The 56,562-nt window shown below is 61.2% G+C and carries 56 protein-coding genes and 4 pseudogenes (2 of these 60 running past the window's edge); 22 read left to right on the top strand and 38 right to left on the bottom strand.

Annotated elements, in window-relative coordinates; genetic code table 11:
• Positions 1–856, top strand: partial view of an NAD(P)/FAD-dependent oxidoreductase gene (locus C482_RS00230; RefSeq protein ID WP_006165244.1) — the 3' portion only. It extends 176 nt beyond the left edge of the window; 856 of the gene's 1,032 nt are visible here — the last part of the coding sequence; its start codon lies off the left edge, out of view; the stop codon is at positions 854–856.
• A 59-nt stretch (positions 857–915) separates the two neighbouring features.
• Here C482_RS00230 and C482_RS22135 read toward each other — a convergent pair.
• From C482_RS22135 to C482_RS00270, 11 genes and pseudogenes are all read right to left on the bottom strand, one after another.
• A pseudogene (locus tag C482_RS22135) lies at positions 916–1,200 on the bottom strand (glycoside hydrolase family 15 protein); the annotation flags it as partial.
• A complete protein-coding gene (locus C482_RS21970; RefSeq protein ID WP_162530998.1) occupies positions 1,158–1,295 on the bottom strand; it encodes a hypothetical protein in 138 nt (45 codons plus the stop codon). The gene C482_RS21970 and the pseudogene C482_RS22135, both read right to left, overlap by 43 nt.
• A 31-nt stretch (positions 1,296–1,326) precedes the next feature.
• Entirely contained in the window at positions 1,327–2,742 is a 1,416-nt protein-coding gene (locus C482_RS00235; protein WP_006165246.1) for an FAD-dependent oxidoreductase, read from the bottom strand.
• Between the two features lie 86 nt (positions 2,743–2,828).
• Positions 2,829–2,903: pseudogene (locus tag C482_RS20120) on the bottom strand (integrase core domain-containing protein); the annotation flags it as partial.
• 10 nt (positions 2,904–2,913) lie between these two features.
• The gene (locus C482_RS00240) at positions 2,914–3,588 is read right to left on the bottom strand and encodes an IS6 family transposase (RefSeq protein ID WP_006165248.1); all 675 of its coding nucleotides are present in this window, start codon (positions 3,586–3,588) and stop codon (positions 2,914–2,916) included.
• 135 nt (positions 3,589–3,723) lie between these two features.
• Positions 3,724–4,144 (bottom strand): annotated as a pseudogene (locus tag C482_RS00245) (IS5/IS1182 family transposase); the annotation flags it as partial.
• 76 nt (positions 4,145–4,220) lie between these two features.
• Complete coding sequence (locus C482_RS00250) at positions 4,221–5,168, bottom strand: hypothetical protein (RefSeq protein WP_006165251.1); 948 nt, start codon at positions 5,166–5,168, stop codon at positions 4,221–4,223.
• A gap of 80 nt (positions 5,169–5,248) precedes the next feature.
• Positions 5,249–5,430: pseudogene (locus C482_RS22140) on the bottom strand (hypothetical protein); the annotation flags it as partial.
• A 255-nt stretch (positions 5,431–5,685) separates the two neighbouring features.
• Positions 5,686–6,570 carry an SDR family oxidoreductase gene (locus tag C482_RS00260; protein ID WP_049896358.1) on the bottom strand — a complete coding sequence of 295 codons (885 nt, stop codon included), beginning with the start codon at positions 6,568–6,570 and terminating at the stop codon, positions 5,686–5,688.
• Positions 6,571–6,706: 136 nt separating this feature from the next.
• On the bottom strand, positions 6,707–6,973 hold the full coding sequence (locus tag C482_RS00265) for a hypothetical protein (RefSeq protein ID WP_241431852.1): 267 nt from the start codon (positions 6,971–6,973) through the stop codon (positions 6,707–6,709).
• 451 nt (positions 6,974–7,424) lie between these two features.
• On the bottom strand, positions 7,425–8,678 hold the full coding sequence (locus C482_RS00270) for a tRNA (N(6)-L-threonylcarbamoyladenosine(37)-C(2))-methylthiotransferase (RefSeq protein WP_006165254.1): 1,254 nt from the start codon (positions 8,676–8,678) through the stop codon (positions 7,425–7,427).
• A 135-nt stretch (positions 8,679–8,813) separates the two neighbouring features.
• Between C482_RS00270 and C482_RS00275 the strand changes: the two genes are divergently transcribed.
• From C482_RS00275 to C482_RS00295, 5 genes are read left to right on the top strand one after another with little or no spacing between them, the layout of a single operon-like run.
• Positions 8,814–9,947, top strand: coding sequence for a M48 family metallopeptidase (locus tag C482_RS00275; protein ID WP_006165256.1), 1,134 nt, complete (start codon positions 8,814–8,816; stop codon positions 9,945–9,947).
• A complete protein-coding gene (locus C482_RS00280) occupies positions 9,944–11,674 on the top strand; it encodes a DUF4129 domain-containing protein (RefSeq protein WP_006165258.1) in 1,731 nt (576 codons plus the stop codon). The genes C482_RS00275 and C482_RS00280 overlap by 4 nt, the downstream gene beginning before the upstream one ends.
• A complete protein-coding gene (locus tag C482_RS00285; protein ID WP_006165260.1) occupies positions 11,671–12,384 on the top strand; it encodes a DUF7269 family protein in 714 nt (237 codons plus the stop codon). Before C482_RS00280 ends, C482_RS00285 begins: the two co-directional genes overlap by 4 nt.
• Positions 12,381–13,988 carry a DUF58 domain-containing protein gene (locus tag C482_RS00290; RefSeq protein WP_006165261.1) on the top strand — a complete coding sequence of 536 codons (1,608 nt, stop codon included), beginning with the start codon at positions 12,381–12,383 and terminating at the stop codon, positions 13,986–13,988. Before C482_RS00285 ends, C482_RS00290 begins: the two co-directional genes overlap by 4 nt.
• On the top strand, positions 13,985–15,388 hold the full coding sequence (locus C482_RS00295; RefSeq protein WP_006165263.1) for a hypothetical protein: 1,404 nt from the start codon (positions 13,985–13,987) through the stop codon (positions 15,386–15,388). The genes C482_RS00290 and C482_RS00295 overlap by 4 nt, the downstream gene beginning before the upstream one ends.
• Here C482_RS00295 and C482_RS00300 read toward each other — a convergent pair.
• Both C482_RS00300 and C482_RS00305 read right to left on the bottom strand, forming a co-directional pair.
• Positions 15,377–16,396, bottom strand: coding sequence for an AAA family ATPase (locus C482_RS00300; protein ID WP_006165267.1), 1,020 nt, complete (start codon positions 16,394–16,396; stop codon positions 15,377–15,379). The genes C482_RS00295 and C482_RS00300 overlap by 12 nt on opposite strands.
• Positions 16,397–16,510: 114 nt before the next feature.
• Entirely contained in the window at positions 16,511–17,530 is a 1,020-nt protein-coding gene (locus C482_RS00305; protein WP_006165268.1) for an AI-2E family transporter, read from the bottom strand.
• Between the two features lie 90 nt (positions 17,531–17,620).
• On the opposite strand from C482_RS00305, the gene C482_RS00310 reads away from it, so the two are divergent.
• Positions 17,621–18,664 carry a DUF5518 domain-containing protein gene (locus C482_RS00310; protein ID WP_006165270.1) on the top strand — a complete coding sequence of 348 codons (1,044 nt, stop codon included), beginning with the start codon at positions 17,621–17,623 and terminating at the stop codon, positions 18,662–18,664.
• 92 nt (positions 18,665–18,756) lie between these two features.
• Here the strand turns inward: C482_RS00310 and C482_RS00315 are convergent, their stop codons facing one another.
• Entirely contained in the window at positions 18,757–19,512 is a 756-nt protein-coding gene (locus C482_RS00315) for an amphi-Trp domain-containing protein (protein WP_006165272.1), read from the bottom strand.
• A gap of 138 nt (positions 19,513–19,650) precedes the next feature.
• On the opposite strand from C482_RS00315, the gene C482_RS00320 reads away from it, so the two are divergent.
• Complete coding sequence (locus C482_RS00320) at positions 19,651–20,727, top strand: hypothetical protein (RefSeq protein WP_006165273.1); 1,077 nt, start codon at positions 19,651–19,653, stop codon at positions 20,725–20,727.
• 26 nt (positions 20,728–20,753) lie between these two features.
• Here C482_RS00320 and C482_RS00325 read toward each other — a convergent pair whose 3' ends face one another.
• From C482_RS00325 to C482_RS00345, 5 genes are all read right to left on the bottom strand, one after another.
• Positions 20,754–21,482: a nucleoside phosphorylase gene (locus C482_RS00325; RefSeq protein WP_006165274.1), complete on the bottom strand. Its 729-nt coding sequence runs from the start codon at positions 21,480–21,482 to the stop codon at positions 20,754–20,756.
• 153 nt (positions 21,483–21,635) lie between these two features.
• Positions 21,636–21,935, bottom strand: coding sequence for a HalOD1 output domain-containing protein (locus C482_RS00330; protein WP_006165275.1), 300 nt, complete (start codon positions 21,933–21,935; stop codon positions 21,636–21,638).
• A gap of 140 nt (positions 21,936–22,075) precedes the next feature.
• On the bottom strand, positions 22,076–23,020 hold the full coding sequence (locus tag C482_RS00335; protein ID WP_006165277.1) for a carbohydrate kinase family protein: 945 nt from the start codon (positions 23,018–23,020) through the stop codon (positions 22,076–22,078).
• A gap of 32 nt (positions 23,021–23,052) precedes the next feature.
• Positions 23,053–23,874, bottom strand: coding sequence for a DUF63 family protein (locus C482_RS00340; RefSeq protein WP_006165279.1), 822 nt, complete (start codon positions 23,872–23,874; stop codon positions 23,053–23,055).
• A 37-nt stretch (positions 23,875–23,911) separates the two neighbouring features.
• Positions 23,912–24,991, bottom strand: a complete 1,080-nt coding sequence (locus tag C482_RS00345; protein WP_006165281.1) for a ribose 1,5-bisphosphate isomerase — start codon at positions 24,989–24,991, stop codon at positions 23,912–23,914.
• Between the two features lie 71 nt (positions 24,992–25,062).
• On the opposite strand from C482_RS00345, the gene deoC reads away from it, so the two are divergent.
• Complete coding sequence (gene deoC / locus C482_RS00350; protein ID WP_006165282.1) at positions 25,063–25,764, top strand: deoxyribose-phosphate aldolase; 702 nt, start codon at positions 25,063–25,065, stop codon at positions 25,762–25,764.
• Between the two features lie 120 nt (positions 25,765–25,884).
• Entirely contained in the window at positions 25,885–26,520 is a 636-nt protein-coding gene (locus C482_RS00355; protein ID WP_006165284.1) for a rhomboid family intramembrane serine protease, read from the top strand.
• A gap of 5 nt (positions 26,521–26,525) precedes the next feature.
• Here C482_RS00355 and C482_RS00360 read toward each other — a convergent pair whose 3' ends face one another.
• Positions 26,526–27,365: an ABC transporter permease subunit gene (locus tag C482_RS00360; RefSeq protein WP_006165289.1), complete on the bottom strand. Its 840-nt coding sequence runs from the start codon at positions 27,363–27,365 to the stop codon at positions 26,526–26,528.
• Positions 27,362–28,408: an ABC transporter ATP-binding protein gene (locus C482_RS00365; protein ID WP_006165291.1), complete on the bottom strand. Its 1,047-nt coding sequence runs from the start codon at positions 28,406–28,408 to the stop codon at positions 27,362–27,364. Before C482_RS00365 ends, C482_RS00360 begins: the two co-directional genes overlap by 4 nt.
• 86 nt (positions 28,409–28,494) lie before the next feature.
• On the opposite strand from C482_RS00365, the gene C482_RS20935 reads away from it, so the two are divergent.
• Positions 28,495–28,896 (top strand): hypothetical protein, encoded by a 402-nt coding sequence (locus tag C482_RS20935; protein WP_152421941.1) that lies wholly within the window; start codon positions 28,495–28,497, stop codon positions 28,894–28,896.
• Between the two features lie 78 nt (positions 28,897–28,974).
• Here the strand turns inward: C482_RS20935 and C482_RS20940 are convergent, their stop codons facing one another.
• Together C482_RS20940 and C482_RS00375 are read right to left on the bottom strand one after the other, a co-directional pair.
• On the bottom strand, positions 28,975–29,868 hold the full coding sequence (locus tag C482_RS20940) for a hypothetical protein (RefSeq protein ID WP_152421942.1): 894 nt from the start codon (positions 29,866–29,868) through the stop codon (positions 28,975–28,977).
• A gap of 172 nt (positions 29,869–30,040) precedes the next feature.
• Positions 30,041–31,219 (bottom strand): NAD-binding protein, encoded by a 1,179-nt coding sequence (locus C482_RS00375; RefSeq protein WP_006165293.1) that lies wholly within the window; start codon positions 31,217–31,219, stop codon positions 30,041–30,043.
• Positions 31,220–31,374: 155 nt separating this feature from the next.
• Here C482_RS00375 and C482_RS00380 point away from each other — a divergent pair, with 155 nt between their 5' ends.
• Positions 31,375–31,659, top strand: coding sequence for a ubiquitin-like small modifier protein 1 (locus C482_RS00380; protein ID WP_006165295.1), 285 nt, complete (start codon positions 31,375–31,377; stop codon positions 31,657–31,659).
• Here the strand turns inward: C482_RS00380 and C482_RS00385 are convergent, their stop codons facing one another.
• The 3 genes from C482_RS00385 to C482_RS00395 all read right to left on the bottom strand — a co-directional run bounded on the left by C482_RS00385 (position 31,660) and on the right by C482_RS00395 (position 34,154).
• The gene (locus tag C482_RS00385; RefSeq protein ID WP_049896377.1) at positions 31,660–32,577 is read right to left on the bottom strand and encodes a GNAT family N-acetyltransferase; all 918 of its coding nucleotides are present in this window, start codon (positions 32,575–32,577) and stop codon (positions 31,660–31,662) included.
• Positions 32,578–32,582: 5 nt separating this feature from the next.
• Entirely contained in the window at positions 32,583–33,854 is a 1,272-nt protein-coding gene (gatD, locus tag C482_RS00390; RefSeq protein ID WP_006165300.1) for a Glu-tRNA(Gln) amidotransferase subunit GatD, read from the bottom strand.
• A 75-nt stretch (positions 33,855–33,929) separates the two neighbouring features.
• Positions 33,930–34,154, bottom strand: coding sequence for a hypothetical protein (locus C482_RS00395; protein WP_006165302.1), 225 nt, complete (start codon positions 34,152–34,154; stop codon positions 33,930–33,932).
• Between the two features lie 166 nt (positions 34,155–34,320).
• On the opposite strand from C482_RS00395, the gene C482_RS00400 reads away from it, so the two are divergent.
• Together C482_RS00400 and C482_RS00405 are read left to right on the top strand one after the other, a co-directional pair.
• Positions 34,321–34,977 carry a hypothetical protein gene (locus C482_RS00400; RefSeq protein ID WP_006165303.1) on the top strand — a complete coding sequence of 219 codons (657 nt, stop codon included), beginning with the start codon at positions 34,321–34,323 and terminating at the stop codon, positions 34,975–34,977.
• A 46-nt stretch (positions 34,978–35,023) separates the two neighbouring features.
• Entirely contained in the window at positions 35,024–35,338 is a 315-nt protein-coding gene (locus tag C482_RS00405) for a nucleoside triphosphate pyrophosphohydrolase (protein ID WP_006165305.1), read from the top strand.
• Positions 35,339–35,358: 20 nt separating this feature from the next.
• Here C482_RS00405 and C482_RS00410 read toward each other — a convergent pair whose 3' ends face one another.
• Together C482_RS00410 and C482_RS00415 are read right to left on the bottom strand one after the other, a co-directional pair.
• On the bottom strand, positions 35,359–36,018 hold the full coding sequence (locus tag C482_RS00410; protein WP_006165308.1) for an ArsR/SmtB family transcription factor: 660 nt from the start codon (positions 36,016–36,018) through the stop codon (positions 35,359–35,361).
• Between the two features lie 209 nt (positions 36,019–36,227).
• Positions 36,228–37,361 carry a hypothetical protein gene (locus C482_RS00415; RefSeq protein ID WP_006165309.1) on the bottom strand — a complete coding sequence of 378 codons (1,134 nt, stop codon included), beginning with the start codon at positions 37,359–37,361 and terminating at the stop codon, positions 36,228–36,230.
• A gap of 371 nt (positions 37,362–37,732) precedes the next feature.
• Here C482_RS00415 and C482_RS00420 point away from each other — a divergent pair, with 371 nt between their 5' ends.
• The 5 genes from C482_RS00420 (at position 37,733) to C482_RS20945 (ending at position 42,844) form a co-directional block, all read left to right on the top strand.
• Positions 37,733–38,149, top strand: coding sequence for a DUF5802 family protein (locus C482_RS00420; protein WP_006165311.1), 417 nt, complete (start codon positions 37,733–37,735; stop codon positions 38,147–38,149).
• 35 nt (positions 38,150–38,184) lie between these two features.
• A complete protein-coding gene (locus C482_RS00425; protein ID WP_006165315.1) occupies positions 38,185–39,246 on the top strand; it encodes a Vms1/Ankzf1 family peptidyl-tRNA hydrolase in 1,062 nt (353 codons plus the stop codon).
• A gap of 164 nt (positions 39,247–39,410) precedes the next feature.
• The gene (locus tag C482_RS00430; RefSeq protein WP_006165316.1) at positions 39,411–40,433 is read left to right on the top strand and encodes a DUF1611 domain-containing protein; all 1,023 of its coding nucleotides are present in this window, start codon (positions 39,411–39,413) and stop codon (positions 40,431–40,433) included.
• A complete protein-coding gene (locus C482_RS00435) occupies positions 40,430–41,470 on the top strand; it encodes a dipeptide epimerase (RefSeq protein WP_006165318.1) in 1,041 nt (346 codons plus the stop codon). The genes C482_RS00430 and C482_RS00435 overlap by 4 nt, the downstream gene beginning before the upstream one ends.
• Before the next feature lie 135 nt (positions 41,471–41,605).
• On the top strand, positions 41,606–42,844 hold the full coding sequence (locus C482_RS20945; RefSeq protein WP_006165319.1) for a hypothetical protein: 1,239 nt from the start codon (positions 41,606–41,608) through the stop codon (positions 42,842–42,844).
• A 43-nt stretch (positions 42,845–42,887) separates the two neighbouring features.
• Here C482_RS20945 and C482_RS00445 read toward each other — a convergent pair whose 3' ends face one another.
• The 4 genes from C482_RS00445 to C482_RS00465 all read right to left on the bottom strand — a co-directional run bounded on the left by C482_RS00445 (position 42,888) and on the right by C482_RS00465 (position 47,165).
• Positions 42,888–43,343: an AAA family ATPase gene (locus tag C482_RS00445; RefSeq protein ID WP_006165321.1), complete on the bottom strand. Its 456-nt coding sequence runs from the start codon at positions 43,341–43,343 to the stop codon at positions 42,888–42,890.
• 844 nt (positions 43,344–44,187) lie between these two features.
• Positions 44,188–45,261, bottom strand: a complete 1,074-nt coding sequence (locus tag C482_RS00455) for a hypothetical protein (RefSeq protein WP_006165324.1) — start codon at positions 45,259–45,261, stop codon at positions 44,188–44,190.
• Between the two features lie 113 nt (positions 45,262–45,374).
• Complete coding sequence (locus C482_RS00460) at positions 45,375–45,941, bottom strand: HPP family protein (RefSeq protein WP_006165325.1); 567 nt, start codon at positions 45,939–45,941, stop codon at positions 45,375–45,377.
• Positions 45,942–46,109: 168 nt separating this feature from the next.
• Positions 46,110–47,165, bottom strand: coding sequence for a hypothetical protein (locus C482_RS00465; protein ID WP_006165326.1), 1,056 nt, complete (start codon positions 47,163–47,165; stop codon positions 46,110–46,112).
• A gap of 234 nt (positions 47,166–47,399) precedes the next feature.
• Here C482_RS00465 and C482_RS00470 point away from each other — a divergent pair, with 234 nt between their 5' ends.
• A complete protein-coding gene (locus tag C482_RS00470; protein ID WP_049896361.1) occupies positions 47,400–47,939 on the top strand; it encodes an FxLYD domain-containing protein in 540 nt (179 codons plus the stop codon).
• 26 nt (positions 47,940–47,965) lie between these two features.
• On the opposite strand, the gene C482_RS00475 is transcribed toward C482_RS00470, so the two are convergent.
• A complete protein-coding gene (locus C482_RS00475) occupies positions 47,966–48,865 on the bottom strand; it encodes a PspA/IM30 family protein (protein WP_006165328.1) in 900 nt (299 codons plus the stop codon).
• A 119-nt stretch (positions 48,866–48,984) separates the two neighbouring features.
• On the opposite strand from C482_RS00475, the gene C482_RS00480 reads away from it, so the two are divergent.
• Positions 48,985–49,632, top strand: a complete 648-nt coding sequence (locus tag C482_RS00480) for an alpha/beta hydrolase (RefSeq protein WP_006165329.1) — start codon at positions 48,985–48,987, stop codon at positions 49,630–49,632.
• Between the two features lie 53 nt (positions 49,633–49,685).
• On the opposite strand, the gene C482_RS00485 is transcribed toward C482_RS00480, so the two are convergent.
• From C482_RS00485 to C482_RS00495, 3 genes are all read right to left on the bottom strand, one after another.
• Complete coding sequence (locus C482_RS00485) at positions 49,686–51,614, bottom strand: ATP-binding protein (RefSeq protein ID WP_006165336.1); 1,929 nt, start codon at positions 51,612–51,614, stop codon at positions 49,686–49,688.
• Between the two features lie 22 nt (positions 51,615–51,636).
• Positions 51,637–52,470, bottom strand: coding sequence for a hypothetical protein (locus tag C482_RS00490; RefSeq protein WP_241431853.1), 834 nt, complete (start codon positions 52,468–52,470; stop codon positions 51,637–51,639).
• A 363-nt stretch (positions 52,471–52,833) separates the two neighbouring features.
• Positions 52,834–53,487: a DUF7344 domain-containing protein gene (locus C482_RS00495; protein ID WP_006165338.1), complete on the bottom strand. Its 654-nt coding sequence runs from the start codon at positions 53,485–53,487 to the stop codon at positions 52,834–52,836.
• A 429-nt stretch (positions 53,488–53,916) separates the two neighbouring features.
• Between C482_RS00495 and C482_RS00500 the strand changes: the two genes are divergently transcribed.
• On the top strand, positions 53,917–54,261 hold the full coding sequence (locus C482_RS00500) for a DUF7113 family protein (RefSeq protein WP_006165340.1): 345 nt from the start codon (positions 53,917–53,919) through the stop codon (positions 54,259–54,261).
• 51 nt (positions 54,262–54,312) lie between these two features.
• Here the strand turns inward: C482_RS00500 and C482_RS00505 are convergent, their stop codons facing one another.
• Positions 54,313–55,230: a hypothetical protein gene (locus C482_RS00505; RefSeq protein WP_006165341.1), complete on the bottom strand. Its 918-nt coding sequence runs from the start codon at positions 55,228–55,230 to the stop codon at positions 54,313–54,315.
• A 103-nt stretch (positions 55,231–55,333) separates the two neighbouring features.
• On the bottom strand, positions 55,334–56,562 hold the 3' portion of the coding sequence (locus C482_RS00510; protein WP_006165344.1) for a bifunctional metallophosphatase/5'-nucleotidase. Its footprint extends 1,027 nt past the window's final position; the window shows 1,229 of its 2,256 coding nt (coding positions 1,028–2,256); the start codon falls outside the window, past its right edge; it ends in the stop codon at positions 55,334–55,336.

Below are 56,562 nucleotides of genomic sequence, written 5' to 3' on the forward strand. Positions count from 1 at the left end.
CGTTCCCGAATCCGTCTCCGGAAACGAGTTCCTCGAGACGGCACGCGATCAGCTCCGATCGTACGGCGGGGCGTACCGCCGCGAGTTCGTGACGGCTATCGACCGCCACGGAGAGGCGTTCGAAGTTGAGACGACTGACGGATCAGTCCTCGCGGACCGCGTCGTCCTTGCGACCGGCTTCTCCGACGCACGTCCCGAGCCGCCCTTGCCACGAACCGGGCGCGGACTGCACTACTGCCTTCACTGCGACGCGTACATGTTCGTCGACGAGCCGGTGTACGTGATGGGCCACGGCGACAGCGCCGCATACGTCGCTATGATCATGCTGAATTTCACATCCGACGTCGATCTGCTCCTTCGCGGTGCGGAGCCAACGTGGAGCGACGAGACGGACGCACTGCTTTCGGAACACCCCGTCGACATCGTTCACGAGGAGGTCACCGGCGTCCGAAACGGTGAGGGCGGCTGGCTCGAGGCACTGAAGTTCGAAAACGGGGCAGCTCGCGACTATCGAGGCGGGTTCGCGATGTACGGTGCCGAGTACAACAACGATCTGGCGGTGTCACTTGACGCCGAACTGAACGATGACGGGACGGTTGTCGTCGACGATCACGGTCGAACGTCGGTCGACGGCCTCTACGCCGTCGGCGACCTCACACCTGGGCACAATCAGGTCCCGGTCGCGATGGGACAGGGTGCGAAAGCGGGGCTCACACTCCACAAGAGTCTCCGCGCGTTTCCGAAATCCCTCGATGAACTCGAGACGGACGGTCGCGTGACGCAGGCTGACGTCCCCGCGATTGCCGACGCGTTGCGACGACAGGCTGGTGCGCACTCGAGTGCGGAAGGGGACTGATTATCAGGAGCGGACGGAACAGATTATTCGTCCGAAAGTACCGGTAAGTAGTCTCGAGGCTACTGGCTGTGTGTGCCGTTCACGATTGGCTTTCCGAGTCGGATTCCCATCGGTGCCGGACCTGGCGTCCCGTTCCCGAGAGCGTATCCGAGGTACAGGGCACTGTTGACGATTCCGATGTGACTGAACGCCTGCGGGAAATTCCCGAGGTGCGCCCCGGTTTCCGCGTCTATCTCCTCGGCGACGAGTCCGAGCGGACTCAGGTACTCGAGTAACGCTTCGAATCGAGATCGTGCATCGTCTACGCGTCCGGAGAGCGCAAGGGCGTTGACGAGCCAGCACGACCCTCGAAGACGACATCCCGAACGCCGATCTCGTCGGCCTGAACGATTCGAATCACTGGGTGCCGGAAGATCGGTCGGCAGCCTATCTCGAGCATCTCGAGGCGTTTCTCGCAGCATAGTACCAAGTTACTGCACGTGTCCGGAGAGCACCTTCGCGGCGACGAGCACCGGATCCCACGTCGTGTTGAACGGTGGGGCGTACGCGAGGTCGTAGTTCTCGAGGTCGGAGACGATCGCTGCCTCCGTAAGCGCCGCGACGATCGCGTGGCTACGGTGGACGGCCCCCTCGCCGAACTTGCTGACGAGACTCGCACCGAGGACGCGTCCCGTCTCGCGGTCGGCGGTCAGCGTGATCGTCACCGTCCCGCCCTCCGGATAGTAGCCCGCACGGGAGTTCGCCGTAATGGTTTCGCTCACCGGGTCGAAGCCGGCCGCTCGAGCGTCATCGTGGTCCAGAAGTCCGGTCCGCGCCGCTTCAACGTCGAACGCCTTGACGGCCGCCGTGCCGGCGATCGCACCGCCGTCGGTCGGCTGTCCGGTGACCGTCTGGCCGACTGCACGACCGTGGCGGTTGGCAGTCAGTGCGAGCGGGACGTACGCTGGTTCGTCCGTGACGACGTGGGTTGACTCGGCGCAGTCGCCCGCTGCATAGATGTCGGGAGCGTTCGTCTCTCGATATGTATCGGTCGCTATTGCGCCAGTCTCACCGAGTTCGATGCCAGCGTCCTCGGCGAGCCCCGTTCGCGGTCGGACACCGGTTCCGAGCAGCGCCATCTCGACCGCAATCCGGTCGTCGTCGGTGACGACGGCTTCGATACGGTCATCGCCCGAAAGCGTCTGTACGTCGGCTCCGAGGTGTAACGCAACGTCTTGCTCCCGGAGGTGGTCCGCGACGGCATCGCTCGTCGCATCACTGAACCCCTTCAGCACGCGATCGCCACGCTGGAACAGGTTGACTTCGAACCCGTTCGCGGCCAGCGCTTCGGCCATTTCGACGCCGATGTAGCCGCCGCCAACGATCCCGACTGGTCCGGCACAGTCTTCGAGGTATCGACAGGCCGGCCCTCTGTCGGGCTGTTGAAGCGTGCCTCCGTCTCGTGCCCTCGCGACGTATTCGCGGAGTTCCTTCCCGTCGCTCATCGATCCCAGCGTGTACACGCCCTCGAGGTCCGTGCCATCGATCGGCGGCACTACCGACTCCGATCCCGTCGCGATCAGCAACTGGTCGTATGGCTGGACTGTCCGTCCCCCATCGGATTCGGCCGTGACCGTTTTGTCGTCGGGATCGATCGCGACGGCCTCGTGTCCCGTCCGGAGGTCGATGTCGCGTTCTTCGCGAAATTCCTCTGGTGTCACCGAAACGAGGTGTTCGAGCGACTGGATCTCGCCTTTGACGTAATATGGCAACCCGCAGGCACCGTAAGACACCCACTGCCCCTTCTCGAAAACGACAACTTCCAGATCAGGGTCCTCGCGTTTCGCTTTGCTCGCGGCGGACATTCCCGCTGCATCACCACCGACGATAACGAACGTCTCAGTCATCGGTGAACCCTCGCCGGGCTGTGAATTCTGGATCGAGATACAAGACAGCTGTCGTTTTGGATACAGAATCGTTCGGTAGGCACTGTCTAGTTTAGCACCTCCGCTGGCGTCTGTCCGTTGAGTGATTGATGTGGTCGTTGTGTGTTGTAGTAGTGTACAAACNGGCACTGTCTAGTTTAGCACCTCCGCTGGCGTCTGTCCGTTGAGTGATTGATGTGGTCGTTGTGTGTTGTAGTAGTGTACAAACTGCTCAAGCCATTCTCTGACGCTCGCCCGACTGCCCACCCACGAGTTATGGAAGCGGTCAACTCTCATCTTCAAGGTGTGAAACCACTTTTCGATCAGGTTTCGATCAACGTAGTCGAGCTGACCGCTCAATCCTAATCGAGAGAGGGCAGTCAGATATCCATAGCCATCAGCGAGAAACACGGTATTGGATAGATCATGTTTCTCGGTCAACCGATGCAGAAACGCAGCAGCTGGATCGGTGCCTCGACGTCCGAACACTGCGACATCGAGAATTAGTTTTGAGTCCAAGTCTATTGCAGCGTATACCCAAGACCAGTCTCCGTTAATCCTGACAGCGGTTTCATCAATGGCGACCCGCGACGGCTTCGCCGTCGGCGGGTCTGGAACGCTGTCAGCCAGCCGATGTACCCAGTTCCAGATCGCTTGATGGGAGCGTTCCACACCGATCAAGCGAAGAATTGCTTGTGTCTCTCGAAGAGAACAACCGGTCGCGTGGAGACGGACGGCGAACCCCCTGACGGGCGTCGCCGTCCGCTCACGCTCCCAACATTCATCAAATTCCGCCGCGTAGCTCTCGCTGAGCAGGTCTACGAGCATTGTTCCAAACTAACTCTACGACCTGCTCACTTCTCAAACTGGCCTAACTAGACACTGCCNTAGCTCTCGCTGAGCAGGTCTACGAGCATTGTTCCAAACTAACTCTACGACCTGCTCACTTCTCAAACTGGCCTAACTAGACACTGCCGTCAGTGTCGTCACTTTCAGCGTCTGAACGCTATTCCCGGATCGCTGGCGGTAGTACGATGAAGCAGCGCGTCGATCGAAGAACGTACTGTCGAGAGCGACGTGTCCAGACTGCGGGTGTTGTTGCGCTGAAACGCGCAGCAACGCCCGCCACACCCACATTTTCAGCCGATCGAACGACTTGTAGATCGTGCTGTAATCCGGCAGCTCGTCCTGATCTAGGCCAAGTACGTCACGAACCTCAGACATGTACTTCAGCCGGTTCGGCGTTTCACGGTAGCTATGTCCTCTTCGAGCCGAAAACAGTGCAAAACGACATGTACCCAGCGGGCGAACCCGCGTGCTTCCCCAACGCTTGTTTGGCTAGGTCTCGACACTGCTCAACGAAGTCGAGGATATCGATTTCCATATCCACCTCGATTTCCTCGACTTCATCCTTCTAACCCGTGATATCAGCTGATTAGATCGCTCTTCAACAGAGGAAGTTAAGCAGATTTTTCATCAGTTTCCCAGGCAATTTCACTTCCACTTGAGCCATAATTCTTGTCGAACATCTCTAATGCAAGGACTATCCAATCAGCAACAGCATCTATCTCGTCAGTGGCGAGTGAGATCACAATCTTGTCTTGTTGTGTGTCTACTGATATTTTTTCCTCGAATTCTCGCCGACCAAACATACTAAATGCAGCTGATAATAAATCCAAGTCAAATGTCTCAAACTGAATTCCATCCTCATGGAAAACACGCAAAATAACCCATGATCTCCCGTCGATAACTCCGCCGACACCTGATGCTTTGCAGCCAGGAACTGCTATTTCTCGATCAATTTCAATTCTGGGCTCGTTATCTACTATCCTGTCCTCAAGTATTTTATATTTCGGATCGGGTAAATCAACAACTGGTTTTTCTTCTTCATCTAAGTTCGTAATATCGTCGTTAGACGTACTTGCATCGGCATCAATTACGTCTGTCCCAGGGATGTATTCAAAGCCATCTTCATTTTCTGTTTCATCTGTCTCATCTGTCTCATCTGTCTCATCTATCTCATCTATCTCATCTTCTTTGTCTGACTCATCTGTCCCATCTGTCTCGTCTGGCTCAGTTTGTGCTTCGTTCTCCAAACCTAGCGCTTCGTCTCCACCAGTATCTACATTACCGGTCCCAACCGTTTCGGATCCACCATCTGTTTTCCTGTTGTTGTGGTCATCTCGAGACCTCTCTACTAAACGGTGTAGTAGGTTCGTCGACTCTCTTGTATTTCTTTCAATATTATCTAATTTGTTCCCGAGATTTTCATTTATCCTGGCCAACTCATTTTCAATCCCGTTAAGACTAGTCGACATTCTATACAGGAATACGGAGATTATAGAAAGGAAACCTATGAACGCACTTATCGCGATCCCAACTAGAGCATCTACACCAATCTCAACCATGTCTGTGTGGTAAGATGTGGTAGTTGCTAGGGGGACTAAATCCTTTCTGAAATGTTAATTATACACAAGTGAGAAGTAGATCAGGAGCTGAGAATGTCACCAATCGCTACCTTTGCTTGCTCAGTTCTGCGGTGATCGCCGCCACCGTGCCACCAGAGTAACGGAAGGTCGCACGAACGAACCATCTTATCCTGGAGGCTCGTCAGCCCCGATCGCCATGTGGTCGGTAGACGACGAAACAGTACCAGCCGTCGTGTCGCCGTGCGTCTCTCGACGGTCGTGCCGAAGTGGTTCGCTCGCTCCGAACGATTCACACGGACCACCGCTCGCGTGCCGATAGATTCCGTCTATGCGCCGCCACTGGTGGTGGACAGACTTGTTGTACACTTCCGCTAGTCTCGTCGTCCTCTCGAGAGATGAGACAGAGACAGTAGACGCTCTAAAGAGCACCTTCATCAGCTACGTATGTTTGAATGATACGAGACCCAGACTTGGGAGAATCAGCAGGGAACAGTGTTCATCTATCGCGTTGGGCATCGCGCTGGAGCACCGACTCGTAGTAGGCACCAAGCCGGTGACTTCCAGTCTCAGGCGCAATAACATCAGTCGTCATGACGTTCGTGAAGGCGTTACCTAAGCCGTAGTAACGGGAGTGGACCGGACGAACCACCGCCAGTGTCGCCCTTGTGAATCTCTCTGGGATGTGGATCACTCTGTTCGACTGTTCCAGTGCGTCAAACGCGACCGTTGCGATCTCGTTGTACGACATCGTCTCAGGACCACCGGTGTGAATCGTTTCCTCGTCACTAGCTATGGCATCAGCACATACGGCTGCGAGGTCACTGCCGTGGATTGGGTTCACCTGCGCACGTCCGTCGCCAACAAGGACGACCAACCCTCGCTCGGCCATCCGAAGCACCGCCGTCATGTCTGAGAAGTAACCTGTCGGGCGGACGATCACGTGGGAGATTGATTCCGCTTCGAGTTCCGAAACTAGGCGTTCTCGGGGCTTGATCAACTCTTCCCACAGTTGCGGTTCCGCCACAGAAACGAATATAAATTGGTCGACACCAGCGTTCATCGCCAGATCTAGTATCGTTCGGTTAGCCTTGTAGTCGACCGCCCACCGACTGGCCGACTGACGGGTTACCCCAAGCGAGGAGATCACGACGTCAATGTCGTCACAGAGCCCCGCGAGCGATCGGGGCTCGGTGGCCGAACCTACAAAAAGGTCGTCCACATGTGAGTCAACGGCCGGCTCAAGATGAGTGCCAGTGGACGAAAGTTTTTCGACCGAACCGGGCCGCGATAGTGCTCGCACCCAGTGGCCGCGGTTCGTACATGTTTCAACAATGTGACGACCGAGATACCCGGTCGCTCCCGCAACGAGCACGCGCGTCATGGCGAGTTCACCACCGCCTGGACTGACGATACAGGCGTTGCACTGCTCCGGCTCATCCGTTCCTCAATACCTCTTCGTGGATGGAGGTACCGTTACCATCCTTTGGTTCCCACTCCCACCGATCTTCAACACGTATTCATCCATCAGGAAGAATCTCTGCTGTTCCAACTGAATGGCCAGTGGCGGTTTCGCCGTCCGTCGTAATCTGAACGTAGCGAATATTCCATTCTTGCTCATCAAACGTTCCAACTAAATGTCCGTCCGCGATCTGCCCACCACAGTTATGAGCGTAGATACGTTCTCCGGTCTGTTCAAACTGAAAGACGGTGTCCGCACTTACCGCTCCGTCATCGTTTTCGATTCCGACTAGCTTTTTTCCGTCCAAGTTGATATGTTCTGGCATGAATTGAGTGAAAACGGTAAGGCGTTCTGATGATTGCGTTTCGTTAGATAGCGTTCTAATACTTAGATTGTAACGCACAAATGTGGATTCGGGAACTGTGATCCTGCTTCTTCGGGTTGGGTGAGGTCTCAATGATAGAGGACAAGAATGCGTGCGCTCGGCGGATACGTTCCAAACACCCGTTAGGCACTTCCCAAGTATACTAACAGCTGTCTGAGACTCTGACGGTTTGGACGGTCCCAACCAAGGCCAACATTAGTACCCACTACAACCGAGACACCCAGTGTGCAATCACACTCCAACTCGAGTTCGGTTCCCATCGCGTGAAGCGACACGAAGGGCATCGTGGCAGGTGGAAAGCGGCCAGCGCGGAGAAACCGCACCAGCGTTCAGCATTGACTCGCGAGGAGACGTTACTGCGTCTCTTGAACGGCATCAAATCGGAGCCAGCTCAGACCGGCGTTCCAAAGGCGTACATCGTCTCGTGGGCCGTCACTTCGAGATCGACGAAGTCGCCGGGCTCGAGGCCGTACTCGCTCGCGTTCTGGACGATGATCTGCCGGTACGCGGCGTCACGGCACTTCACGGAGTCCGCAGTGCCCTCCTCGACGACCAGCACGCCCTCGCGGATCTCGCCGACCATATCCCCGTAGGCCTCGCCAACGATGTCGCGCTTCGCCGCGCTCATCTCCTTCGACCGGTCCTTCTTGACCTGGCCGCCAAGGCCTTTCATTTCCGCCGCGTCGGTTCCCGGTCGCTTCGAGAACCGCGTGACGTTGACCTTCTCCGGGCGTGTCTCGCGCAACAGCGCCATCGACTGCTCGTGGTCGTGTTCCGTCTCCGTCGGGAACCCCACGATGAAGTCCGTCGACAGCGTCCAGTACTCGAGTACATCGTCGAACGTCTCGATCACCTCGAGGTACTCGCTCACCTGGTGTTGGCGGCGCATGTCGCCGAGGACATCGTCGCTGCCGGACTGGACGGGGGCGTGCAGGAAGTTGTAGAGTTCGTCGTTGGCGGCGAACACGTCGGCCAGTTCCTCGCGGATGCCGTGGACACCCTTCGGATTGGCCATGCCGACGCGGACGCGGAAGTCGCCCTCGATGGCACAGATGTCTTCGAGCAGGCGGTGGAGCTTGCGCTCGCCCTCGTCCCAGCCGTAGACGCCGGTGTCCTGGCCGGTAATGCGAATTTCCTTCGCGCCGGCGTGGATGAGCGCGCGGGCCTTTTCGACGTTTTCCTCGATTGAGGGGGAGTCGATCTTGCCGGTCGCCTTCTTCGTGATACAGTAAGAGCAATCGGACATACAGCCCCGGGCGATGGGGAGGATGCCGACGACGCCGTCGAGAATCGGCTCGGCGTCGGGGGTCGTCGTCGGACACTCGCCGTTGGTGACGGCCTCGGGGACTTCGTCCCAGTGAAGCACCTGGCCGTCGACATCGGCCTGTGCGAACTCCTCGCCCTGCGCGAGGGCCATACAGCCGGTGATGAAGAGGTCCGCCGTCTCCGCGGAGAGCTCCTCGGCACGGCGAAGCATGTTGCGCTCGGTCTTCTCGACGACGGTGCAGGTGTTCAGAATGGCGACGTCGGCGTCGTCTGGTCCGTCGACCCGGTAGTGGCCCGCATCGCGGAGCCGTCGCTCGATCTCGCGACTCTCTCCGCGATTGGACGTACAGCCGTACGTTTCGATGTGATACCGGGCCATCGTCGTACACCGGTATCGGATCCGGGCGGCCAAAAGCCCGACGGATCGCGGCCGCGGTGCACGCCGGTTCTAGGCAGAGATGACCGTCACACAACATTTTTGGTAATTCACTGCGAACCTACAGGAAATCCCTCCATGCGCCTCCGCCTCCGGATCGCTGCCGTCCTCGGCGTCTTCGTCGCGGTAAACGCCCTCTTCGTCCTCGCAGTCGTGTGGGCGTACGGCGTCTTGCTCCCGGCGATCGTCGGCGGCACGTTTGTCCTCCTCTCCGACGGCCGTCTCGCCCTCTCACTACTCCAGTTTCCCGTCTCGTGGCCGACTGCCCTCCTCCTCGTCGGCCTCTTTCTCGCCGGCCAGCTCTACTACGGCTACCGGCGAGTACTCGCACACGCCGGCCAACAAACCGGCGACAGCGGGGCTGGGACAAGCGAAACGGACGACCACAACGTCGACCGAATCGTCCGTCGACTCTCGATGACCGCCGACATCCCAGAACCCACGATCCGCGTCGTCGACGACGACACCCCCAGCTGCTACACCATCGGCCGGTTCACCGACGCGACCATCGTCGTCACGACGGGACTTGTCGCCCGGCTCGATGCAACTGAACTCGAGTCCGTTCTCGCACACGAAATCGGCCACATCGCAAACCGTGATGTGACCCTGATGACGGTTACGACGCTATTTCTGGAGATCACGGACCGGGTCTATCACAGCTCGATGGTGGCACGGCGGGCGGTGTTGAACCCCGACAGCCTCTCAGGGCAGGATCGGGCAGCGCTGACGTGGTTCCTGCCGCTCGTCGCGCTCACGTCGGTGTTCATCGCGCCGATTCTCTGGCTGTTTCCGCGGGTGGCCGACTGGGCGACGCGAACGCTCTCTCAGACACGGGAGTTCGCCGCCGACGCCGCAGCAGCCGAAATCGCAGGCAACCCGCTCGCGCTCGCGACTGCACTGATCGATCTTACGGACGCATCGGAGACGCCCGCGGCGGACCTCCGGACAGCCAAAATCCGCGCGTTGTGTATCGTTCCCTCAGAGCTCGTGAACGGCCGCGAAACGTCGTCATTACCGCCGATTTCGGCGGCGTCGGACGACGAAGATCGTGAACAGCGAGTTCGCTCGTGGCTCGACGGAACGACGCCGTCGTCGGTCGATGAGACGGCGGGTGAAACGCAGACGCACCCGCCGGTCGACGAGCGTGTTGAACGGCTCGCCGCGCTCGCAGCTGACGAAGAGCAGACACGAACGCGGGTGGGACGGGCGTGAGCGACGCCCGGCGACTCCTGTTCGTCGCGGGCTGTCTCGTCTGCCTGCTCGCGGCCGCCAGCGCGCTCCCGGCAGCCGATCCCCGACTCGATGCACCGGGGAGCGACGAGAACGTCTCGACGACCGGGAGTTGGGACACCCTCGCGGAGTCCGCTGATCCGATAGAGATGGTTACCAACGTCTCCGACACAGGGGACAGCTCATCGGAGTCAGCGCCCGAAGACGCTGGCCCATCACACGCGATTGAACTCAAAGGCGACCCCGAGCCAGGAGGGGAACTCACGGTCGTGATCGCGGATAGTAGTCCCGTCACTGACCGGACGATCGAAGTCGACGGCGAGCGCGCCGGCGAAACCGAACACGACGGCCGGGTCGATATCACCGTCCCATACGCCGAGGAGATGACGATCGATGTCGTCGAGACGAACCAGTCGCGAACGGTCGACATCGAGACGGACGCGGCTATCGAGCCAGCGCCCGGTGCGGCACCGAACCGAGACCTCGAAATCGCGGCGGCTGTCGGGTCGACGCCGGTCGAGAGCGGAACGGTCTACCTCGATGACGAGCAGATTGGAACGACCGCCGAAAACGGAACGGCGACCGTGCCACTGCCAGAAACCGCGGAGCCAACGACGGTGCGCGTCGAACGTGGCCCCGTGAGTGGCGAGCGAACGATCGACGTCCAGGAACCGACCGTCGAGTTCGCCTCACCGCTGTTGCTTCCCGGGATGCCGGCCCCGGTGCAGGTCTCCGCGGACGGCACCGGCGTCCCGAACGCGAGTGTCGTCACTGAGTCGGGCAGTTCGGCGACGACCGGTGACGATGGGACAGCGCGGATCCGCCTCCCGTTCGACGACGAGGCGACCGTGACCAGCACAGTCGGTGCGGAGACCGCGACGGCGAGCGTCGACGACCTCTATCTCCGGCTAACGACCCTCGTCGTGATCGTCCCCGGATTCGTTCTCGGTGCGGTCGTGACGTACGTCCGCGTCGTTCCGTCCAAGCACAAGCACAACCGACAGCAGCTCTCGGCACTCTTCGTCGGCCTCGCGGGCATATTCGACGATCTCGCAACCGTCGTTGGCAAGATCTCTCACAGTCTGCGAAACGCCTCCCTGCCCAGGGTAGGTCCCACTTTGAAACGCCTCCTCTCACTGCGGCACCTCGGCCGGTCACTGCCGCGTCTCGTCCCGTCCCTCCCGTCTACCCCGTCAGTCGGCAGTCTGCTGCCGTCGATCTGGTCGCTCAGCTGGGGTCGTTCGTCCGATCGGAAGCGCCGACTTGGCTCGATTCTCAGTCGCAGGCGTGACACTGACGACGCCGACAACGACACTGCCGACGACCACACCGACACCGAGTCAGCCGCTACCGGGTCCCTGTACAGCGAGGAACCACTCGAGCCCCGCTCTCCTCGGTCCGAAGTGCGCGCCATCTGGCACGCCGTCCTCGACCGACTCAGGGTGCACAATCGCGAAACCCAGACGCCCGGCGAGGTCACCCGCGATGCCCTCGAGCGAGGATATCCCAGCGTGAGCATGCGCCGACTTGCTACCGTCTTCCGGGAACTCGAGTACGGTGACCGCGAGCCGTCAGCCGATCGCGTGCTGAGTGCGCGCGCTGCGGCGGCGAACGTGATGGAGTCCGATCCCGACGAGACCGCCGCGTCTGCCGACACGACGGGGGCAGAGGAGACGGACAGCGCTAACGAGGAGGGGGAAGACCAATGAGTCGGAGTCGGCTGCGAAGGCGAGCGAGTGCGATCGATACTGATCGACTCGCGATCGGACTCGTCGGCGTCGGCAGTCTGGGGACGATCGCAGTAATCGCACTTGGTGGGTACCTTCCGGGAGTCGGCTCACAGTTCGTTGGGCTACTGTATCCGTTCGCGCTGTTGTTCCCCGCGTTCGGACTGGGTGTGCTCGTGCTCACGCTCTGGTGGGTGTGGAACACGAGCTACGTGTCGCCACAACCGATTCACCGCGGTCCGGCTCCCGAACAGGGAGAGACGGGACACCTCGAGCCGGTCGGCCGCAGCACGGAACACAGCCTCGAGATCGCCGCAACGGCCCAGTATCGCTGTAGTGCATCCAGTTCTGCCTACGAGATCCGGACGCGACTCACCGAGAACGCAGTTCGCATCGTGCGGACGAGACGCGGGCTCGATCGCGAGACAGCCCGCGAGCGGGTCGAAAACGGGACGTGGACCGACGACCGGGTCGCTGCAGCGTTCCTCTCGGCGGATCAGCCACAGCCACTCGGCGAGCAGTTCCGAAATGCGGTCGATCCTGGCACCGCCTACTACCGCCGGGTCGATCGAACAATTGCGGCAATCAGTGCAATCAGCCACGACGACGGCGCTGTAACGACCGACCGTTCCGGCACAGCGACCGCGATCACGACGGACGAGGAGTTCGAGGACGGCGAGGTGAACCGATGAGCGAGACTGAAGCGACGGTCGAAGACGATGCGCGTGAGATGGAGAATGAGCATGGACGGAAAGCGGAGACCGACCGTGATGAGCGTGAGACGAGTATCGACAACGATGGACGCAGGAACGAGACCGAACACAATCGGGAGATGAAAGACACAGACCGCCAGAGACGTGGACGCGGGCCTACCCGCGGGTCCACACACGATCGCACACGTGAGCAATATCGTGTTGACCGCGGTGAGTGGGCGCTGTTCGCTGTGCTCGCACTCGCAGGGACGGGGCTGCTCCTGGGTGCACAGGTGCTCGTCGCCGCGGCGACGGTGCCGCTTTGCTACGTTGCGGCGGCGGTGTTTCGGACGCGACAGGATCTCTCTGTTCGGATGCATCGAACGTTCCATACGGCAACCAGTGCCGACGGCGGCGTCCCTGTCGCTACCGAGAGCGACACCGCCGACACCACCCTCACCAGCGGTCCCGGCGACACCATCACCGTCCGGACCACCGTCGAAAACGCCAGCGACGCATCGCTCGTCGACCTCCGAGTCGTCGACGGCGTTCCCGGCGCTCTCCCCGTCGTCGACGGCACGCCGCGACTGGCGACGACACTCGAACCCGGGGCGACAGCGACACTCGAGTACGATGTCGAACTGCGCAGGGGTGAACACGAGTTCGGTGCCGCGGCGATACGGGCGCGTGATCTAACGGGGACGGTCGCAGCGACGCGAACGAAGTCGGTCGCGGGTGGCACGCGAATGCGATGCTGGCCGACGGTCGCGGACGTGCCCCTGACGAGCGGGATCGACGAGTACGCGGGTGAAGTGCCGACGAACGAGAGCGGGAGCGGTGTCGAGTTCCACTCGGTTCGAGAGTACGCCGCAGGCGATCCGGCACGGTCGATCGACTGGCGACGGTACGGACGGACGCGGGAGTTGGCGACAGTCGAGTACCGGGCAGAGCGGACGGCACGGGTTGTCTGTGTCGTCGACGACCGGACGAGTCAACGGCGAGCATCGGTGGTGAGCGAGCTGTCGGCCGCCGAGCTGTCGGCGAGTGCGGCAGAACGGACAAGTGAGTCGTTGCTCGATGCGGGGTATCCGACCGGCCTGGCGACGCTACACGTTCGACGGGTGTTCGGCGTCTCGCCTGGGACCAGTGCGGAGACACGACGGCGGGTCACAGGGCACCTACAGAACGTTCGGACACAACAGACGAGCAAGGCCGACTGGATACAGTCACTGTTCGGGTCGCCGGTCGAGACCCTTCCGCGGGTGCTCCCTGGTGAGGCACAGGTGGTGTTCTTCTCGTCGTTCGTCGACGACGACGCACTCGCGGTCGTCGAGCGGCTGCGGACGGTCGGATACGAGGTGCGAGTTGTGAGTCCAGATGTGATGGGGAGTGTGGTGGATAGTACGGACGAGAAAGACGAGACTCCCAACGAGAGCGGACCAACGGACACGAAACGCGAGACTGGAGCCCGACTCGAAGCGCTCGACCGCAACGCCAGACTCGCCCAGGCGCGGGCAACGGGTGCTCGTGTCGTCGACTGGGACCTGGAGCGGCCGATCGGGCTCGTCCTGCAGGAGACACTCGCGGAGGTGCAGCCCCGATGAGCGCGCCCACGCGCCTCCCACAGACGACTGCACGCGCGATTGCGGTCATTGCCGCTGGGGGGACCGCCGCGCTGGCGAGTGTCGAACCGGCGGTCGCCGTCGCCGCCCTCTGTGGACTGGCCCTCAGCGGGACGGTTGTGCGATTCGAAGGGGCACACCGCCAGATCACACTCGCTGCAGCGTTGGTGCCTGCACTCGCGCTAGTGACTACCGCGGTCGTCGTCCAGCCGGGCACGCGAGCAGCCGTCGCGCTCACCGTCATTGGCGTCTTCCTCGGGGCCGGCGTCGGCGGAACGCTCTTCGGATCGTCCTCGACCGTCGCACGAGACCGCGTTGCAGTCGCAATGGTCCTCGCCGCTGCGCTCACCGCCATCGCCGCACTCGCCGTCTTCGCGATTCAGAGCATCGGTAGCTGGCAGGGTGTACTCGAGTCCCTCCTCTGGCAAACCGGTGACGGAGTGGGTGGGCTGTTCATTGCATTCGTCGTGACAGCGCTCGCGGGCGTCGCTGCCGTCGCGGCGCTTCCGGACGCAGTGTTCACGACCGCACGACGGCGCGACGAGGCGACCGCGATACGGTATGCACTGACGAGTTCGATCGGTGTGCTTCTGGTCGCGACGCTCGTGGGCGGGACGGCGCTGGTCGTTATCGGCTGGTATTTGCCACCGGTCGGCTGGCTGGTCGAACGGGTGCTTGCCAGTGATCTCGTTCGTGGGGTACTCTTCGCCCTCACGCTCGTCGGTGTCACCATCGCGGCACTCGGAGGCGTCGTCCGCCGGTTCTGGGACCAGACAACTGGTGCGAGCGAGACGTCTGCGATCGTGCCGGTCGTCGTGGGAACCACGGTCGGAACAGGACTGACCGTCCTGCTCGCAGGTGGCGTCGGGATACGACTGGGATCGACAGCGGTCGAGACGGTCGGCGCGTTGTTCGCCGTCACGATGATCGTGCTGGCGATTGTGAGTGTCATCGTCTGGCACGCAGGGGCGCTGGGTAACGGATCACTGTCGAAGTCGCCGTACGTCGTCGCGACAACGCTCGCGGCGGGCGGTCTCATCCTCGGCGTGCTCGCCGAACAGGAGCTGACGGGGACCGGACTAGCTGCCGTCCGGGCCGGACTGCCGACGTTCGTCGTGATCGGCGCAGCGCTGCTGTGTTACGATCTCGGCCGCCACGGACGGAGTCTCGCGCGAGAAATCGGTCCCATCGGTGCGTCACCGACACCCCAACTCGTCCGAATCGGCTGGAGTGGCGCTGTCGCAAGCGGTGGCGTCGTGGCGGCCGTGTGTGGGTTCTGGCTCGCGACGATGTTCCAGCCGACGCTATCCGTGCCAGCGACGGTCGGCGTCGTCGTCGGCTTCGGTGTGCTCGTCGTCGGCGCTCGTGTCCTACTGCGCTGACGGCGTTTCCGTACCCTCTACTGCGGTCTCTGTATCGACATCTGCCTCCATGGCCGGCACCTCGACGGTATCGAGTACGCTGTCAATAACGGCACGGCGGCTCAGGCCCTGCATGCTCGCCTCCGGGTCGAGGACGAGACGATGGGCCAACGAGGGAGCGGCGATGCGCTTGACATCGTCGGGAACGACGTACTCGCGACCGGCGAGCACGGCGCGAGCACGGCTCACTTCGAACAGTCGCTGGACGCCACGTGGGGAGACGCCGACATCGACGCGGCCGTCGGTTCGCGTCGCTCGACAGAGGCTCCCGATGTACTCTCGGAGCGGCCCCTCGACGGTGACGGTTTCGGGCACCTGCTGGAGCGAGCGAACTGCCTCGCGGTCGACAACCGGTTCGACAGTCGGATCTGGCCGGTCACGGTCGGCACGGCGGTCGATCAGCTCCCGTGTCCCGTCGGCGTCGGGATAGCCAAGCGAGGTCTTGATCATGAAACGGTCGCGCTGGGCCTCCGGCAGTTCGAAGGTCCCCTCCTGCTCGACAGGGTTCTGCGTCGCGATGACGATGAAGGGGTCTGGAAGCTCGTGGGTCTCGCCGTCGACCGTTACCTGCCCTTCTTCCATCGCCTCGAGCAACGCTGACTGCGTCTTCGGTGGCGCGCGGTTGATCTCGTCGGCAAGGACGACATTTGCGAACACCGGCCCCGGCGTGAAGTGAAAGTCCGCGGTCTCCTCCTCGAAGACGTACGAACCGGTGACGTCCGCGGGCATGAGGTCCGGCGTGAACTGAATCCGAGAGAACTCGAGTCCGAGTGCCGTTGCGAACGAGCGGGCGGTGAGGGTCTTTCCGGTACCCGGAACGTCTTCCAAGAGCACGTGGCCGCGGGTGAGCACGCCAGCGACAATGTCTTCGAGCACGGTGCGGTCGGCGACAACGGCGGAGAGGATTTCCTCGACGACGGTGTCGGCCGTCGTCGCGGCATCGGGGACTGACTGCGTCATACCGAGCATCGGTGCGCCCGGAAACTTATACCTCCCGACACGTCTGCTGGAGGCTGGGTGGAGACGGTGACACGCACGGCGTTTCCAGTCACGGCCCACAAGTCACAGCCCACAGTCACGGCGTCACGTCATCCCGTGCTCTTCCTCGAGCCGGTCGTAATCCTCGTCCAGCACTTCGAGGACAGTGATTAACGCACCGACGACAACCGGCCCGAAGAACAGCCCCATGATGCCGAAGGCGTAAATCCCGCCGAGAACGCCGAGAATGATCACCGCCGGGCTAATCTCGGCGTAGCGGTCGACGACAACCGGTCGGAGATAGTCGTCTGCGATACCAACGACGATCGCGCTGTAGATCGCCAACCCGGCCGCGAGCAGCGGCTCGCCGATCACCACGAGGTAGATCGAGGCGGGAATCCACACGAGCGGCGCACCGATCAGCGGCACCAGCGACAGGATCACCATGATGAACGTCCAGAACGCGGCGTTTGGAATGCCCACGACGAACAGGGCGAGACCCGCGATCACGCCCTCGATAATCGCGATCAGGACGTGGCCGACGAGGACCGCCCACATTACGTCGTTCAACTCACCGTAGAGGTCGTCCTGCACGTCCATCGGTAGCGGCGTCATTTTGCGGATCCACTCGAGTAGGTTGTCGCCGTTCTTGAGCAGGTAGTAGAGCAAGAACAGGGCCAATCCGAGTCCGATGAGAGCGTGTATGAGTGCACTGAACCACGCGGTCGCCTGCTCGAGGACCATGGTGCCAACCTCCTGTGCGGAGTCGGCAGCCGTTTCCAGCAGGTCCACCTCGATTCCGGTCTGGTCTTCGATGGCTGACTCAAGTGCGCTCACCTGCAGCGTCTCTGCGTCGAGCGATTGCAGCAAGTTTGCCGCGTCGTCCGCGATGACGGCGGCGACGAGGAGAAACGGGACGATGAAGCCGACGATGGCGAGGAGAACGAGCGCCAGTGCGGCGAGCATCGGCGAAATGTACGATTCGAGCCGTTGCTGGAGCGGAAACAGGAGGAACGCGAGGAGGACCGCGAGCAGGACGTACTGCAGGAAGGGGACGACCAGCTGCCAGGAGAGATACGCGAAGATGAGCACGAGCGTCAGGAGATAGCCCTTGCTGATGTTCACGGGCAAACAGACCACGAGCGGCGAGATAAAACCGGACCCGGCATCGGTCAGAACGCGACGACGACGGACATGCAACGAAGCCACCAATACGTGACACAGGACACACGACAGACGACGAACGATACCCCACCGGCAGACGACGGCACCACGACCACAGCCAACAGCGACATCTACAAGACGCTCGCTTCAGTATCTGACACCAATCCAATGAGTTCTGGTCCCCGCCAACGCGTACTCGAGTGGCTCACGGACGAGCAGTTGCGAGTGGCAACGCTCGTCGGGTTGCTCGCGATTCCGTTCATCGTCGCCCTCTCCTTGGAGACGGTGAACGATCCAACCAGGGCCGCTGGAGGATCGATTTCGGGAACACCGATCCTCCTGGCCGGGTTCATCGTCGGCTACTACTACAGTGACCGGCCAACGCCAACCCGGGAAGCAAGTGTTCGAACCGGGCTCATGAGTTCGATTGGTGTTCTGGTCATCCATCTCGGGACGGCGTACACGACGATGCTCACGGAGCCGGTCGAGATTGTCATCGTCGCATCGATCCTCACACCGATTCTGGGATTGCTCGGTGTCGGGATTACGGTCGTGCTGACAGTAGTTGCGGCGGTTCTCGGCGAATGGTTCGCAAACAGGGGTGCGCCCGGACCGAACCCAGAGCAGATAGACGCCGACGCGACAGCGCCGATGACGACGACCAAGTCCGGCCACATCACCCAGCGATCGCGCTCGTGGCTATTTGTCGCCGCCTACGGCGTAATCGTCCCGCCGGCCCTTGTCTACACGCTAGTCGTGAACCCCGAAGCCGGGCCGGGAGTTGCGGTCGTCGGGCTCTCGATGTTCGCGATGGTGTTCGGCTCGGTGGGAACGATGCTCGCACTCGCGAAGGATATCGGAACGCTCGGCCCGTCGAGAACGGCCAACTGGGCTGACTGGCGACTGCACGTCCTTGGAGCAGGCGGCCCAACCGCGGTTGTCTATGCCGCGGCATACTACCAGGGCGTCTCGTATCCGCCCGGCTACGCCATCTTCACGTTCATCGGTGCAGTCTGGCTCGTTGCAGTCACCTACCTGATCTGCCGGCATCGATACACTGGGAAGCGGCCGAGGAGCGGCTCTCCGGCAGGATAACGGTTTGTCGGTCGTGTTGCCGTCTGATTCGGTCCGATTCCGAACCGCTCGCCAGATTCTGTCCTGTCACGACCTCACCCCTCACGCTCCGATCACTCGTCAGTCTCGACCACCGTCGCCGTCGGAACCGCCCGCCGAACCCCACGAACCGCACGCTCGGCGTTCGCCCGAGAGGTGTACCCCTCGCCGCTGTCTGCGATAATGTTGCCGTTCCAGTGCACTAGCCGCCACCGCCACTCATCAGCGCGATCCTGATACACTTCGAAGCGACTCGTTCGACTGCGTTCGGCTGTCGACTCTGAACCGGTCTCGTCAATCGCCTCGCTGTCGTCGGGCGAGCCGGTAGCCTCAGTCGGGGAGAGAACGACCGACTCCGGTTCAGATTCTCGCTCCTGCTCTGCTCCTTCTTCCTTCTCGTCCTCTGTCTCCTCTGCTGCCTCCAGTGATTCAACCCGCACACTCAGATCGTCGACTGGCTCGTCCCACTCGAGTTCGATCTCGAGTTCGTTGGTGACAGTGTGGGGGGTGTCGGTGTCGTCGGCTTCGGTGGGTGCGTCGGTTTCTGTGTCTGTGTCAGCATCGCCGGCTGCGTCCTCATCTTTGTCTGCATCTTCTGCAACCGACTCGTACTCGCGTTCGACTTCGATTTCGAGGTCGACGTGCGAGGGGATCGTCACGGAGACGGTCTGGTCGTCGTTGTCGAGGAAGTGGAGCGGCCGCTCGTGGTCGAGCGCGACGGCGAGGTCCTGAAAGAGGGCGACGAGTGCGTCGCGGTCGACAGTGCGTTCGTGTTCGATCTCTACCTCGTCCGGTACGGGGTCGGACGTCTGTGTCTCGTCGGAGTCCATAGGGACGCTACAACGGCTATCGGCGTAACGGTTGCCGGCGATGTGCCGGGGACGGGTTGAGTCGCCATCGAAATCGAATCCGAACTCAAGCGTAGGGAGGCCGGAGCGTTTTTGTCGGCGCGCTGTCTTCGCTCGCTCGTGACTTCCCGCGAGCGCCGCGTTGATCAGAACCAGGGCCAGGACCAGGACCAGAGCCGAAGCATCGTGTTCGACCGAGACGAATACACCTGTCAGCACTGCGGACAGGCGAGCGACGACGCATCGTTGCGGGCACTTGCGGTCGACGACCTGGTGACGGGATCGGCGACCAAGACCGATCCCAACGTGGCTACGGAGTCGGGACACGTCAGTACGTTCACGACCGTCTGCGCCCCGTGTGCAGCGGTACTCGACGGTGACGGCACAACCGAAGGAGCGGTCGAACAGACCCAGGAAATCGAGAAGGCGATCAGCGCCGACACAGAAGCCCCCATGACGAGCGAGCAACTATTCACCCTCGTCCGCGAGACGACGCAGCAACAGGGCGAAACCGTCTCCGATGTCGCCGCATTCGCCTCACTCACGACGACGCTCCCGGCGAAGATTGCAGACGCCGGTGCAGCAAACAACGAGTCCAAATCTGGCTCTACCGTCGACGATAGCAGCGAAACCGATAGCGAAGATAGCGAGGACAGCGAAAACAGCGAAGACACCGAGCGTGTCGAGGCGAACCCAACAACAGCACTCGCCGAAACCGCACAGCAGTTCGTCGCAACCCGACGATCCCTGCTGCTCGCCATCGCCAGCGTCGACCAGCGACTCACACGACTGGACGAACTCGAGTACGACGCGGCAACGGCAACTGGCGACACCAACCCTGGTGATCAGACGCCCGCGTTCGCGGCGTTTCTCGAGACGGCGACGGAGTTACAGGAGACACTTCGGGGACTCGTCTCGCTCGCCGAGCAGGTAACCGCGGGGCTGGGACGGTGTCACGGCTGTTTCGGGGGGCTCTCCGAGAGCGCAATTCCGGTGACGCCCACGGCCTGCCCGACATGCGGGCGAACGAGTGCAGAGACGAGCGAGTGGCAGCAGTCGGCGGCCGATTCAACGACTGTCGACTTCGAGCGGCTCTTTTCGGCACTGAACGACGCGCTTCGGGAGGCGTCCGCGACAACCGAACGGCTCACTGATCGGACGACAGCGCTCGCGACTGAACTGGTTGCAGCACAGTAACGCCAAAAGAGAGTCGTTACGACCGGCTACAGTTCGGTGGCCGACTCGAGTGCGATGTCGATCGCGCGGGCGACGTTGTTCTTCGCCTTTGCTGGCAGTTCGTCGTCCTCGGTGTCGGTTCCCTTCTGGGTCCCTTCCACGAGGTTGCCGTCAACAGTACAGATTGCGCCGGCGCGCAGGCCCTTGCGGCGGGCGAGCGTGAAGATTGCGGCGGCTTCCATCTCGACACAGAGCAGGCCGGCTGCCTCCCAGTCGTCGACTGCCTCGTCCGTTTCGGCGTAGTAGGCGTCGTCGGAGGCGATCGGGCCGACGTGGATGTCCTCGTCATTGGCTTCTGCGGCGTCGACGAGCGAGGAGAGTACGTCGTACGATGGGACGGCGGGGTACTCCACGTCCTCGTAGCGCTTCGAGGTGCCTTCGTTCTTCGCTGCGCCGCTGGCGACGACCATATCACCGATTTCGATGCCGGACTGGAGCGCACCGGTCGTGCCGACGCGGACGAACGTCTCGACGCCGACGTTTGCGAGTTCTTCGATCGCGATTGCCGCAGACGGGCAGCCGATTCCGGTCGAACAGATCGTCAGCTCTCGGCCCTCGTAGGTGGCGTTGACGACCTTGTACTCGCGATTCTGTGCGACGGTTTCGGCCTCGTCACAGTGATCTGCGATGCGGTCGACACGGCCCGGGTCACCCGGAAGCAGTGCGATATCGGTCAGGTCTCCCTTGTCGACCAGCAGATGCGGTTGCGTTGCCATACCGTCGCCTTCCGCGGGTGGCGAGAAAAAAGGTTCGAGAATATGGCGTCTGTGGGCGGCAAACGTGAGTGACCAGCCGATAGTTCGAGCCGATTGCGGGCGGCGAGCGATCAGTGGAGGACCGAGTCGACTGTGGACGACGAACGACAACCGTCAGTTCGAAGCGACGAGTACTTCGTCGGGATGAACCGTAACGACGGCATCACCGACGTGGAACGTCACCTGCTCGACGGTGCGTTCGCGACCCATGTTCGTCGACTCGAAAAGCGAATCGAGCGCTTCCGGATCGACGTAATCGTAGAGCCGCGTACTCGCCTCCGTCACGTCCTCGTCCTGGTACTGCGCCAGCGCCGTTGCGACGGCGATACTCGGTGGTTCCGATGCTGTGCGGTCATACCGGACGCGCCGACCGAGTTCGCATCCGTGGGACTTGGGTGGCCTGTGTTCTGTCATGTCTCTCCGTCACGTCTCCGTGACTATCTATTCAGGTGGCCAACGGCGCGGCCCATATAGCTACCGTCAGACAACATGGGGTGAGAACCGCATGACGGCACCACCACTGGTGTCAGACGCTCGTATGACGTATTTTGCGGTTAGAATCTCGTACTGAGAAACTCGGTCACCCGCGATAGCGTCGGTGCACTTCGGGCCCCTTCTTCGCTCGCCGTCAACGCGCCACAGGCGTTTGCGAACTCGAGTGCCCGTTCGATATCCACGCCAGACACCGTCGGCACCGGCGGCATCGACATATCGTCGGCAGTGAGCGACTCACCCTCACACTGCTCGAGAAGCGTCGCAATGAACCCCGCGGCGAATGCATCGCCGGCACCGGCTGTGTCGACGGTGTCGACGTCGAATCCGGGGTGGACGTAGGAGCCGTCTGGCGTGTGGACTTTTGCGCCGTCCCCGCCGTGCTTGACGACGACGATCCGGTCGTCGAACGCCGAGCCGACGTACTCGTCTTCGAGGAGGCTGGCGATTTCCTGATCGTTCGCGAAGACGATGTCGGCGACGGCGAGCGCGTCGGTGTAGTCACGGTCACAGAGTCGCCGTCCCGGATCGAAGCTGACGCTGACGCCGGCCTCGTTCGCTGTCTGGGCGATCGCACCAGCGGTCTCGGGTCGTTGACTCGTGAGATGGACGTGGTCTGCGTCGCGAATCCGATCGTGGTCGAGATCTGCGGGCGTAACGGCCTCGTTGACGCCGTCGTTCCCGAGGACGGCGACCTCGCCCTCGTCGTCGACGAGCAAATACTTGACCGCAGTGTCCGCACCCTCGACGACCCGGAGCCCGTCGAGCGAGACGCCGACGGACTCGAGTTCCCGACTGGCCAGCAGGCCGTTGTCGTCGTCGCCGACGCTGCCGATGAGACCGGTATCGAGAGAGAGGTTCGCGAGGGCGGCGGCGACGTTCGCGGCGCTGCCACCGCCGGAGCGGTGCTGGGATCGGATTACCGACTCACAGTCGGCTTCGGGGAGCCGATCGACACGAAGGGTCACATCCCAGTTAACGTGACCGGCAGTGAGCACCCTGACCATTCATCGGAACGACGACCGCGGGTGAGAAAAGTCTAGGCAACTGCGAACAGGAGCACGTTGTGTGCGCCCGGACCGAGGCCGACGGCGGCGATGAACGCGAGCACGAGTCGCGCCTGCCGTGGAGCCTCCTCGACGTACTCGCGGAAGAGACCGAGGATGACCATCGCGAGCGCGAGTTTGACGACGATGAACAGCCAGCCGCCACCGATGTACTCGGCTGTCGGCAGTGCGTGACCGGCGTTGAGGACAAGTTCCGAAAGTGGGACTTCCTCACCAGCGCCGAGAATGTCGTAGCCGATTGCGGTCGAGACGCCGTCGAGTGCGTGGCCGAAGACAACGAGCACGCCCGTCGCCCCCGTGATTGCTGCGACATCAGTGAACCAGAGGCCGAGAATTAGCCAAGCGAGCGCGGTGACGACGCCGGAGATGACGATGGCGATCACGGGCCAGAACGGTTCGAACGTTCCGAGTTCGACGCTCTCGACCAGCAGAAACATCGTGAAGACGGCGAAGAATCCGGTTCCAATGGTCCCGAGCGGCCGCTCGATCGTCTCCTGCAGGCCGCCGCTGTAGAGGAAGATTGACAGCACCCAGGCAACTCCCGCAATCGTCGCCGTCACCAGATAGACACTCGGCGCGGCAAACAGTACTTCTATCGAGTCAGGATACGCCTCGGTCCGGTGAAGAACGTGCAACGTCGACCCGAACAGCATCCACGGCGCAAACGCAAGCACCGTCCGGTCGGTGACTGGCGGCCCCAACGCCCACAGCAGCGCAACGACACCTCCGAGCACGGCGAGGAGTGGTACGAGAAGGTACCACGCCGGGAGGACGAAACCCTCAGGCAATACCATATCCCTACTGTTGACACCAGTAACTAACACTTTCCGATCAGTGATGGTCCGTCTGACGGGAGCAAACACACTCTTCCCAGGGTTCTGCCGTCGTCTCGCCGAACAACTCGCGCATCAGCGTGACAATACTCTCAGGTGGGAACTGCCCGCGTTCGGTGACGATAGCGTCGATGTACCGCGGCGGCGTCACGTCGAACGCGGGGTTTTCGACAGTGAGATCGCTCTCGCTTTGGCTACTGTCTTTGTCGTCGTTCCCGTCTACGGCAGTCGATCGGGACTCGGCCCCCTCACTGGGAGACTCGATCTCCACCCGTTCCTCCAGCGAGAGCACCTCCTGCTCGTCGCGCATCTCGATCGCAACCGTATGCCCCGTCATCGTATCCGGATGTAACTTGATCGTCTGAGCCGCCACCATCACCGGCACGCCGCGTTCGCGTGCGTTCACCGCCAGCCCACTTGTCCCGATCTTGTTGATCACGCTTCCGTCCGCCGCGATGCTGTCGGCTCCGACCAGCACGTGATCCGCCTCGTCCAGATACCGCCGCGCCGCGTTGTCCACGATCAGCGTCACCGGAACACCCAGCTCGCGCAACTGGCGCGCCGTAATATGGCCCTGCTTTCTCGGTCGGGTTTCCTTGACTATTGCTTCGATATGCGTGCCGGACTCGAGTGCGGCCTCGATACACGACAGGGCGTCCGTCGAGTGACAGTGTGTCATTACCACGTCGCCGTCGCGGAGGCGGTTCGCGCCGATCTCGCCGAGCGTCGACTGGGCTTGCTCGAGTTCGGTGCGAAACGTGTCGGCGCGCTCGATGGTCGATTTGCGGAGGGCAGCGACGGTTTCGCCCTCCACCCCACGGAGGACGTATCGGAGGGCGTTTGGGAGGCTGACAGCGGTGGGGCGTGTTTCATAGAGTTCGCGTGCACCGGCGCGGAGGTTGCGCTCAAAGGCCGCCGGATCGGTTGCCGTGGAGCGTTCGGCCTGTGTCGCGAGCGCCGCGGCGGCCGCGTCTGCGATCGTCGCAGCGCCGCGAATCCGCATGGTTGCGATGTCGGCGGCCGTGTCGGTGACGGCCGGATCGACGGCGGGTTGGTTCGGGTCCGGATCCGATTCCATGTCATGGAGTTACACGCCCCCGGCCAAAAGTAATCGGGCGGGTTTTTGATCGTTCGACGAGTCGGTCCGCTATGGCTCCGGAACTGGATCGCGCCGAACTTGCGCCGTTGATCGACCACACCGTCCTCGGTCCCGAGACGACGACCGACGACGTGACTGCCGTGCTGGAGGAGGCAGCTGAACACGGTATGAACGCCTGTATTCCGCCCTACGCGGTCGAGGACGCCGCTGCAGCCCACGAGGAGCTGACGATTGCAACGGTCATCGGCTTCCCACACGGCCAGCAGACACACGAGATCAAGCGCCGCGAGGGCGTCGAGGCCTGGAAAGCCGGTGCGGACGAACTCGATGTCGTCATCAACATCGGCCGGCTGAAAGCCGGCGAGGACGACGTGGTCCGAGCCGAACTGGCCGAACTCGTCGCCGCAGTCCCGATTCCGGTCAAGGTCATCATCGAAACCGCACTCCTCACCGAAGAGGAGAAACACCGGGCCTGCGAGGCCGCCGTGGCCGCAGACGCGACGATGGTGAAAACCTCGACTGGATTCGCGAGCGTTGATCCGGAGGATCAACGAGCGAACGGTGAAACCGTGAGCGGGGGCGCGACGATCGCGGACGTCGAACTGATGAGCGAGTACTTGCCAGTCAAGGCAAGCGGTGGCATCGGCAACTACGACGAGGCGATGTCGATGATCGAGGCCGGGGCCGAGCGGATCGGGGCCTCGAGTGGGATCGATATTTTGTCGGGTGCGCCGACAGCAGAGAGGAAGTAGACACCCGGCTACCCTGTGTTGTATTCAGCAGACGACGGTGGCCCAACAAAGAATCGCGCGTACGCTATGAGACGGCAGTAGAAAATATTATTTTACCAACGTATGGAAACCCACAAATAGATGTGGAGAACCCTTCGTCGCTCGCCGGCAACGGTTGCCTTTCTCGTCATCGCCTGGTCGCTGTATGCTGGCCGACTGGTCGTTACACACCAGTTCGGTCAGGAGGCTGCCCACTCGCTGTTCGTCGTCCGAGACACCCACTTGCAGTACGTGTGGACGTGGCTAACGGCCCCATTTGGCCACGGAAACGTTGTGCATCTCGTCGTCAACAGTCTTTTCGCAGCCTCTATCGGTCCAACTGCGGAGCGGACGTTCGGGTCCAAACTAACCAGTGTCGGGTTTCTGGTGAGCGGGTTGCTGGCAGCTTCGCTCGGAACAGTGCTGGTTGTCGCCGTTCGGAATCCGTTTCTTAGTGACCCCGTCACCGCTGCCGCACTCGGCTCGAGTATGGGGCTGTTCGGACTGGTCGGCATGGTCTGTGAACGGTACCGGTCGCACGTCGTCCCACTTCCCGGATTGCAGCGGGCTGGCGTTCGCAACCAGACGTTTTTCTGGCTCCTGCTCGGTGTGAGCGTCCTCGGAATGCTGGTCGATCTCTGGACGTCGATGGCAGACGTGTCTGTCCCGGGACTCGGACACCACTTCCATCTCGTCGGCCTTCTCGTTGGCTGGGTGCTGAGCCGGGAAGTTCGGTAGGACAGTCAGCTCACGTCTGCAGATTTAAATCGCACGTATCCAATGGCGAGCGGTGCGACGATCCACGCACAGAGGACGACGGGTGCAAACTCCGGTTGGACGTAGAACGGCGCGTCGGCTGGCGGGAGACTACCCGCCGCGATGTCAACGTCAATCGTCCGTGTGATCTGAAAGAGCGCTTCGCTGGGGAGGAGTTGCGAAACAAAACGGTACAGCATGGGCGCTTCGGCGAAGCCGAGTACGTCTACGTGGATCCGCCGTACCAGATACCCAGCCGAGACGAACAGTGTGAACACGTTGAGCGTGACGTACACGCCGAAGCCGGCGGCCGCTGCACGGGCCTTACTGGCGACCGACGCAGAGATACCGATCGCGATGGCGACGTAGATGACGGCGTAGAGGGCCACCATCCCCACCGTGGCGAGATACGTCCCAACCGGGAAAACCGGATACAGCGCAAGCAGCGAGACAGCGACGACGAGCGAGGCACAGGCGACGCCGAGTACGATCACCGCACTTCGGCTCAGGAACTTGCCTACGACGACATCCCGGCGCGTGTTCGGCAACCCGAGCAGGAACGCGATACTGCCGGTCTCTCGCTCGCCGGCGATGGCAAGGTAGGCCACGACCAGCGCGACGACGGGAATCAGGAGCGAGCCAATCGTAGCGACGCCGGCCAGAACCGAAACGACACCCTCGCGGGCAGTGTCGTGAAACCGTACCTGGCTTCTCTGTATGAACATGAAGAATCCGACAAACCCGACGTAGATGGCAACGGCGAGCCAGACGATCTTCGATCGACGGGCGTCCAGAAAGTCCTTCCGAGCAACGTCGAGCGCACTCATACTGATACCTCCGTGGACGACTGGCGACCATCGCCAGTTCCGTCGTCAGTAGCGCCACTACCACCACCACCGCTGCCACCGACATCACCACTACCGCCACTACCACTACCGACATCACCACTGCCACCCCCGTCAGGAACATCTCCCGTGTAGCGATTGAACAACTCCTCCATCGAAGCCGGTTCAGAGATAATGTCCGCAACCGACGCCCGCTCGTCGACGTGCCTCACCACGTCCACCTTCGCAGCCGCATCGTGGCAGTCAACGCGGAGCTCCGATCCCTCGAGTGCAACCGTCTCGATGGCGGGCCGTTGAGCGAGGTCAGCGGTGATCGACTCCGGCACCGACTCGAGTACCAGCCGAATTTGCGACGATTGCTCCAGGTCGTCGCGGAGCGCCTCGATGTTGTCGAGGGCGACCAACCGCCCGCCGGACATGATGGCGACGCGATCACAGACAGCTTCGACCTCGGAGAGGACGTGACTCGAAAAGAAGACGGTCGTCCCGTCGGCAGCGAGTTCCTGAATTATCGCACGCAACTCCTGAACCCCGGTTGGATCGAGTCCGGACGACGGCTCATCGAGGACGAGAAGATCCGGATCGCCGACGAGCGCCATCCCGAAAGCGAGTCGCTGGCACATGCCTTTCGAGAAGCCGCCGGCGCGACGGTCCGCTGCGTCGGCGATGCCGACCCGTTCGAGGATGGTGTGGGGGTCGTCGGCTGCGTCTTTCGTTCGGATGACCCACTCGAGATGCTCACGAGCGGTCAGCCTGTCGTAGAGGCTGTAGCCGTCGGGGAGGACGCCGATTCGTTTGCGGGTCGGTGCGAACTCGCCGCTGACATCCTGGCCGAGCACCGTGGCGCGACCGGCAGTCGGGGCAACGTAGCCGAGGAGGATATTGATCGTCGTCGACTTTCCCGCGCCGTTGGGGCCGAGAAAGCCGAATATCTCGCCTTCGTCGACGCTGAAGGAGAGGTCATCGACGGCGAGGACGCCGCCCGCAAATTCTTTCCGAAGACTGTTTACTTCGAGAGGCGACATATCTCATCTTGTGCCCACAATGGAAATAGCTACCCGATATACCCACATCAAAAAGGCATATATAGTTCGGGGTTAAAATAATTGTAATGAATTCGTACCGAAGGCGGGATGTTATGTTTGGTGCTGGCATTAGTGTCTGTTTCCTGTCAGGGTGTGTTGGTAATCAAGAGTCAAATGGAAAGACATACACCCTTTCCACATCAAAACCGTTTAATACAGATTATATAGGGATCATAAATTATAAAGTGGACGAGAACGTGGACGATTTTCAAATAACTTCCTTTTTAGAGACACATTCGGACGATTTAGATACTATATCCGTATATGATGAAAATGATTATCGGGTTGGTAGCTTTGAAATCAGTGATGGAGAGACGCAAATCACTTGGACAGTTAGTGAACAGCCCACAGACACAACATTCAAATTGGTTGTATATGGTGACAATATGGAAATTGACCGGAGTATACTTCACACAGAGTATAAGTAGACAATCTTGTGACTTTCAATGATCTAATTGAATAGATCCCCCATACTAGAGGATTTCAGAGGTTTATTTGTGACATCCCTAAAATATACAATTAGCCGAAGTATTTAATTTCGTATAGTAGCTCCAGTCTAAAGTATACTGCGAGATACTGCTAGCAGAGGTAGTGAGAAGTGTCAGTCCGTTCATTATCTCTGTACCGTTGTCTCCCGTGGTACACCCATCAAACTCAAGTTCATACTTTGATCCACTTCCTGTTGAAGTGTTATTTGTAGTTCGAACTGTTCCACCACCAACAGTAAGCGTTGTTCCTAATGACATGCTTCCGGCACCTCCAGCTGCGCCAATACTTACATCAAGATCTTGACCTCCATCAGAAACAGTATCTTGGGGCTCGTACGTGTACAACGACCAATTGCTGGGTAGATCAATGAAATTTTCCATTTCCTCTACCTTTGTATTCCAGTCGTCAATATCTCCAAAGTCCGCTCTAGACATATGCCACAAGAAATACACATTGTCTCCGTCCGCAGACTCAAAGTCTCCTTTATACACCGACACCTGATGGCGAGTTTCACCAATCTTAATACCAGCAGTACCAGTTATGTCTTCAACCCCCGTATCCCACGTATCCTCGTGCGTAATACGCTGTGGGTCATCAGGAGATGTTGCTTGAATACCGATCTCGTCAGAGTCTACCACATCATTAACAACACCTGGAGGAATAGTCGCTTTTGATCCCTCTGAACTTGCCTTATTCAGTTCTTCTTTTGTATACTCTTCAAGTTCTTTGTCACTCATCGAATTATCTTCATCAAGTTTAAGTGAGCCACTAAATTCTCCTGCACCCGCATGCTCTTTTTTGTCTGACTCAGCACCCACAGTACCAGTTGTTGCAAGGAGTCCAACGCTTCCTAGAACGGCTGAGTTTTTCAATACATTACGCCGATTGAATCCTTCGTTTTCTGAAGTCATCAGTCTACAATTAGTTCATTATAACATATATCTATCGGTAATTAGTATTTCCAATATACGTAACAAATTATATCATAAGGACCAGGTGCCATACGAGAAGGTGAGAGAATCCTATAATTTGATACGGGTCATTTACACGAATGTTGGAATGCTAATAGATACAAGATCACGCTTACTCCGTCTCGAGTAGCCGCGAAACCACGGGCGACTCATCGGACCCGAGCGCCGACCGGACGAGCAGGTGGCCGCCGAGTTCGGCGAGGCTGATGACATCGTCGGCACCGGCGCGCTTGAGTTTTGCCGTGTTCTCGCGATCGGTTGCGGCAGTGACGATGCGAACATCCGGCCGGAGTTCGCGGGCGGTGAGAACCGCCAGCGCGTCTTCAGCATCGTTGTTCGTTGCGACGAGCACGGTGCGTGCGCTCTCGATTTTCGCCCGTTGAAGCGGCCCTTCGTCGCTTGGGTTCCCGGAAAGGACACGGATATCGCGCTCTGTCAATTCGCTTGCAGCCGTTTCGTCTCTGGTGACGACGAGGAACTGTTCGTCCGCGTCGGCGAGTTTGTTGACGATCGGTTCGGTCAGGTCCCCGTAGCCGAGGACGAGCACGTGGTTCTCGAGGAGTTCGAGTTCTGAATCGGTCATAATTCCGAGTGTCTTTGAAATCCGGGCCTGGATTGCCGGGCCGACGAGCGCACCGATGGCGATACCGAAGCTTGCGACGCCGAGAACGACGACAGTCATAGTGAAGACGATGGCCATCTCAGTCTCGGGCCCGATATCGCCGTAGCCGACGGTGCTCGACGTGATCAGGGTGAAGTAGAAGGCGTCGAGCAGCGTTTCGATGCCGTCGAACTCGTCGGCCAGCGCGTACGCGCCGAAGGTGCCGTAGGCCTGCACACCGACGAGCGCGCCGCCCGCAGCGAGTTGCGTCGTCGTCAGCGAGAGTGACCGGTCGAACCGCCGACGCGTCAACAACAGTGTCGGCATCGAGACGAGCGAGAGCACGACTAGCGGATAGGAGTACTGACTGGCCTGGAGCAGCCCCTGGGCTGCCGTCAGCGGCATGAGAAGCAGGGTCGCCCACCAGCCAGCACGCAGCCCCCGGCGAAGTGCGAGCGCGCTTCCGACCATCAAAAAGCCAGTCAACGCGCCGGTAAAGCCTGCGCCATCCTGCACGGATTCTGGGACGTGCGGTGCGAGCGGTCCTGAGACGCCCCCCGTTTCGATGTTAATAATCCCGATGACGACGGAGAGCATCGCGACGAGCAAGGCGAGACCAACGGCTGCGCGCGTCGTCACGATCCAGCGCCAGTTCTCCGGCAATCGTTCGGTCACCCACTCACCGACCATCTATACACACCGTTCCAGTCTGGGCATAGTTAAGCGTCTCCGTCCACCACAGGCGTCGAGCAACAGGACAGCACCACTGTGCACTGTGCACTGTACACTGAACATGTACACCGCGGAGCGGTAGCTACTTGCCTCCGGCACCGATATCGCCATCTATGCCAACGGAGTGGAAACTGTTCGCAGACCTCGCCGAACGCGCTGGGGACAAACAGGTCACCGTCGATGCATCCGCCGGCGACACCGTCGACGACGCGCTCGTCGAACTGGTTGAGGACCGACCCGCTGTCGGCGACCGCGTCCTCACCGACGACGGCGACCTGCGATCGCAAATCAACGTTATGCGAAACGGGACGAACGTGCTCGTCGAAGAGGAGGGACTCGAGACGGAACTCGAGGAGGGCGATGAACTTGCGCTGTTCCCGCCGGTCAGCGGTGGCTAACTAGAGCGGACCGCTGAGGACGAAGTCCGGTTCTTCGGAGATGGTCGCGCCCGCGTAGGAGGCGTCACTGACGACGGCAGCCGTCTCCGGGATCAGTACTCGTGTTCGATCAGCGCCGAGAGCGGCGGCGTCACGGCTGATGGCGGCGAACAGCGATCGGGCCGCGTCGACATCTTCCCAGGCACCGACACCGTACTCGGCCCACGTTTCGGACTCACCGTCGTCGTTTTCGCGCTCGTCGGTTCGGAGCCGGTAGGAGGCACCGACGTATCGACGGTCGCGTTCGACGGCGAAGACCTCGGTGTCGTTAGCTGCAGTATTCGCGAAGTCCAGAAAGTCCTGCCGTGTGAGTTCGCGCATAGCCCACGTCTCCTCCGGCGCGTAGCCAAGCCCGTTCAGGTGCTCGCATGCGTCGCTGTGCGTCCAGTACCGCCAGGCGGTAGCGGGGTCATTGGTTACCGTGTCTGGGCCCGAGGCGTCGGGGTCCGGTTTCGGGTGCGCAAATCGGAACTCCGTCGCTGGGCCGAGGCCGCTCTTTCGCGCCGCACCGAGCGAGGCCGCGTTCCACGAGAAAATCATTACGCGACCGACGGTCGCGCCCTGCTCGCTCGCCCACTCGAAACAAGCGTTGTTGAGCCGGCCGCTCAAACCCTGACGCTGGTAATCGGGATTGACGCGCATTCCCTGAAACCAGGCCTCGTCGGGCGAGATCATCACAGCCTGGACGATGCCTGCGACATCGTCGCCGGCGTCGGCGAGAAACGTCTTCTTGTGGTCCTCGTCGTCGTCCTCGAGCCAATCGTGGTAGATCTGTGGGATGTAGTCGCCGCCGCGCCCTTCCCAGAGATCCTCGGTAAAGGCCTTGACGCCCTCGTAATCGTCGTGCGTCGCTCGCCGGATGTGAATCCCTACCGACATCGAGATCACTCCCAGGGGACCGACCGCTCTTGCAGTTCGCCGGCGATCGAGGTCTGCATCGTCTCTGTGACCGATTCCTCGTTCGCGAGCGCCCACATCAGCTTCACTTTTGCCGTCCCTGGGAGGGTGTCACCAGCCTCGATGACACCGGCGTCAAGGAGGTCCCGACCCGTATCGTAGACACGGTCACAGACTCGCCCCTCGAGACACTGGCTGGTCATAACGACAGTCGTGCCGTCTGCGACCAGTTCCTCGATTCGCGGAATCAGGTCCGTGTGGACGTGTCCGAGCCCAGTTCCCTCGATGACCAGTCCGTCAGCACCCTCGACTACGTCGAGGAACGCCGGGTCCATTCCCGGCGTGAACTTCAGCAGTTCTACGTCGGACTCGAGTGCAGCCGAGAGTTCGAGGGCGACCTCGCCGCGTTGCTGGTAGTCGCGGCAGAAGCTAACGGTTTCACTGTCGTAGTCGACGGTACCGAGTGGCTCTGCACCGATGGTTTCGAAGGCGTCGCGGCGGGAGGTGTGGTTCTTTCGGACGCGGGTGCCCCGGTGGAGCGCACAGATGTCGTCCGACTCGGAGCCATGCATACAGACGAGGACCTCCGCACAGTCGCTCTTTGCGGCTTCCACGGCCGAGACGGCGTTCATCACGTTATCTGAAGAGGGCCGATCGGCCGAGCGCTGGCTGCCCGTAAAGACGATCGGAACCGGCGTCTCGAGCATAAAGGAGAGCGCCGAGGCGGAGTACTGCATCGTGTCCGTGCCGTGCATGACGACGACGCCGTCCGCGCCGTTTTCGATTTCCTCCTGGACCGCCTGAGCGAGGTCCTGCCAGATCGGCGGCTCCATGTTCTCGGAGAGGATGTTCGCGACGACACGCCCGCGGTAGTTCGCGCGGCCAGCCAGGTCGGGAACGGCGCGTAGCACGTCCTCGGCGTCGAACTGGGCGGTCACCGCGCCAGTTCGGTAGTCGACCGTCGAGGCGATGGTGCCGCCGGTCGAGATGAGCGAGATGGTCGGGAGGTCGTCGTCGAACTCGACTTCGTCGCTGGCGTCTTCGTCAGCAGCGTCCTCCGCATCGTCAGCATCACTATCGCCGTCAATCTCGTACACATCTTCCGCGAGAACTGAAACGTCGGCATCGTCCCGGTCAACGCCGACGTTGTATCCGCCCTCGAGTTTCACCACGAGCTGCTCGTCCGTGCTAGAGGGAAGCAACACGCCTTCGTACGCGCGATCCGCGCGGTCGACGCGAACGCGATCGCCTGGATTCATACAAACGCGTTGCGCGTCGGCGGACTTGAAGGCACGCTTTCCACCCAACGGTAACCGACTCTCGAACCGTAGCCGTTAGCCGGCGACACCGATGACGATGAGTCCGAGTCCGGCGAGCAAGAGAACGCCCGCTATCATCGCCGTTAGCAATCGGACCGTCGCCAGCGCGTCCTCGGATAACTCGAGCCGGGGGTAGAAGTGACGAGCCGCAGAGAGGGCCCCCAGCCCGATCGCGATGGCGATGATCCCGAAGGCGACCAGATCGACGTTCACATTCCCCTCTACCAGCCCGTTCGTCATAAACGTCGTCCGTGTCGGTGACGACGGTCACGGCTGGGAACTGAAACTGAACCACTGGTGTGGCACGCACCACTCGAGTGGGTCGGTCACGAACGGCGAGTGTGCCAGTCACGAAAGGTGACAGTACAGGGAAAAGACCATGGTGCCAGCCGCCCAGCGTTCGCATATGAACGACCGCTCGGACGAGGTGACCGAGCAGCGAGACGGTGATCCCCGCTCGACTGATGACCTTCTCTCGGAAACGGAGCGGCTGCTTTCGGAGACGGGTGGTGGCGGTGGTTCTGGCGGTACCGGTGGTTCTGATGATGTCGGTAGAACAGCCACCACAGACACCACATCGAGCAACACTGCCGATCCAGGAATGGACGATCTCGCGGGGTTTGGCTCCAGTCCGAAGGGGGAACCCGAACCCGAATCGCGCAAACGGGCGGAGACCGACTCAGGTGGCTCTCGCCTTGGCAAGCTCACAGGCGGGCGCTCGCTCGAGGAATACTTCTCCCCGAAGGCGTTTCTCGCCCTCGTGCTAACCCTCGGTGTTGGCCTGTTCGCCGGCGGGGCAGTGATCCCCGTTGCCGGACAGCTTATCGGTATCTTCGCCGCTGCCTTCCTGATCGGCGTAGTTACGTCCAAACGCCGGTATCTGGAGCTAACGAGCGCTGGTATCACTGCCGGGATGCTGACGACGCTGGACCCAGTCTACTTCGCACTCGGCTCCGGCCTGACACTGCTCGGAATCGGTGCGGCGATCGGGTTCGTCGCCTCCGTCGCCGGCTACTATTTCGGTCGCGACCTTCGCGATGGATTGGTCCGAGACGTGCCGTAAGCCGTCACTCGTATCCCTCTGCGTCAGGTTTCAGAAATCAACACACATGTCGCAGGAGTACGACAAACTCGTTCGGGACGACATTCCGGAGATAATCGTGGATAGTGGAGAAACGCCAGTCACACGAACCGCCAGCGACGCGGAGTACGAAACATACCTCTGCAAGAAACTGCGCGAAGAAGTCGAGGAGTACGTCACCGATCGGGACGTAGACGAGTTAGCCGACGTACTCGAGGTACTCCACGCGATACGGAAGTTCGAGGGTATCTCCGAACAGGAGCTGCACAATCGCAGAGAGCGAAAGGCCGATGACAGAGGCAGGTTCGACGAGCGACTCATTCTCGAGCGCGTGACGGAGTGAGCACCCGTTACCCGTTCCCGTTACCCGTTCGTCGTCAGCTCCCAGCCCCGCTCCGTCCGCTGAACGATTCCCTCATCGGCCATCGATTCTAGCAGCTCAGCGATGATCTCTCGCGGCGCATCGAGCTCCCGACCCAGCTCACCAACCGACTTCGGCTCCGTCCGGATCGTCGCCAGCAGGTCGGCATAAATCCGGCTCTCTGGACCATCTCCAACTGTTTCTGAAATCTGGTCGAGCACATCGTACAGCTGGCTTTGGACCCAGCGCTGGGCCAGCGACAGTTCGTTTTCGAGTCGCTCCAGGTCCTCGAGTGCACCGAGGAATTCGTCGAGTTCGTCGAGTTCGTCGCAAGCGACATCGAGGGAGAGGTGGCGACAGGTGGTGATGTCGAAGCTGTTGTTGGTCGGGTAGGCGCTCTTGCTGGCGAAGCCGTAGGGAGAGACGGTGACCTCGAGGCGGACGTTGCGGGCGATGTGGAAGTATTTCCGGCGCTGGTCGTCGACGTGGCTCTCGATCAGGCCGGCCTCCTCGAGTTTGCGGAGGTGTTCGATGACTGCCTTGGGACTGACGCCGATGTATTCGGAGATTTCAGTCACGTAACAGGGTTTGCGAGCGAGAAGACGGAGGATGCGCCTCCGATTCTCGTTTCCCAGTAGATCCAACAAGGCGGCGGAGTCCATCGTGGGAGGGTATGGTATCACCGCTGAAAAGCGTGTCTGCTCGGGGGAGAAGGCGTGACGGACACCCACACGGAGAGGTCGGACGACGGTGGCGAGACACCGGTAGTGCCTGTCCCTGAAGCTATATTTGTGTCAGTGGCTGTCTGTACCTGTGGCTGTGACTGTGGTTGATCTGTAGCTCTGGCCGTATCAAATTCAGTAGTTTCTGCTCAGTTTGATGGACCGGGTTCGGACTCCGTCTGATCCGACGCCGACGATTGATTGCGTTCTGTCGGCTCCGCAGGTGAGACACCGTTCGACTCTGGGGCGGCGTTTTCGTTCGACGAGTCGTCGCCGCTACCGGTCGTGTCGCCTCCGGAACCGGGTTGAGAGCCGGGACTGTCATCTGACTGATCAGATGCTGTCTCCGAGCCCTGGCTGGTGTTCTGATCCGATCCGTTCGTATGAGTGTCGTCCTGTCCATTTCCGTGTCCGACTCGCTGATCAGGGTGGTCAGAAGCAGCCGTTGGCGTTTCGTTGGCACCGTTCCCCTGGTTCTGATCCTGCCCTTGTCCCCGATCTGGGCCCTGACCGGGCCGCTGGTCCTGATCAGGATCGGGTCCGGAACCAGCGCCAGCTCCCTGATTCCCGGACGAACTGTCAGTGCCTTGCTGTCCGTCGGCGCTATCTGGACCCGCATGTGCCGGTGGACCGCCGCCTACGCCAGGATGATCCTCGAAACCGGGGAGTCCACGCGCAGTCGTCGCCACTTCCGGACCGGTGAGCGACGACGCGTTCTCCTGAAGGATTTCGAACCGCGTCGGATCGTGACCGACCGCGACGCCTTTCGGCTTCGTTCGCTCGATCGAGTCGTTTAACGAGGCAATTTCGACCGTCAGCCGCGTCAGTCGTGCCTGATACGCAGCCGACGAGAGGTCATCTTTCTGGTCGCGTAACTCCTCGCGTTCGGCTTCGAGTTGGGCGAGGCGATTGTCGAACGACGCCGCGCGCTCGTTGACCAACCGTGATTTCGACTCGTTGTCGGCCGTCTCGTACGTTACCTCGAACAACCCGTTGTCGACCGTGTGCTCGGCGTCTGCGGCCGTTGACTGCATGAAGTCGGCAACGGTCGTGTTGGCACTCGAGTTCGAATTCTCGCTCGACTCCCCATCCGATTCCGACACCGATGCTTCCGCGTTACTCGTCTCGTTCTCGGCGGCTAGGTTCCAGACCGCGTCCGTCTGTGCATCCGTGTCCCCCATCTGGTCGGGCGTCGCAGGAACGACAGCCGCACCCGAAACGGGAGCAACCGTCAGTCCGATGACGGCAAGAAGGACGAAACCGACGACCCGAGTAGTACTCATCGTGTTCACTAGCGTCTCTCTCGGAACGTCCTAAAAAGCCGAACCTTCGTTCGAACCGTTCAATCACCAACGGTGAGCAATACACTACGTTCTGAACGGTTCACCGGTCGTCCACGTCGGGTTCTGAAGCCTCCGGTTTCGGCCAGCACGGGGCGAAACCGGTGGCTGAAACCGATGTGAAATGTGAAACAGTAGCCCATGTGAACTACCCCACCCTACCGCTCGCCTTTCGGCTCGCGCTTGAGGGTAGGGCTTCCTGTTTCCACGACGCGCTTTGTAACGGGTGGCGGACGTGAAAGAGCTCTGATAGCGGACCGGGATAAGCCTGTTCGCCAATAGTTATGTTACCTCGGACCATGGTTACTAGTGTCATGTTCGAGGCCTTCTCGCGGAACTACTACCTCGGGCGTCTCTACGTGACCCCGACCGACGGGGATCGCGCACTCATGCACAGCGATCAGCACGAACAAATCAACGAAGCGGTGTACGCGACCGGTGACGGCGTCGAGCCGCTCGATACACCGCTCGTGATGAAACTCGAGACACAACACTTCCCCGTCCACGGCGACGCTGCCGTCCCAGCGGACACATTGGCCCTCCCTGAATCGGTACTCGAGAACACCGAGATCAGAAACCCACCCTCGCTGCGAGAGGTACTCCTCGCGCGCCGTGAGTGTGCTACGCAGTTGCTGTCGCTCTTCCCAGGACTCGACCAAGCAGGGCTGAACCAGCACCGCGACGGGGCCGGATCGGGTCTCGAGGACGACTTCCCGGGTGCCGGAACCTAGGTTTAGAAGTACTCTCGGATCACCTGTTCGGTCAGATGCTCGATGAGTTGCTCGGCCGCGCGTCGTTGAAGGAACGCATCGACGAACTCGAGGAGGAGCGTGACAATCTGGAAGCGCGCTACGAGGCCGAATCCGAGCGCCGAGCCGATGCTGCAACGGCCAGACAGGAGGCCGAAGCGGAGGTCAACCGGCTCGAAGACCGCATCGCACAACTCGAGGGCGAACTCGAGCGCCTGGAGGACGATGACGCGGCGACGACGGGACTCGAGTACACCCGCCAGGAAACACTTCGCGGCGGGCGGCTTGAGGAGGTACTGGACCGGCTCGAGTCGGTGCGGACAGAGCCGGAAGGAGCGTTGACGGCGGTAGTATCGGGCGAGGACGACTTGCGGTCGACAGGGCAACGCGAGCGCCACGGGCCGCAGTTCGACAGCGATCTCGCGGCGGTGCTGGGTGAGCGAACGGTGCTCGTCGACGAGGCCGCGCCGTGTCTGCTCTGTGTCGACGATGCTGGGCTCGTTTCGGTGGTACTCGAGCCGCCGGTGCTGCCGGCCGAGTTCGGTTCGGGTGCTGGTGGTCGCAATAGCACTCGAAACAGCAATAGCAACAACAACGCCAACGCCAGCACCAGCGCCGCCACCACCGGTGACTTCGAGTCAGGCTGGCGAGACCACTTCGCACTCGAGCGCGAGTGGTTCCTACCGACGGGACGCTCGGTGCTCGCACTCGTCAGAACCGACCTGTTTGCGGTCGGTATCTACGACGGCGATGAGCGCGTCGCCTACCGCGGATTCGAGAGCGAGGTGAAAGGAAGTCACTCCAAAGGCGGCTTCTCACAGGCCCGTTTCGAACGGATTCGTGACGGACAGATCGACGACCACCTCGACGACTGCCGGGACGCGCTCGCCGACATCCTCGCAGACGAACCCAACGCACGACTCTTTCTCACGGGTCAGCGCGGCGTCATCGAAACGCTGGCCGAGGAGTCGCAGTTCGAGCCGGACGCAACTGCAGCCGTCGACGCGACCGGCGATCCGAAGGATGCACTCGAGGACGCCTACGGCTCGTTCTGGACGACTGAACTGTCGATGCTGTAGCGGTCAGTGGCCAGTCGAGCGTGGAGGCGGGTGCCCAGTCGAGTGTAGTGGTCGATTTCCTATCAAGTTGGACAAGCAACAGCTCACAGCGGACGTCACAGGAGAAAACAGTCATCGCCTGCTGCGAACTCCATCGTTAAGTACCCCCCAGTGCATTCGTCGGTATGCGCGTCGCAATTCTCGCACACGAACAGTTCCCCGGGCAGGCCAAGACAGCGCTTGGCATCCTCCGATACGCCGACTACGACGTGGCCGCGGTCCTCGACCGCGACACGGCCGGCGATCGGGTGAACGACTATGTCCCTGACGTCCAGGACGCCCCAATCGTCGAAAGCATGGACGCCCTCGCGGACGACGACCTCGACGCTCTCATCATCGGTATCGCCCCTATCGGCGGCGGCCTCGAGGAGAGCTGGCGCGACGACATCCGGACCGCACTCGAGTCCGGCTGCGACGTTATCTCGGGACTACACCACTTCCTCTCGGAGGACGAGGAGTTCAGCACGCTCGCGGACGAGCACGGCTGTGAGTTGCAGGACGTGCGCAAGCCGCCCGAAGACCTGACCGTGAGCCAGGGCATCGCCGACGAGGTCGACGCAGAGGTCATTCTCACCGTCGGTACGGACTGTTCAGTCGGCAAGATGACCGTCTCGATGGAACTCGCTCGTGACGCTCGCGACGCCGGCTACGATGCTGCCATCATCCCGACGGGCCAGACCGGTATCATGATCGAGGGCTGGGGGAACCCGATCGACCGCGTCGTCTCGGACTTCACCGCCGGCGCAGTCGAAGAGATGATCCTCGAGAAGGGTGACGAACACGACTACCTCTTCGTCGAGGGCCAAGGTAGCATCGTCCACCCGGCCTACTCGGCGGTCACCTGCGGCATTCTCCACGGCGCAATGCCAGACAAGCTCATCCTCTGTGACGAGGCCGGCCGCGAGGCCATCCACGGCTACGAATCGGTCTCGCTCCCGCCGATCCAGACCTACGTCGACCTCTACGAGGACCTCGCTGCTCCCGTCTCCGAGACAGAGACCGAAATCGTCGCCGGCGCACTCAACACGGCCGACCTCGACGACGAGGCAGCCCGCGAGGCCGTCGACGCCTACGCCGACGACCTCGGCGCACCCGCCGTCGACGTCATCCGTCAGGACACCGACGAGGTTCTGGAGGCGCTGCTATGAGTCTTCGCACAAGCTTCCAGCGGCGCACGCTGCCACTCGAGTACCCCTTCACCATTTCCCGCGGAACGAAGACGGAGACGGAGACCGTCACGGTTCACATCGAGGACGACGAGGGCAACGTGGGCATCGGCGGCGCAGGGCCGTCCGAACACTACGGTGAGACGCTCGATACGGTCGAGGCACTCCTGCCGGATCTGCTCGCGGTCGTCGAGGACGAAGACGATCCCCAGCAACTCGCCCGCATCGAGCGCCGGCTGCGCGAAACCGTCGAACGCAATCCATCGGCCCGCTGTGCAGTCAGCATCGCGCTACACGACCTCGTCGCGAAGCGCCACGACGAGCCGCTGTACCGGTACTGGGGACTGGATCCCGAGGAGACGATCCAGAGCTCCTACACCATCGGAATCGACGACACGGAGACGATGCGCGAGAAGACCGAAACCGCCGTCGAGCGCGGCTATGGAACCCTGAAGGTCAAGCTCGGCACCGACCGAGACATCGAAATCATTCGGACGCTTCGCGAGGTCGCGCCGGACGCGCGCCTCTACGTCGACGCCAACGAGGCCTGGACGCCTCGCGAGGCCGTCTCGAAGATCGATCGTCTCGCCGAGTTCGACCTCGAGTTCGTCGAGCAGCCGATTCCGGCCGAGAACGTCGAGGGCCAGCGCTTCGTCTACGAGAATGCGGCGCTCCCGATTGCAGCCGACGAGTCCTGTATCACGGTCGATGACGTGCCCCAGATCGCAGGCCGCTACGACATCGCGAACCTGAAACTGATGAAGTGTGGCGGCCTGCAGGAGGCAACGCGCATCATCCACACCGCTCGCGCCCACGGCATGCAGGTGATGTGTGGCTGTATGAACGAGTCGAACGCCTCCATCGCGGCGGCCTGCCACCTCGCGCCGATACTCGACTACGCCGACCTCGACGGCTCGCTGCTGCTTGCAGAGGACCCCTACGACGGCGTTCCGATGCCGAACGGCACGATTGATCTCGCCGCACTCGACGTGCCGGGAACTGGTGCCCGACTCGAGTAGAGCCCTCAACCAGTACACCGACAACCACGACGGCGCAGTCCCACCCATTTCTGCTGACACGCGTTTTCGAGAGAAAAGACGGTCTTGCTGAGCGCCAACATGGTTTACAACGCCAGTTGCTGTGGTGATGTTGGCATGAGTGAGGACGACAGCGAGCGGGTGCGTATCTCTCGGCGGACAGTACTGCAAGCATCCGGGAGCGCCGTTGCACTTCCGGTTTTCGGCGCAAATCAGGTGAGCGCGGACGGCGCGAACGGAGCGGGCGAGGTCCACGTGGCGTTCGAGCGTTGCCCCGATGCCACGATCAGGCCGAGTATGGGTCACTGTGAGGGGGCGAGTATGGAGGGCTGTGCCGACGACCACCACGTGACGATCGAGCTACGGGAGGCGGTCCAGCAGACACTCGAAAGGGAGTATCCGGACGCGGGTGCGTTGCTCGACGCGGGGTTCAAACCGTACTTCGACACGCTCGACGTGGCCGACAAAGACGGCTGGTCCCACTGGCTTAATCCGGAGTTCATCGGCGATGACGACGTTCTGGACCCGGAGCGACCGGAGTCCGTCCTCGTCGATAACAGCTCCTGGCGCTCTATCGGGGTTATGTTCATCGCGACGCGGGACGGAGAGGCTGTTGAGCCGCCGGTGGTGTACGACGACGGCGGTGCTGGTCGGGATGACGAGCGCGAGGACAACGACCACGAAGCACACCACGGGGACGGAAACGGGGTGGGTGATAGTCACGGTCACGGGGATGGACACGAGCACGAGCACGGGAACGGGCACGAACACGAGCACGAGCACGGGAACGGGCACGAACACGAGCACGAGCACGGGAACGGGCACGAANACGAACACGAGCACGAGCACGGGAACGGGCACGAACACGAGCACGAGCACGGGAACGGGCACGAACACGAGCACGAGCACGGGAACGGGAACGGGCACGAGCACGAGCACGGCGATGATGAGCACAGGCACGACGACCACGGACACGACGAACATGACGAACACGGGCACGAAAACGACACCCACTGCTCACCCTGGCACTACCACGCCGGACTCCCCGGTCGCTTCGCGTGGTGGTTCTACCAGCAGGCCTACGAAAACGAGTTCACCGACGACGGGAAATCCCTTCCCTGTCGCACACCCTGCATGATGCACGTCTGGACGATCGACCACCCCGAGGGCGTCTACGCACACGACGCACCACCGGCCGAGTACCGCGAACAGCCGCCCGTCGCCGAAGCCGGCTTCGAAACCGACGCTAACCCCGGCACGGACGACCTCGGTTGGGACGCCCTCCCGGAACAGGAGCGTCCCGCACAACTGCCACACGAAATTCAACTCCCGCTGCTAGACCGGTTTCTTCCCTAGCTGTTCGCATCACTATCGCTCGCTAGCGATTCTACACTCACTGTCACTGCCACGACCGAATCGTAGCAGCCACGCGCTCAACCGCCTCTGACACTGCACAGTCGTCCGTCTCAATTCGCACATCCGCAGCCGGCTCGCTGAACTCCCGATACACCACGTGCACACCCTGCTCGTCGATTCGATCCGCTTCGTCTCGGGCACGGTTTCGCGCCAGACACGTCTCGAGACTCGCCGTCACGTGGACGAACCGAACGTCTGGCAATGACTGAAACCGCGTCTGCCACCGCCGCCGGTAGAACGTCCCATCGACGATCGCAATCTCGTCGCTTGCGGTATCGCGAACCTCCTCGTAAAGCCGCTCGTACGTGCGTCGCGAGTAGTCGTCCGAGTGAGTGAGGGTAATCGTGTGGGCAGGGTACTCGAGTGCCAGCGCCTGGTGAAGACGAGTAGCGATACTCGTTTTTCCGGCACCCGGTGGCCCGCAGATGACGACGATCACGGCTGTCGGGTGGGTGTAGGGGCTGGGGGTATAGGTTGGTGTTGGTGTCGGTGTCGGTGCTGATGTCGTCGTATTGGTGTCGGCGTCGGTGTTGGTACCGACTACGTTGTCGAGGGTCCATCGGTGTCGACCTGACTGACCGCGACGAGACGTGACAGGTCAAACCACTGTTGTAGTTCAAAGGGGTGCTATACGCCCGTTTCACAACGTCGGCGACCACCATGTTTATTCCCCAGCAGGATTGCATGTAGATATGGATCGGGTTTCTCGCCGTCGGTTTCTCGCGACCAGCAGCGTTGGACTCGCTGTGGTTGCTGGGTGTCAGACCCCGCTTGACCGAGACGCCGAGACTTCGGATGTTTCAGTGGGGTATTCTGTGACAAGTCCACCGGAAACCGACGCGGGTGAGCCCGGCTGGATACTCATTGCTCGGACAGAGGGTGCGTATACTGTTACATTCGACATGCGAGTGTGTGGGTCTGTCGAAGAAATTGTTGCCACTGCGTCGAGTGGACAGGAGTATACAGTCAACTTCAGTGGGGAGTTGACCGACGACGAGACGTGCCAACCCGAACGCGTCCTCGGGACGGTTGAGGCACCAACAACGACACTGCAATTATCACTCCGTGTGACAGTCAATGGTGAGCAGTTGACAGTGATCGAACGGGACGGCACAACCACGTCTCTGCATCAGATACCCGATCTTCTCACAGAAGACACGAGTGGTGAGTGACGGTGTTGTGTCAGTGTTGTTGTCTGTCGTTTCGGGTATAAGCACTCAATACGTCACTTTCCTACCGGAGACGTTGAGCGCCTGGCTCGTAGTGGGGGACACCCATGCGACTCAGCCAAGATCCTCTTCCCGCTCGGACTCACGGAGGATGAACGGCCCCATTGCGAGTGTTCGCTTTGCAATCGTCGCAATCCGGAGAATGTACGCGATAAACAGTACGAACGGCGAAATACCGATCACAAAGCCCGCGCTGGTGAGCCAGACGAGGTTGTCGACGCCAAGCGTGGTTCCCGGCAACGCACTCGCGTCAATGTACATGATCATAATCGCCATCACCGTTAGTGCAGGCACCGCGATGTAGAGCAGTCCCCGCGAGAGATTGATCAGTTCCCACTGGAAGTACAGCGTCTTGAAGTGCTCGCGAGCCGGTCCGAACAGTTTGAGGGTCTCGATCATCTCGTCGAGTCGGTCGTTCGCTTCTTCAGAGAGTGAGCTCTGGTGGTCGACGCGGATCTTACGCGCGTCGTAAATCTTCCGCGAGTAGTTGTACTTGAGCGCGCCCCAGATGACCTCGAACGTTCCGAATTGGGCGTCTTTGAGGTCCTCTTTGACGTGTTTTGCGTTCTCTCGAACGTTCTCGGTATAGTCGTCGATCGCTGCCCGAAGCTCCTCGTCCCGTTCGTCCTCGACGGCGGACTCGAGTTCGTTTGCTCGCTCTTGGACACCGTCGACGAGTTCAAAGAGGAAGCCGGCCGGCTCTGGGGGACTGATGTCCTCGCTGATCGTCTCCTCGGTGTCCTGTCGGAAGCCAACGGACGCTTGCATCCGGCTGCGCTGGCTCCCGACTGCACCGAGTTCCTGGGAGAGGACGAGCTGGTTGATCGTGACGACGATCGAGGTGCCGGTGATGATCGCGCCGATGAACGCGGAGAAGAGGAATTCGATCCCATCCTGATTAGCGACGATCTCACGCAACGGCGTTAGACCGATCTGGCTCGTGACGACCAAGAGTACGAACACGGCGAGGAGGATGCTCGCCGTGAGAATGAGTCGGTTGATCCGAAGCAAGAGCCACAGTTTCAGCCCACCGAGACGCTCGGTGCTTTCCGTATCACCTGGCCCGCTCGCCGACCCATTGCCATCGCCATCATCATCGTCTGTCGAGCCCGAATTCGCGTTGCTCATCGACTGTAGCGGACCAACCACGTCGATCAATAAAAACGGTCGGCCGGAAGTCGACGGGAAATTTGCCCGTGAAAACGGCTCCACAGCGTATCTCGTGAGTGCTCCCTCGGATGCTACCTCGGGTCTTCCGGTTTGACACCGTAGAAATCCTGCACACGATCCACGATGGTGTTGTGAAAGACGACGAGCAGCGCGACAGAGACGACAATAATCACCCCCTCAAGAACTGTCGACATGAGCCCCAGCGCAACGATCAGCGTCGTCGCGCAGGCTGCCGGATGGTTCGTGTTCGACCAGAGCATACCGACCGTCGTGAGCAACATTGCAACGATGCCACTAATGACGAGTCTGCCGACCTCACTCGAGAAGGGGTCGCCCTGTTCGAAGGCGTCGACGACGACGATGCCGTCGGCGAAGAGGACGTAGGCGATGAGCCCACAGAGTGTTGCAACGGCGTGGCCGCCAATAACGTGGTATGGGCCCTCTGCGCGGTCTTTCTCACCGGTCGCGAGGAGGTACGCAGACGGCCCGAGACTTGGAAAGAGGAACGGTTGCCCGGACGCCCAGGCGAGCCCGCCGAGAAAGAGGAAGTGAAGGGTGACGTTCGTGCCAGCGCTCAAGTCGTCTCGAACGTTGATCGTCTCTTCCGTGCTGGCACGGACCTTGTCCCAAAAGCCCATCGACTGTTGGTGAACACGACCGACGGTATAAGTATCAGCCCGGAAGGCGCACCGAACAAACAGAGAGCAGTGACTGGTCGGAACGAGCAACGGCAGTGGACAGCAAATCAATAGCTGAGACCGAGACCAAGACTGTAACTGGACTGATACCGAAGCCAAGACCGCTCCCTACTCGAGTTCCTCGCTTCCAGAGGTGGAAAACGGGCCGCTATCTGGCTCTTTCTGGGGCATCATCGGCCCGACTGATGCGGTCCGGCGCGTCACGGACGCGGTCCGGAGAATGTACGCTGCGAGCAGGGCCAGCGGCGCGACCACGACCGCGACGAGCGCGCTGACGACGTACGGCAGGTAGGCGATAGTCATGCTTGCGCCACCGAAGTCCGCATAGATGAAGCCGATGAGCATCGCCGCTAGGATCGCCGGCACGCCCGTATAGATCGTCAACTGCGAGAAGCGCGTTAGTTCGCGCTGGAGATACGTCGTCTTGAAGTGCTCGCGGGCAGTTGCAAACAGCGTCAAGTCGTCGATCAGGTCGTCGAGCGCACCGGTAGACTCGTCCGAGAGCTCGTCCTCGTGGCGATTTCGAAGCTGGCGGGCGACATACAGCTGCCACGGCGCGTTGTAGCCGATCGCCGCCGACAGCGCGGTAAACGCGTCGAGTTCCGAGTGTTCGAGTGTGTCGTCGAGACGATCGCTGCTCTCGAACACCGACTGCGTGAACTGGCCGATCAATGTTTCGAGATTCTCGTTCTCGTGGCCCGCAGCCGATTCGGAGAGCGTCGACGCACTCGAGTAGATCGACTCGGCGAGCAACTCGAGAAAGGCTGCCGGTGATGCCGGTGGTGCTGGTGCGTCAGCGGTGTCGGAGACGTCCGTCCGAAACGAGAGGACGCCCTCAATCTGGGTGCGGGCGTCGTCAGCGGACGCGAACTCCTGTGAGAGGATGAGCTGGTTAATCGAGACGACGAGGGTGACGAGCGAGAACGTCCCGGCGATCATGCCGCCGGCCAGGCGGGTGATCGAATCGTCGTTGACGAACGAGATCAGGCCGAGTTCGTTCAGGAGCACGAAGAAGACGAACACACCGAGCGAGATGAGCGCTGCGACGAGCAACCGATCGCCATCGACCAGTAGCCACTCTCGAACCCGTGTCAGTGAGTTCGTTCGCTGACCCATATCCGTTCCATACGACTCGAGCGCCTCGTCTGCCTCCGGAGCCGCCATAGCTGGCGTTCCATCGACGTGACAATAAGCGCCTGCGTTGCATATCCTGCTCTCACGGGTTCGTGAGCGCTCAAGCCGGTGTGCGTGTGTCGCCCGGCGGAGCAGGGACGACTGCGAGACCGTCAGGCTGACCGTTCAGGGCCTACACTAAAATGCGTCGCCGGTGTCGCTCCCATCAACGATGCCCCTATCCGTCCAGAGAGAACGGCTGGTAGCCCATCGGCGGTGGCCAAGATGACCTCATCAAGCACGTCCAGTCGTCGTGATGGCAAGAACAGAACGGCGACGCGGCGACGACTGCTTGCCGCACTCGGCGTCGGTGTCCCCACATCACTCGCCGGCTGTACCGACGCCGGCCTCGGCCTCGGTGTCGAAACCGGCCCGACGTACGAAGACGGAACCATTGACGTCCCCGACGATGCCGAGGAACGCTCGGTCGAAGAGATGGCAACCGCCGAAGCACTCGCCGAACTCGAGAGTCAGGAAGGTGTAACGCCGCTCGAACGCCTCTCGATCGTCGATCACGAGTACATCTTCGAGGACGACTTCCGTGGCTCGACGGTGCAAGGGACTGTCGAAAACACCGACGAACGCGTCGAACTCGCCGAAGTTCGCGTCCGCGTCTACAACGACGACGACGAGCAACTCGGACACTACCTCGACATCACCGGTGACCTCGATCAGGGCGGCAAGTGGGCGTTCGAAGTGATCCTACTCGAGTCTCCGGACGATATCGCGTCCTACGATATTGCAGTTATCGGGACGCCAACGTAAGCGGCACTTGCAAACAGAAGGGGTCGTTACGAATTCTCTTCGTCCTGCAGTTCTGCGAGTTCGGATTCGATCTCGGAGTCGTTGACGTCGGTGTCAATGTCTGACTCGTCGAGATCGACATCGCTGGTGGGTTCGGTGGCTGCCTCGGACTCGGTTTCGGTTTCGGTTTCAGTTTCCGGTTCCGTTTCGACGTTGGTCTCGCCTGTCCCAGCATCCGCGGCGGCCTCACCCTTCCCCATATCGGACTTCAGCGTCTCGAGTTCGGCCTCGACACCACTGCCCGTCGAAAGGTCCTCGAGCTCGCGGTCGATCTTGTCCTTGTCGGACATGACATCGTCGAACGCACCGGTCTCGTGGAGCTCGTCGAGGGCGGCCGCGCGGGCCTCCATATCCTCGGTCTGCTCTTCGGCACGCTCGATGGCGCGGCCGACATCTTCGAACTCCTCACCGGTCGCAGTCATCGCTTCGGAAACGGTCGAACTGGCCTCGGCAGCCTCGTAGCGGGCCTTCATCGTCTCCTTCTTCGTGCGGAACTCCTCGATGCGGTTCTGGAGTTCGTCCTTCTGGTCGATGAGCTGATCTTGCTGGTTCTGGAGTTCCGAAATCTGGCGCTCCAGATCCTCGATCTGGTTCATCTTCGTCTTCTTCTTTTCAAGTGCACGCCGAGCCAGATCCTCGCGGTCCTGCTGGACTGCGGTTCGTGCCTGGTCGTTGTGCTTGTCGACGTTCTCCTCGAGCCGCCGCTTTTGCATCTCGAGACGTTTCTTCTGGGTGGTGAGATCGGCAATGCCGCGTTTGACCTCCTGCAGCTGGTCGCGCATCTGCTCGTACGAGTAATCAAGCGTCTGCGTCGGGTCCTCAGCCCGGTTTAGCAGGGAGTTGATCTTCGACCGGATGACATAGGAGGTCCGAGAGAGGATGCCCATACTCCTACGTAACGCTCGTCACCCTTAAAAACATCACATCAACGACAGACGGAGACGAAATTCCTGCCAGTGCGTCGTCTCTCGCCGATTTGATTAGCCGGCGGCGCGAACGATCGGCCATGACTGAGAGTGACGTACTCGTTCCCGGCGGCCGAGATGTACGTGGGACACTCACGGAGCCCGACGAGGAGGCAACCACAATCGTCGTCGCCTGTCCCCCTCATCCCCAACACGGCGGCTCACGAAGCGACAGCCGACTCGTCGCCGTCGCAGAACGGCTTCAGGAGAACGGCATTGCCTGTCTCCGATTCGACTACGGCGCGTGGGACAACGGCTACGGCGAACGCGAAGACGTGCGAAACGCCATCCGCTGGGCTGGCGACCACTACGAGCGCGTTGGCCTCTTCGGCTTCAGTTTCGGCGCGAGTCTCAGCCTGCTCGCGGCTGCGAGTATCGATGTCACAATCATCGCCGTCGCCGCCCTCGCCCCAACCGCCAGACTCGGTCCCGACGACGACCTCGACGCAGCAGCGGCACTCGAGTCACTCGAGTGTCCGGTCCAGATCGTCGTCGGCGAGCGAGATACAACGGCAGCGTGGGAGCCGGTGGTTGAGCGGGCACAGGAGCTAGCCGACGAGAAAGAGACTGGAAGTGAAGACGAAATTGAGGTCATCACCCTTTCTGCGGATCACTTCTTCGTTGGGCAGACGGATACCGTCGCTGAGACGGTGGGACCGTTTCTCGAATCGGCGTTCCGCATGGAGTAAGCGGGGCAGCCAGTCAGCTAATCTGCAGATCTGCTTGGCAACAAGCCTGGCAGTTAGTCCCGACCGTGGCGTGTCAAACACTTCGAGAGCCCGATCAACTCGACGGGGTCGGAGTTATCCGGCGAATAGACGACCATCTGGCCCTTTTCCATGTAGGGAACCTTCGATTCGAGATTGCTCGGAATGTTCACACTCTTGATGGCGTCCTCGTCACCCAGGTTGAGGACGATTGTGGTGTTGATCTGCTTGAACACCGCGTCGTGGATATCCTGTGGGTCCTGTGTGATGAGGAAGAGACCGAGTCGCTCTTTGCGGCCTTGTTTCGCGGCCTCGGTGAACTTCGTGATGACCTTCCCCGCCTGCACCGAGTCCGCGTCGGTGAGGAAGTTATGCGCCTCGTCCATGCCGAGGACGAGCGGCGTCTCCTTGATCCGGTCGTAGGTCGGGTCGTTCGAGAGTTTCTGGTCGATCAGCAGCGAGGAGAGCGCGAGCACGACCGTCTCCGTCGCCCGCGTATCGTTGATGTGGTAGGTCGGCACCACGGTCAGTCCGCCGGGGCGGACGAACTCGTGGACCAGGTCGGTGATCGGCCGCGCGTCCTGGTCGAAGACGTGGCCGAAGCCGAGCACACGCCGGCGAACAGCGTCGAAAGTGGCCTCGTGGACGCGGCCAGATTCGTCTAGCTCCTCGCGCAGGGCAGGATCGTCGAGGAATCGCGTGAACTCATCGTAGGTCGCGTCGGGGCCGTACTGCTCGCGGAAGCGTGGCAGCAGCACGCTGACGAGTGCGCCGTACTGGTTGTCGTTCAGCCCGCTGCTCGCGACGAGCCACGGGTTCTCGTGGACCATCGAGAATGGAATCGTAAACTCGACCTGCTCCGCGCGATGGTGGCCCGCAGCGTAGGACGACGACCCCACTTTGGGGACAAACGCCGTCGTGTCGTCGACGCCACCGTGGGCAACGCCCTCCCGCTCGAGTCGACGAGCGAACTCGTCGTCCAGGTCGGGGTTATCGTCGTGCATCTGGGCGTACTCGTCCTGGGGGTCAAACTGGACGACGGCGGGGCCGACCTCGCGGCCGTCTTCCATGGGATACCGGCGTTCCTCGGCGAGATACTGCCGAAGGACGTTCTTCGCGCCGTGGGTCTTCCCCGACCCCGTGCCCCCAGCGACGAGTGTGTGCCGGAACACAAGTGGGTCACCGGCCTCGTAGTCGTCTTTCAGCCGGTAGTCGATGGTGGGTGGCGAAGCGGCCGTCCGGACCTTCTCGCCACCGACCGAGAGATGACCAAGGAAGACGCCGTCGTCTGGCATCTTTAGCCCGGTCTTGATCGCCTCGGTGTCGTCAGCCTCACGGATCACCGTCTGGGGCTTGGGAACGCGGTCTGTCATCCGACGCTTGAGTTCACCGTCATCGTCGTAGAGGATAGCGACCGGCTCCAGATTCGCGACGAACTTGTAATCAGCCTCCTCGATACCGTCCGAGCGCATCGCACGGCGGGCGTGAATCTCCGTCGCGTCGTCTGCGTGATACTGCTGGGCGTACTCGAGTCCGGTGATGCGACAGAACAGCGTCTCGCCGGCCCCGCCCGGATACGGCGCAAGCAGGTAGCTGCCGATGCGGATCGACGAGCGGTTGCCACGGGTGACGTAGGCGCGCAACTCGGTGTCGTCGCTGTCTTCGGCGATTCGCAATCCCTGAGAGACACAGAGTGCACCGATACCGACATCGTCGCCACTCGGTTCGACGGCTGTCGTTTCGAACGCGTCAGTGTTGTCGCCCGAGGCGGAGGTGGAGGTGGAGGTGGAGTCAGAGTCTGCCCCTGTGTCGGGCCCCGTCGAACTCGAGTGCGCGGTCGATGAGCCGCGCCCGGTTGCTCCGTCCGCGGACGCACCAGCATCGGCAGCGCTGCCGGCGTCAGCCTCGTTGCCGTCGGCATCGCTGCCCGCGTCGAAGTCGCCAAAGTCACCCAGATCGGTCATACTCACTTCATCTGACCGGTTCCTAAAACGCGTTTCCCTCCCAGGCTGAGTGTTCAACGGGACGAGGTGACGACGGCTGATCACGGAGACGAACCGCCAGAAGTGCACACAGCAGTATGAGACCAACGCCGACAGCGACCGCGGGCACGAGCGCCAGTCCGTTCGAGGCGAGTCCACTCACAAATCCGGTCTCCTCTTCGTCGGTGGTCGTGTCGGTGTCGGTGTCGGTGTCGGTATCGGTCTCACCCCCACTCTGGGACTCGTCGTCCGACGGACCGTCACCGAGACCGGATTCGGCCGCTGACTCGTCGTGCTCGAACGACTCGAGTTCCGCGCCACCGTCACCGATCACGATCGGCGTCGAGCCGCCAACGACAGGAACCGGCCAGTCGCTCTCCAGTTCGATATTTGTCTCGCCGAACTCGAGTGTGGTCTCGCCGTCCGGAGCGTCGGGTGCGACGGCGACGGTCACCGTGGCGACGGTGTCCATGCCGGTTGCACCGCCGGCGGCGGGCTCGCGCCACTGTTCGAGGGTGGCGATTCCCTCGTCGTGGGCGAGCGTCTGTTCAGTGGTGATGTCGGTCGTGTCGCCCTGTTCGAGCCACGGCCCGCGCTCGATATCGGTCACCTCGAGATAGTCGGGGTGATACTGTGCGATGACGGCGAGGGCGACGACGCCGTCGTCACCGTGGCCGCCCTCCGCATAGAGGGTGAGATCGATCGTGAATTCCTCGCCGGGTTCGACGTGATGTGCGCCGTTTCTGTCTCCGTCTTCGTCACTATCTTCCGTCGAAAGAATCGCAACCTGATCAGCACCGGCCGCAGGGCTGATAGCCGTGACTCCAACGAAAAGCAAGCCCGTGACCACGAGCACAACCGCGAGACAAACTGTAAGCGCGGATCGACGGCAAGCGATGGCACGAAAACGCGATGAGAATAGCTGTAATCGATGGGGGGCCGCCATGTCGGGACCAGACATGTGGCAGTCGTTCGTGCTCTGCCGACATATGCGTCCCGGCGACGAGCTTCGTTCAGTCGTTCAGTGAGTGGTCGGTACCTAGGTCGACCTGCATCACGGATGCAGTTCTGGCGTGTCGTACCAGTCACCAATCTGGAGACACAGACACGGACGGTGTACGCATCACCTGGTGTACGCATCACCGAGTGCTGCACGGACGCCATCCACTCAGTACCGAGTGCCGTACAGACGCCCTCTCACTCACCGTGCAGGCGGCGACGACGCTGATACCTGCTGTGCCTCACGATCGTAGTCGATTGCATCAATCTCCGCAAGCGCTGGCAGGTGGTTGTGGTGCAGCTCGATCGTCGCCTTGTAGGCATCGGTCGGACCAACCGACAGCGTCGTCGCGAGCGCCGTCGCCAACTCATCCACCGACATCGTTTTGTCAGCGTTCTCAATGTACTCGAGTAGTTCCAGACGGACGGGGTGGACAAGTCGGTCGAGAAGGGTTTCTTCGGCACCCGATCCGGTTTCTAAGAGCAGCGAGAGGATGTCCGGCGAAATTGGTGGCTCCTCGATGAGGGTGGCGGTGCCGTCGTCGCTAGTCGCGTCTGCAGCTGCATCGGCTGGCGACCAATCGATGAGACCGTGTGCGTCGAGACGCGGCAGGTGGTGGTGAACGAGGTCGATACGAATCTCGTCGCGGCGCTGGCCGGTCGAGGCGTCCGCACCGGTCTGTTCGACGAGGGCCGTCGTTAGTTCCGACAGCGTGTGCGTGTAGTCGTCTGCATCAGAAAGTAGCGAGAGGATGCGGACACTGCGCGGGTGTCGGAGCACGTCGTACCGCTCAGTTGGAACGTCGGCTAATGGATCCGGCTCCCCAGTATCGCCGAAGTGAACGTCGGAACTCATCACCCGAACCAACCGCTGCAAGGGGGATAAGCACATTTCCAAAACGATTTGGGCACCATAAATGATATTACTCACCGAATCAGTATATTACCGAAACAGCTGTCGAAATTCGGGCCAGAGAGCGGACGTATAGAGACCACATACTGTCACAAGCGACTGATTGTGGACTCGCCGTACTAGTCGAACGGTCAGCATGACTGGCTCAACAAATCGACGCTCACTGTAGTCAATGATTACCAGAGTCAGACGGGACAAACCGAGTGGACGAGCAGATGTGGACTCAAGTACGACGACTCTTCGACCGAGGCGATGGGGCAGTGCATGCAGATGAGCTGAACTGGCAAACGACCGGCAAACGATGTGACAGATGTTGTCTCTCCTTGAGAAACAGTGCAGGAAGCTTTTGCATCCAGGACCCGTACTGAACATATGCTCATGGTACGCGGTCGTGCAGGTGGGACCGAGCTGACGGGGACGCTGTACGAACGGGGCGAGAAGGCACCAACGTTCAAAGGTGCGCCGAACGAGGACGCCGCGTACGTCTGGGTCTGTGACGAATTCTACGAGGTTGATAGTGGCGGCTCGAGTCAGTTGGTCGATGGCCGTGAGGTCAACCTCGCGTTCGAGTCGCCGATGCCCCGCGGGTTCGACACGCGAGACCAGGCACTCGAGGCGGCCAAGGAGCACGTTCGGACGCAGTTCGCACGGATCGGCGTCGACCCGGCAAGCGTCGAGTTCGAAGTCGAGAAAGAGGAGTTGAAGACGGACCTGTAGCGCCGATCGGGTTGCACACTCACGATATGGCCCGATGGCAGCTACTTTTTACTACTGACTGCGATTCCGCTTCGAGCGGCGAGTATGCCGTGCCAGAGCGAGCGAACCGCCTCCGAGGAGCACCCCGGAAAGAAGCGCAGTGAATCCGGGGATGGAGTCGGTTTCGGCGTCGTCAGCGGCCGGTTGCTCGTCGCTCTCGGTGGCAGCATTGCTTCCGTCGGCAGCATCGCCGTTGCTGTCACCAGCGCCGTCGGCATCACTGGCACCAGTAGCCAGGGACTCGCGGTCGATATCCGCAAGCTCCGGGTGATCGAACGGCTCGACCGCGTCCTGCTCGTCGACAGCCCCGTCACCGCCGTCGCCGATCGTCACCTCGATAGCCTGTGCGTCGATTGGAAGTGGCCAGTCGCGGATCAGGTCGATCCTCGTCTCGTCGAGCGAGATCGCCGTCTCCACGTCGGGTGCGTCGTCGGCGACCTCGGCGGTCACCGTGACGAGTTCGCCGTGGCCCGTCGCCCCGTCGCCAGCTGGTTCGCGCCACTGCTCGAAAATGACGGTCCCGTCGTCGTGAGCGAGCACCTGTTCGGTCTCGATCGTTGCCTCCTCGCCCTGCTCGAGCCACGGCCCCCGTTCGATCTCGGTGATCTCGAGTACGTCGGGATGATACTGCGCGGCAAGTGCGACCTCGCTGACGCCTTCGCCGTCGTGACCGCCCTCGGTGTAAAGGAGGACATCGACAGTGAACTCCTCCCCAGGTTCGGCGTTGAGGGTGTACGGCGTCGGCGTGAGCGTCGCGTACTGATCGCCAGCCGCAGCAGGACCGACAAGAGCGGTTCCCGTGATGAGCGTTCCGACCGTCGCGAATGCGAGGAACACGGCGAACACGGCAACGAGGGTGACTGCGAGCGGTGTACTGCGGGCGGTTGTAGTCCCGTCTGTTCGCGTGGGACCGGATCCAGTGCGTGTCATAGGCAGATCGTTCAGGTAAGTGTTGATTGGGTCACTGCGGGAAGCGCAGTAGACTGGTTGAACCGTTCGTAAACAGTCAGCGGCGGTGAATCACGCCGGTCGATTACGCGTCGAGGTTCTCGTCATCCATCGGCTCCGACACCGTGTCGTCGCCGGACTGCTGGCGCGCGTAGAGGTACGTCCCCGCAGCGCCGCCCCCGAGTGCAGCGAGCGGACCGAAGCCCGGCAATCCGTCGTCCGCGTCGGCGTCCGCACCCGCATCGCTATCGTTATCGGCGTCACCATCATCATCCGCATCTCCGTCCGCATCCGTTTCCTCGTCCGCAGTATCGTCATCCGATTCCTCGCCGAGCACAGCGCTCGCGCTCACATCCGCCTTGAGTTTGAACCGGTCGTAGCCATCCGAGGTCGGCACCTCGAACTCGTAGTCCCAGGCGTCCTGGTCCGGCTCGTACTCGCCGAACAGGCGAAGCACCGGCTCATCAACGCGGTCCGTGAGGTCAGCCAACTCGTCCGCATCGAACGTCACGTCGACCGTCTCGCCGTCAGCGCTTGCATCAGTCGCTTCGAGATCGTCGCCGGTTCGAATGACTGCACGGAACGACTCCTCGGCGACCTCGGCCGCACCCGGCGGCACATCGATCGACAGCGTCACCGTCTCGCTGTCGCGGACAACGGTCGCCGCAGCAACTTCCTCGTCCACCCGAAGCATCCGGTTCTCGCGTTCCGGGGCGACGGTGTCCTCCTCCTCGAGTTGGTCCAGAATATACGGCCCCTGGAACTGACCGGACTCGAGTACGATCTCGCCATCGGAGAGGATCGACGAGTTGCCGATCGAGTAGTCGTTATGTGCGAGAGTGTACGTCTCGTCGTCGTCGATCGGTTCGCCGCCGACGAAGACGTTGTCGATCCAGACATCGTCGGCGTGGCCGGACCACTCGTAGGAGACGCCAGAGACCTGAATTGCTGGCTGGGCTCCGAACTGGTCGGCGGGGTGTGCGCGAACCTCAGATTCAAGGTAGTCACGGACCTGCTCGCCGGTCACCTCGACGACCTCGATCTCGTTCGGGAACGGGAGGATGTCCATCACGGCGGTACCGGGAATTTCACCGGGGCCGTGGGTCGAATCACCGCGGATGCCGCCTGCGTTCTGGGCGGCGATGTCGATCTCAATATCGCCGATTTCGCCGACCGAGCGCATCGTGTCGGTCATCAGGTTCCCCCAGTTGGTCTCGACCGCGTAGTTGTTGAACGTCGCGTCGAGTTCGACCTCGCTCTCGAAGGCCGTCTGTCCGAGTTCGTCCTCGAGTTCGGCCGACCACGACTCGGCGA

The sequence above is a fragment of the Natrialba chahannaoensis JCM 10990 genome, assembly GCF_000337135.1.
Taxonomy (GTDB): Archaea; Halobacteriota; Halobacteria; order Halobacteriales; family Natrialbaceae; genus Natrialba; species Natrialba chahannaoensis.

Bases quoted from the DNA above. Each gene is read 5' to 3' on its own strand.
- C482_RS00325 (WP_006165274.1), bottom strand. From the start codon at position 21,482: ATGGCAACGCAACCGCATCTGCTGGTCGACAAGGGAGACCTGACCGAT.
- C482_RS00505 (WP_006165341.1), bottom strand. From the start codon at position 55,230: ATGACACGCACTGGATCCGGTCCCACGCGAACAGACGGGACTACAACC.
- C482_RS00335 (WP_006165277.1), bottom strand. From the start codon at position 23,020: ATGGTCAGGGTGCTCACTGCCGGTCACGTTAACTGGGATGTGACCCTT.
- C482_RS00465 (WP_006165326.1), bottom strand. From the start codon at position 47,165: ATGGCGGCTCCGGAGGCAGACGAGGCGCTCGAGTCGTATGGAACGGAT.
- C482_RS20940 (WP_152421942.1), bottom strand. From the start codon at position 29,868: ATGACTTCAGAAAACGAAGGATTCAATCGGCGTAATGTATTGAAAAAC.
- C482_RS00500 (WP_006165340.1), top strand. From the start codon at position 53,917: ATGCTCATGGTACGCGGTCGTGCAGGTGGGACCGAGCTGACGGGGACG.
- C482_RS00330 (WP_006165275.1), bottom strand. From the start codon at position 21,935: ATGACAGAACACAGGCCACCCAAGTCCCACGGATGCGAACTCGGTCGG.
- C482_RS00455 (WP_006165324.1), bottom strand. From the start codon at position 45,261: ATGAGCAACGCGAATTCGGGCTCGACAGACGATGATGATGGCGATGGC.
- C482_RS00460 (WP_006165325.1), bottom strand. From the start codon at position 45,941: ATGGGCTTTTGGGACAAGGTCCGTGCCAGCACGGAAGAGACGATCAAC.
- C482_RS00275 (WP_006165256.1), top strand. From the start codon at position 8,814: ATGCGCCTCCGCCTCCGGATCGCTGCCGTCCTCGGCGTCTTCGTCGCG.
- C482_RS00345 (WP_006165281.1), bottom strand. From the start codon at position 24,991: ATGGAATCGGATCCGGACCCGAACCAACCCGCCGTCGATCCGGCCGTC.
- C482_RS00250 (WP_006165251.1), bottom strand. From the start codon at position 5,168: ATGGTTGAGATTGGTGTAGATGCTCTAGTTGGGATCGCGATAAGTGCG.
- C482_RS00430 (WP_006165316.1), top strand. From the start codon at position 39,411: ATGCGCGTCGCAATTCTCGCACACGAACAGTTCCCCGGGCAGGCCAAG.
- C482_RS00470 (WP_049896361.1), top strand. From the start codon at position 47,400: ATGACCTCATCAAGCACGTCCAGTCGTCGTGATGGCAAGAACAGAACG.
- C482_RS00435 (WP_006165318.1), top strand. From the start codon at position 40,430: ATGAGTCTTCGCACAAGCTTCCAGCGGCGCACGCTGCCACTCGAGTAC.
- C482_RS00495 (WP_006165338.1), bottom strand. From the start codon at position 53,487: ATGAGTTCCGACGTTCACTTCGGCGATACTGGGGAGCCGGATCCATTA.
- C482_RS00480 (WP_006165329.1), top strand. From the start codon at position 48,985: ATGACTGAGAGTGACGTACTCGTTCCCGGCGGCCGAGATGTACGTGGG.
- C482_RS00385 (WP_049896377.1), bottom strand. From the start codon at position 32,577: ATGTCGGTAGGGATTCACATCCGGCGAGCGACGCACGACGATTACGAG.
- C482_RS00260 (WP_049896358.1), bottom strand. From the start codon at position 6,570: ATGACGCGCGTGCTCGTTGCGGGAGCGACCGGGTATCTCGGTCGTCAC.
- C482_RS00285 (WP_006165260.1), top strand. From the start codon at position 11,671: ATGAGTCGGAGTCGGCTGCGAAGGCGAGCGAGTGCGATCGATACTGAT.
- C482_RS00240 (WP_006165248.1), bottom strand. From the start codon at position 3,588: ATGCTCGTAGACCTGCTCAGCGAGAGCTACGCGGCGGAATTTGATGAA.
- C482_RS00300 (WP_006165267.1), bottom strand. From the start codon at position 16,396: ATGCTCGGTATGACGCAGTCAGTCCCCGATGCCGCGACGACGGCCGAC.
- C482_RS00485 (WP_006165336.1), bottom strand. From the start codon at position 51,614: ATGACCGATCTGGGTGACTTTGGCGACTTCGACGCGGGCAGCGATGCC.
- C482_RS00290 (WP_006165261.1), top strand. From the start codon at position 12,381: ATGAGCGAGACTGAAGCGACGGTCGAAGACGATGCGCGTGAGATGGAG.
- C482_RS21970 (WP_162530998.1), bottom strand. From the start codon at position 1,295: ATGCTCGAGATAGGCTGCCGACCGATCTTCCGGCACCCAGTGATTCGA.
- C482_RS00360 (WP_006165289.1), bottom strand. From the start codon at position 27,365: ATGAGTGCGCTCGACGTTGCTCGGAAGGACTTTCTGGACGCCCGTCGA.
- C482_RS00315 (WP_006165272.1), bottom strand. From the start codon at position 19,512: ATGGACTCCGACGAGACACAGACGTCCGACCCCGTACCGGACGAGGTA.
- C482_RS00355 (WP_006165284.1), top strand. From the start codon at position 25,885: ATGTGGAGAACCCTTCGTCGCTCGCCGGCAACGGTTGCCTTTCTCGTC.
- C482_RS00420 (WP_006165311.1), top strand. From the start codon at position 37,733: ATGTTCGAGGCCTTCTCGCGGAACTACTACCTCGGGCGTCTCTACGTG.
- C482_RS00270 (WP_006165254.1), bottom strand. From the start codon at position 8,678: ATGGCCCGGTATCACATCGAAACGTACGGCTGTACGTCCAATCGCGGA.
- C482_RS00410 (WP_006165308.1), bottom strand. From the start codon at position 36,018: ATGGACTCCGCCGCCTTGTTGGATCTACTGGGAAACGAGAATCGGAGG.
- C482_RS00265 (WP_241431852.1), bottom strand. From the start codon at position 6,973: ATGCCAGAACATATCAACTTGGACGGAAAAAAGCTAGTCGGAATCGAA.
- gatD (WP_006165300.1), bottom strand. From the start codon at position 33,854: ATGAATCCAGGCGATCGCGTTCGCGTCGACCGCGCGGATCGCGCGTAC.
- C482_RS00295 (WP_006165263.1), top strand. From the start codon at position 13,985: ATGAGCGCGCCCACGCGCCTCCCACAGACGACTGCACGCGCGATTGCG.
- C482_RS00375 (WP_006165293.1), bottom strand. From the start codon at position 31,219: ATGGTCGGTGAGTGGGTGACCGAACGATTGCCGGAGAACTGGCGCTGG.
- C482_RS00380 (WP_006165295.1), top strand. From the start codon at position 31,375: ATGCCAACGGAGTGGAAACTGTTCGCAGACCTCGCCGAACGCGCTGGG.
- C482_RS00405 (WP_006165305.1), top strand. From the start codon at position 35,024: ATGTCGCAGGAGTACGACAAACTCGTTCGGGACGACATTCCGGAGATA.
- C482_RS20935 (WP_152421941.1), top strand. From the start codon at position 28,495: ATGAATTCGTACCGAAGGCGGGATGTTATGTTTGGTGCTGGCATTAGT.
- deoC (WP_006165282.1), top strand. From the start codon at position 25,063: ATGGCTCCGGAACTGGATCGCGCCGAACTTGCGCCGTTGATCGACCAC.
- C482_RS00395 (WP_006165302.1), bottom strand. From the start codon at position 34,154: ATGACGAACGGGCTGGTAGAGGGGAATGTGAACGTCGATCTGGTCGCC.
- C482_RS00415 (WP_006165309.1), bottom strand. From the start codon at position 37,361: ATGAGTACTACTCGGGTCGTCGGTTTCGTCCTTCTTGCCGTCATCGGA.
- C482_RS00235 (WP_006165246.1), bottom strand. From the start codon at position 2,742: ATGACTGAGACGTTCGTTATCGTCGGTGGTGATGCAGCGGGAATGTCC.
- C482_RS00365 (WP_006165291.1), bottom strand. From the start codon at position 28,408: ATGTCGCCTCTCGAAGTAAACAGTCTTCGGAAAGAATTTGCGGGCGGC.
- C482_RS00400 (WP_006165303.1), top strand. From the start codon at position 34,321: ATGAACGACCGCTCGGACGAGGTGACCGAGCAGCGAGACGGTGATCCC.
- C482_RS00475 (WP_006165328.1), bottom strand. From the start codon at position 48,865: ATGGGCATCCTCTCTCGGACCTCCTATGTCATCCGGTCGAAGATCAAC.
- C482_RS00425 (WP_006165315.1), top strand. From the start codon at position 38,185: ATGCTCGATGAGTTGCTCGGCCGCGCGTCGTTGAAGGAACGCATCGAC.
- C482_RS00340 (WP_006165279.1), bottom strand. From the start codon at position 23,874: ATGGTATTGCCTGAGGGTTTCGTCCTCCCGGCGTGGTACCTTCTCGTA.